Source organism: Arthrobacter sp. 05T45 (assembly GCF_056395875.1).
In genome coordinates, this window is sequence record NZ_JBFTKI010000013.1 from 57,672 (window position 1) to 112,072 (window position 54,401).

General features: G+C 67.5%; 38 protein-coding genes (1 of these 38 only partly in view). 26 read left to right on the forward strand and 12 right to left on the reverse strand.

Features of this window, described 5'->3' with window-relative positions; all coding sequences use genetic code 11:
• Positions 1–561, forward strand: the final stretch of a protein-coding gene (locus AC1DGD_RS13580) for a 5-methylcytosine restriction system specificity protein McrC (protein ID WP_476857121.1). 834 nt of this gene lie to the left of the window's left edge; the window shows 561 of its 1,395 coding nt (coding positions 835–1,395); its start codon lies beyond the left edge, outside the window; the stop codon is at positions 559–561.
• On the opposite strand, the gene AC1DGD_RS13585 is transcribed toward AC1DGD_RS13580, so the two are convergent.
• The 3 genes from AC1DGD_RS13585 to AC1DGD_RS13595 all read right to left on the reverse strand — a co-directional run bounded on the left by AC1DGD_RS13585 (position 558) and on the right by AC1DGD_RS13595 (position 2,116).
• The gene (locus AC1DGD_RS13585; RefSeq protein WP_476857122.1) at positions 558–899 is read right to left on the reverse strand and encodes a hypothetical protein; all 342 of its coding nucleotides are present in this window, start codon (positions 897–899) and stop codon (positions 558–560) included. The genes AC1DGD_RS13580 and AC1DGD_RS13585 overlap by 4 nt on opposite strands.
• A gap of 148 nt (positions 900–1,047) precedes the next feature.
• Positions 1,048–1,533 carry a very short patch repair endonuclease gene (locus AC1DGD_RS13590; protein ID WP_476857123.1) on the reverse strand — a complete coding sequence of 162 codons (486 nt, stop codon included), beginning with the start codon at positions 1,531–1,533 and terminating at the stop codon, positions 1,048–1,050.
• A 148-nt stretch (positions 1,534–1,681) separates the two neighbouring features.
• On the reverse strand, positions 1,682–2,116 hold the full coding sequence (locus tag AC1DGD_RS13595) for a pyridoxamine 5'-phosphate oxidase family protein (RefSeq protein WP_223915503.1): 435 nt from the start codon (positions 2,114–2,116) through the stop codon (positions 1,682–1,684).
• Between the two features lie 268 nt (positions 2,117–2,384).
• On the opposite strand from AC1DGD_RS13595, the gene AC1DGD_RS13600 reads away from it, so the two are divergent.
• Together AC1DGD_RS13600 and AC1DGD_RS13605 are read left to right on the forward strand one after the other, a co-directional pair.
• Entirely contained in the window at positions 2,385–2,969 is a 585-nt protein-coding gene (locus tag AC1DGD_RS13600; RefSeq protein ID WP_476857147.1) for a DUF6318 family protein, read from the forward strand.
• Positions 2,970–3,061: 92 nt separating this feature from the next.
• Entirely contained in the window at positions 3,062–3,916 is an 855-nt protein-coding gene (locus tag AC1DGD_RS13605) for a hypothetical protein (RefSeq protein ID WP_476857124.1), read from the forward strand.
• Between the two features lie 7 nt (positions 3,917–3,923).
• Here AC1DGD_RS13605 and AC1DGD_RS13610 read toward each other — a convergent pair whose 3' ends face one another.
• Positions 3,924–5,261, reverse strand: coding sequence for a helix-turn-helix domain-containing protein (locus AC1DGD_RS13610; protein ID WP_476857148.1), 1,338 nt, complete (start codon positions 5,259–5,261; stop codon positions 3,924–3,926).
• A gap of 205 nt (positions 5,262–5,466) precedes the next feature.
• Here AC1DGD_RS13610 and AC1DGD_RS13615 point away from each other — a divergent pair, with 205 nt between their 5' ends.
• The 14 genes from AC1DGD_RS13615 (at position 5,467) to AC1DGD_RS13680 (ending at position 21,273) form a co-directional block, all read left to right on the forward strand.
• A complete protein-coding gene (locus tag AC1DGD_RS13615) occupies positions 5,467–7,257 on the forward strand; it encodes an NAD(P)-binding domain-containing protein (protein WP_476857125.1) in 1,791 nt (596 codons plus the stop codon).
• Positions 7,258–7,404: 147 nt separating this feature from the next.
• Positions 7,405–8,460, forward strand: a complete 1,056-nt coding sequence (locus AC1DGD_RS13620) for a 2,3-butanediol dehydrogenase (protein ID WP_476857126.1) — start codon at positions 7,405–7,407, stop codon at positions 8,458–8,460.
• Between the two features lie 82 nt (positions 8,461–8,542).
• Complete coding sequence (locus tag AC1DGD_RS13625) at positions 8,543–9,613, forward strand: alkene reductase (protein ID WP_476857127.1); 1,071 nt, start codon at positions 8,543–8,545, stop codon at positions 9,611–9,613.
• Positions 9,614–10,204: 591 nt separating this feature from the next.
• Positions 10,205–10,915, forward strand: coding sequence for a GntR family transcriptional regulator (locus tag AC1DGD_RS13630; RefSeq protein ID WP_476857128.1), 711 nt, complete (start codon positions 10,205–10,207; stop codon positions 10,913–10,915).
• A gap of 170 nt (positions 10,916–11,085) precedes the next feature.
• On the forward strand, positions 11,086–12,426 hold the full coding sequence (locus AC1DGD_RS13635; protein WP_476857129.1) for an MFS transporter: 1,341 nt from the start codon (positions 11,086–11,088) through the stop codon (positions 12,424–12,426).
• Positions 12,423–13,535 carry a 2-hydroxyacid dehydrogenase gene (locus AC1DGD_RS13640; protein WP_476857130.1) on the forward strand — a complete coding sequence of 371 codons (1,113 nt, stop codon included), beginning with the start codon at positions 12,423–12,425 and terminating at the stop codon, positions 13,533–13,535. The genes AC1DGD_RS13635 and AC1DGD_RS13640 overlap by 4 nt, the downstream gene beginning before the upstream one ends.
• 78 nt (positions 13,536–13,613) lie before the next feature.
• Positions 13,614–14,618, forward strand: coding sequence for a sugar phosphate isomerase/epimerase family protein (locus AC1DGD_RS13645; protein WP_476857131.1), 1,005 nt, complete (start codon positions 13,614–13,616; stop codon positions 14,616–14,618).
• 113 nt (positions 14,619–14,731) lie between these two features.
• Entirely contained in the window at positions 14,732–16,504 is a 1,773-nt protein-coding gene (gene dhaL / locus AC1DGD_RS13650) for a dihydroxyacetone kinase subunit DhaL (protein WP_476857132.1), read from the forward strand.
• Complete coding sequence (locus AC1DGD_RS13655; protein ID WP_018775886.1) at positions 16,501–16,983, forward strand: ribose-5-phosphate isomerase; 483 nt, start codon at positions 16,501–16,503, stop codon at positions 16,981–16,983. Before dhaL ends, AC1DGD_RS13655 begins: the two co-directional genes overlap by 4 nt.
• Before the next feature lie 2 nt (positions 16,984–16,985).
• On the forward strand, positions 16,986–17,972 hold the full coding sequence (locus AC1DGD_RS13660; protein ID WP_476851397.1) for a 3-hydroxyacyl-CoA dehydrogenase family protein: 987 nt from the start codon (positions 16,986–16,988) through the stop codon (positions 17,970–17,972).
• A gap of 31 nt (positions 17,973–18,003) precedes the next feature.
• Entirely contained in the window at positions 18,004–18,771 is a 768-nt protein-coding gene (locus AC1DGD_RS13665; RefSeq protein ID WP_476857133.1) for an SDR family NAD(P)-dependent oxidoreductase, read from the forward strand.
• 12 nt (positions 18,772–18,783) lie between these two features.
• On the forward strand, positions 18,784–18,909 hold the full coding sequence (locus tag AC1DGD_RS13670; protein ID WP_018775883.1) for a hypothetical protein: 126 nt from the start codon (positions 18,784–18,786) through the stop codon (positions 18,907–18,909).
• A 116-nt stretch (positions 18,910–19,025) separates the two neighbouring features.
• Complete coding sequence (locus AC1DGD_RS13675) at positions 19,026–20,375, forward strand: MFS transporter (RefSeq protein ID WP_476857134.1); 1,350 nt, start codon at positions 19,026–19,028, stop codon at positions 20,373–20,375.
• A 70-nt stretch (positions 20,376–20,445) separates the two neighbouring features.
• Positions 20,446–21,273 carry a triose-phosphate isomerase family protein gene (locus AC1DGD_RS13680; protein WP_476857135.1) on the forward strand — a complete coding sequence of 276 codons (828 nt, stop codon included), beginning with the start codon at positions 20,446–20,448 and terminating at the stop codon, positions 21,271–21,273.
• A gap of 393 nt (positions 21,274–21,666) precedes the next feature.
• On the opposite strand, the gene AC1DGD_RS13685 is transcribed toward AC1DGD_RS13680, so the two are convergent.
• Positions 21,667–25,308, reverse strand: coding sequence for a TM0106 family RecB-like putative nuclease (locus AC1DGD_RS13685; RefSeq protein WP_476857136.1), 3,642 nt, complete (start codon positions 25,306–25,308; stop codon positions 21,667–21,669).
• A 140-nt stretch (positions 25,309–25,448) separates the two neighbouring features.
• On the opposite strand from AC1DGD_RS13685, the gene AC1DGD_RS13690 reads away from it, so the two are divergent.
• The 5 genes from AC1DGD_RS13690 (at position 25,449) to AC1DGD_RS13710 (ending at position 32,221) form a co-directional block, all read left to right on the forward strand.
• Positions 25,449–26,054 (forward strand): SOUL family heme-binding protein, encoded by a 606-nt coding sequence (locus AC1DGD_RS13690; RefSeq protein ID WP_476857137.1) that lies wholly within the window; start codon positions 25,449–25,451, stop codon positions 26,052–26,054.
• Positions 26,055–26,077: 23 nt separating this feature from the next.
• Positions 26,078–28,636: a helix-hairpin-helix domain-containing protein gene (locus AC1DGD_RS13695; protein ID WP_476857138.1), complete on the forward strand. Its 2,559-nt coding sequence runs from the start codon at positions 26,078–26,080 to the stop codon at positions 28,634–28,636.
• A 199-nt stretch (positions 28,637–28,835) separates the two neighbouring features.
• Positions 28,836–30,230, forward strand: coding sequence for an OFA family MFS transporter (locus tag AC1DGD_RS13700; RefSeq protein WP_223915547.1), 1,395 nt, complete (start codon positions 28,836–28,838; stop codon positions 30,228–30,230).
• A gap of 1 nt (position 30,231) precedes the next feature.
• Positions 30,232–30,360: an MFS transporter small subunit gene (locus tag AC1DGD_RS13705; RefSeq protein ID WP_263407449.1), complete on the forward strand. Its 129-nt coding sequence runs from the start codon at positions 30,232–30,234 to the stop codon at positions 30,358–30,360.
• A gap of 106 nt (positions 30,361–30,466) precedes the next feature.
• Positions 30,467–32,221, forward strand: a complete 1,755-nt coding sequence (locus AC1DGD_RS13710) for a gamma-glutamyltransferase family protein (RefSeq protein WP_476857149.1) — start codon at positions 30,467–30,469, stop codon at positions 32,219–32,221.
• Positions 32,222–32,264: 43 nt separating this feature from the next.
• On the opposite strand, the gene AC1DGD_RS13715 is transcribed toward AC1DGD_RS13710, so the two are convergent.
• From AC1DGD_RS13715 to AC1DGD_RS13740, 6 genes are all read right to left on the reverse strand, one after another.
• The gene (locus AC1DGD_RS13715) at positions 32,265–33,311 is read right to left on the reverse strand and encodes an alpha/beta hydrolase (RefSeq protein ID WP_476857139.1); all 1,047 of its coding nucleotides are present in this window, start codon (positions 33,309–33,311) and stop codon (positions 32,265–32,267) included.
• 71 nt (positions 33,312–33,382) lie between these two features.
• A complete protein-coding gene (locus AC1DGD_RS13720) occupies positions 33,383–35,092 on the reverse strand; it encodes an ABC1 kinase family protein (protein WP_476857150.1) in 1,710 nt (569 codons plus the stop codon).
• A gap of 8 nt (positions 35,093–35,100) precedes the next feature.
• Positions 35,101–35,643, reverse strand: coding sequence for a PadR family transcriptional regulator (locus AC1DGD_RS13725; RefSeq protein WP_223915556.1), 543 nt, complete (start codon positions 35,641–35,643; stop codon positions 35,101–35,103).
• 653 nt (positions 35,644–36,296) lie between these two features.
• Positions 36,297–37,016, reverse strand: a complete 720-nt coding sequence (locus AC1DGD_RS13730) for a hypothetical protein (protein ID WP_476857140.1) — start codon at positions 37,014–37,016, stop codon at positions 36,297–36,299.
• A gap of 81 nt (positions 37,017–37,097) precedes the next feature.
• The gene (locus tag AC1DGD_RS13735) at positions 37,098–42,701 is read right to left on the reverse strand and encodes a DUF6531 domain-containing protein (protein WP_476857141.1); all 5,604 of its coding nucleotides are present in this window, start codon (positions 42,699–42,701) and stop codon (positions 37,098–37,100) included.
• 126 nt (positions 42,702–42,827) lie between these two features.
• On the reverse strand, positions 42,828–43,109 hold the full coding sequence (locus AC1DGD_RS13740; RefSeq protein ID WP_028275663.1) for a hypothetical protein: 282 nt from the start codon (positions 43,107–43,109) through the stop codon (positions 42,828–42,830).
• Between the two features lie 231 nt (positions 43,110–43,340).
• Between AC1DGD_RS13740 and AC1DGD_RS13745 the strand changes: the two genes are divergently transcribed.
• The 4 genes from AC1DGD_RS13745 (at position 43,341) to AC1DGD_RS13760 (ending at position 53,979) form a co-directional block, all read left to right on the forward strand.
• The gene (locus AC1DGD_RS13745; RefSeq protein ID WP_476857142.1) at positions 43,341–46,199 is read left to right on the forward strand and encodes a hypothetical protein; all 2,859 of its coding nucleotides are present in this window, start codon (positions 43,341–43,343) and stop codon (positions 46,197–46,199) included.
• Entirely contained in the window at positions 46,196–47,542 is a 1,347-nt protein-coding gene (locus tag AC1DGD_RS13750; RefSeq protein ID WP_476851407.1) for a hypothetical protein, read from the forward strand. Before AC1DGD_RS13745 ends, AC1DGD_RS13750 begins: the two co-directional genes overlap by 4 nt.
• Before the next feature lie 61 nt (positions 47,543–47,603).
• Entirely contained in the window at positions 47,604–51,923 is a 4,320-nt protein-coding gene (locus AC1DGD_RS13755; RefSeq protein ID WP_476857143.1) for an FtsK/SpoIIIE domain-containing protein, read from the forward strand.
• 82 nt (positions 51,924–52,005) lie between these two features.
• Positions 52,006–53,979 (forward strand): serine/threonine-protein kinase, encoded by a 1,974-nt coding sequence (locus tag AC1DGD_RS13760; RefSeq protein ID WP_476857144.1) that lies wholly within the window; start codon positions 52,006–52,008, stop codon positions 53,977–53,979.
• A gap of 235 nt (positions 53,980–54,214) precedes the next feature.
• Here AC1DGD_RS13760 and AC1DGD_RS13765 read toward each other — a convergent pair.
• Positions 54,215–54,401: HNH endonuclease (locus tag AC1DGD_RS13765; RefSeq protein WP_476857145.1), on the reverse strand; the 187-nt coding region annotated here is incomplete at its 5' end.

Consider the following 54,401-nt stretch of genomic DNA (forward strand, 5'->3'; position numbering starts at 1 on the left):
CACGCCGCTCTTCGGCTCGCCGAACTGATCCTGCGGAACGCGTCGGCGGAGGCCGGCGACGGCAAGCAGCAGTCGGCGTCGTTCGTGGTGGACATGGCAAAGGTGTTCGAGGACTTCGTGGGGACGGCCCTGCGCGAAGCCATGGTCGCCTACCCCGGAGAAATGCGGTTGCGCTACAACGCCCTGCTGAACGAGGCCGTCCGCGACTCGGACCGCATTGTGGTGCAGCCCGGTGCCGTCCACTTCCTCGGCGGCCGGCCCGTGATGGTGTACGACGCCAAGTACAAGGCCGCGGCCGACATCGGCGCGTCCCTTTCGGGCGACCACTATCGGATGCTGGCCTACTGCACATCCTTGCGGGTGCCGACGGCGTGGATCGTTTACCCGGGAGCCGGGGAAATCAAGCTGCGCCGAATTCTCAATACCGACATCGACATTGTTGAGTTCCCGCTGGATCTGTCGCTACCGCCGTCGGAAATCCTGGCCGCCGTGGCAGATCTTGCCCAGCAGTCGTGGGGCGAAGTGCTCCGGCAGGCCAGTATCGACAGGTCCGCCGGCTAGGCGGATTCCTGCTGGTCGGCCACTGTCCGCAAATGTTCCAGGAGCGCCTTTTCCGGCTGGCCCGGGTTGTTGGCGACGTGCCACTGGAGTTTCTCCCGTACGTCAGCTTCTTCCGGGTTGGTGCCAGCCAGAACCTCATCAATGATCGAGGCCGCCTGCCGGCGCAGCGGCTCCAGATCCGGGTTCGCTCCGCGGAGCGGGCGGGGCCGGAAGCCGTGGAGCCTCGTGTGGCCGAGGCGACGGAACGGCAGAACTGTGGGGTCTGAATCTGTGGGGTCTGAATCTGTGGGGCTGGAATCTGTTGGCGCAGCAGCCGTTTCGGGCTGGTCGTTGGACATCAGCAAGTGCGGCATCGTGCGCTCTCCCGTGTTTGCAGTACGCGTTGGTACTGACCGAATAATGCCTATCGCCCCCGGAGTCGAATATTAGCTGAGGTCGTTCGGCCTGCACCGGAGGTGGGCCGCGCGACACGCGGGGCGTTTCTGCTCAGCGAAGGTCCTCAGGAGGGCTCGTCCCGGGACGGCTGTGCAGGACAGGACTGTGGAGGGGAGGGCCCTGGAGGAAGGCATCGAGGCGGAGCTCCAACGCCGATCGGTCCTTCAGTTCGCACTCCCACACGGTGAGGACTTCCCAGCCATCGAGTTCGAGCTGAAGCCGCTGGGCGGCGTCGCGGTTCCGGGTGCGGGTGCGCTTGGTTTCCCAGAACTCGGCGTTTGCCTGGGGTGCGTGCTGGCCCACCCGGCAGTCGTGGAAATGCCAGAAGCAGCCGTTGACGAAGATGACTTTGCGGCGGCCGGCGAAGACGAGATCGGGGTTGCCCGGAAGTTTGCCGCCGCCCGCGGTGCCGTGCAGGCGGTAGCGGTATCCCTTCGCGTGCAGCAGCCTGCGGACCAGCATTTCCGGCTTGGTGTTCTTGCCCCGGATCCTGGACATATTCCAGCTGCGCCGCTCCGGAGTCAGCTTGTCCGCCATTGTTTAAGTCTAGGCGGGTGCCAAGTCTTGGCGCCGGGCAACAGCCGTCGGGCAGCAGCCTCGGGGCGCGGGTCTGAAGCGAACCGGGGGGCGTCGGACCGGGGAACTGCGGGCCGGGGAACAGCGGGTCGGTAGCCGCCGTCGGGCGTTAGATTTCGCGCTCCGGGTGTTCGCCGAACTGGAAGTGGCGTCCGCTGAGCGACGTCGGCGTAATTTCGACGTAGAAGTCCTTCAACGTTGGAACCCACGGTTTCAGCCCGAGGGCCTCGGCGTCGGCGATATCCGCCGATTGGTCGAGCACGCGCGCAGTGCCGCGCAGGACTACTGACCATGCTTCGTCGGACAGGATCCCGTCGGTTTCGAAGAGCACCTTCGAGTTGATGGTGAGCTCGGCCAGTTTGTTTCCCGGGGCGGTGCGGAGGAACAGTTTCCGGCCGCTGGCCGCGTAGTTCACCGGGAAAATGTCGGGTTCTCCGGCCACAGTGACCACGAGCCTGCCGTGCTTTGTGCCCTCAATCAATGTCCAGGCTTGGTCGTCGTCAAGTGTGAGGATCGGATTGCCGTCTTCGTGTTCGAACATCATGGGTTCATTGTTCTGAATCAGGCCGTCGCTGGCTAGGGGCTAAAGGACTGGCAAGGGACTGCAGGGGTGTTCTGCCGGTCCGATGGGCGGGCACATGCTGCCTGTGGATAATTTTGACCGGCAAAATGTGATCTCGGTTACCCTTAAGCCACAAATTGGCTTCAATCGTCTTGATTTTCTATCGGGGGAGTAGCTGACCATGACCTCTCGCACTTCGCTTTCTGGTCCCTGGCGAGCCTGTGTGGTCGCTTGGGTGTCGATCTCCCTGATGTCGGCCACAGCGTGCAGCGGGGGTGGAACGCCGCCTCCCGGATCTGCACCGGCTGCTTCGCAGAGTCCCTCAGGGCCGGCCACCCCGAGCGCAACTCCGACACCTACTGCCAGCTACAAGCCCGCCGACGCGACCGGCAAGGCGCAGAACGTCCCAGTACCCGAGTTGCCGGAAGCTGCGAAGGCGGAGACGAAGGAAGGGCTGGAGGCGTTTGCGCGGTACTGGTTCAAAGAACTAAATTTCGCGTACGAGACTGGGACCTCGTCAGGGTTGGAATCCGTGACCTCCACTGGGTGCGAGTTCTGCTCAAACATCACGCGTTCATTGAAGACAAATTATGCGGAGGGCCGATGGCTGGTCGGCGGCCATATTGAGACGCCTTCACTTAGCACGACCTTTGAATCCCAGTCCGACGGCCAGTATCAGATTGCTGTCCAGGTTCAGCAGACGAAGATCACGTATTTCGACCCTGGCGGATCGGAATTCCGGAAACCGACGCCGCCATCAGATACAGGCAACGTAATGCTGGCGGCGTTCAAGAATGGCGCGTGGCAAATTACCGCTCTCCATCCGCTCCGGTGAGCGCGTCAGTGTTTCCAACCAGGCATAGAATTTTTAGGTTGCTCGCCGGCGGGCTACTCTGTGCGGGCTCCCTATCGCTACCCCTTGTTGCGATGGGTGAAGAGGGCGGCATTGATTCAGGATTCGGAAGCCAAGGGGTAGATGTTGGCGGTTGGAGACTGGATCCAGCCACGGGCAAATTTGTGGCCCTCCAGCCGGGTGCTACATTCGCAGACCCCTTCCAATACAAATACGAACTCCAATGCCATCTGGGCGGAGGCGACTTTGATGCGGATTGTCTTGCAGTCCTCGTCGATTGCAAGAACGGCCCCGGCGGCAAAGAAGGTATTCCGGTCGTTTGGCTGAAGGCGCCAGCTGGAATCGCGAACCCGACATGGTCATTTCACTCCGGCCCGACGTGCCTCTTCGATCCCCGGCCGGCGGATTTGCTGCCCAGAATTGCCGCAATGATCCAGAGGGAGTTCCAGCGGCTTCCGATAACTGCGGGACTGTCTACGGCCCAACCCAGCCCCAACACGCTCCGGGGCGCCGAGACCAATTTCTTCGCCAGCGCAGCAGATCAGCAGTTCGACATCACAATCCTGGCCCAGGCCGTCCACGTCACCGCTAAGCCGGTCCAGTACTCCTGGAGCTATGGCGACAGCACCTCTCTCGGCCCGCAAGCGGTGGCCGGCGGACCGCTTCCACAGGATCGCTGGGGCGAGAAGACCCTGACGAGTCACGTGTACACCCAGACCGGCGACTTCCCGGTGGTTTTGACGACGCATTTCCAGGGAACCTACTCCGTCAATGGCGGACCGCCGCTGCCCATCCCCGGCCAAGGGCAATTCAGCTCGCCGCCACAGACCGTCAGTGTCTGGCGGACGATCACCAGGAACTACGCAGACACGTGTCTGCAGAATCCCCGAGGCCAAGGCTGCCCGGGGGTCGCCCCGCCGCCGCCCTAGTCCGTGGCTAGGCTCGCAATTCCCGGTCCACCCGTTCCATCCGGGCATTCACGAGCTGGCAACGCGGGTCGTCCGGCCCCATAAGAGCAGCCACGGCAGCCGCAGTCGCCGTATCGAAGGACCCCATGTCGCTCGTGCACCACTGCAGCATCAGCCGGGCATCACCGCTTGACCGGATGGAAGCTCCCACGGCCGTGTTGAGCTCGTCGCGCATGAACCCGATCGCCAGATTGACCGAACGGGTGAGCAGTTTTGAAGGGTACGCCGCGAACGCCTCGGCAACCCGACCGTCCCGCAGATGACCGGCCACAACGGAAACGTCGGTCACGACGTTGAGGGTTGAAGAGAATCGGTAGGGGTTCGCTTCCAGGACATCGCCCAGAATGGCGCGGATCCGGTGCATCTCGGTCCGGATCGCCGCGCCGGTGCCCGCATCGCCATGGATCTCGTACGCCAATTCTTCGGCACTCCAGCCCTGATCACGCGAGGCCAGCAGGGCCAGGATCTCGGCGCGGCGCACAGTCAGCGGACGGCTGATGCCGCCGTCGACCGCCGCGGATGGCGCGTCCCCCAGGAGCCGCAGCACGAGCTGGGGTCGGGCGCCGCCGTCGCGCACTGCCCGCTCGCCACCCGGGGACCGCTGCCCCGAGCGGCCGACGCCGCCGTCGGGAAACGGGGCCGACTTCAGCAGCTCCTCTGCGAGCCGCACTCCGCAACGCACCAGCCGCAGGCTGTCCGGCGTGACCGATTCGAACGGGCCGGAGACGTCCAGGACGCCGACGATGTCGCCGGTCAAAGGGTCGCGAATGGGGGATGCGGTGCAAGCCCAGTCGTGGTGTGTCCGCACGAGGTGCTCGGCCGAGAAAAGTTGCGCCGGCGCACCGGTCACCAAGGCCTCGCTGATGGCGTTCGTGCCCACCCCTGATTCGGACCAGTCGGCGCCCTCCACGAACTCCAGCGAGTCCGCGAGCCGCAAGGCCTGCTTGCTGCCGACGCGCCACAGCACTTCGCCCTCGTGGTCGGTGACGATCAGCAGATGGCGTCCGGTCACGGTCTCATCGGCCAGAAGCTGTGACAGCGCCGGCATCACCGCAGCCAGCCGATGGCCGGCGCTGAGGGATCGCGCCTCGGAGACTTCATGCCGGTGCAGGGGCCGGTGCTTGTCCGGATTGATGCCCAGAGCCAGGGAACGCTGCCAGGACTTGATAAGCGACGGCGAGAGGTGCGGATCCGGAGTGCCAGAAATCGTGGTCTCGTGCGCCGCCCGGAGAATTCGGGCGTACTCCGCCGGTGCAGAAAACCTGAGGTCCGAGGGATGCGTGATGGGGCCGTTGCCCTGCCGCATGCTCATTCTCTCAACTCGCCCTCGAATCGTCGCACCCGGCTGGGTCCCTGCCGCCGTCGGCCAACCTGCGCGCCCGCCGACAGCTTGAGAGCTCCGTGTAACCCGATTGTAACCCCCTGCGACTTTTACTTGTGATGCGGGTCACTGCGTGGTCTATGCGCCACGCAACGGGAGCGGCCCCCTGTCAGCAATGGAAAGAGGAAACATGCCTGAGACACCAAACGGCGTCGTCGGGGCGTGGCTGGCGCAGTTCGATGAGGCACTGCGCAGCCACAACACGGACGCCGCACTGGAACTTTTTGACGACGACTCGTACTGGCGCGATTTCGTCTCCTTCACCTGGAACCTCAAGACGCTGGAGGGCAAAGAGGACATCCGGCGCATGCTCGAGGCGACCCTGGGCGACGTGCAGCCCAGCAACTGGACCCTCGCCGAGGACGCCACCGGGGACGCCGCCAATGCCGAGGCCTGGGTGAACTTCGAGACCGCCCAGGCCCGGGGCTACGCCCATCTGCGCCTCCGGAACGGCAAATGCTGGACCCTGCTCACCACCATGCAGGAGCTGAAGGGCTTTGAGGAAAAGAAGGGCCCCAACCGGGACAAGGGGGTCGCCCACGAGATCACCAAAGGACGCAAATCCTGGCTGGAACTGAAGGAGGAGCAGGAGGCGAGGCTAGGCTACGAAGCCCAGCCCTACACCGTCATCATCGGCGGCGGCCAGGGCGGGATCGGGCTGGGCGCGCGGCTGCGGAGGCTCGGAGTGCCCACCATCATCATCGAAAAGAATGAGCGCGCGGGTGACTCCTGGCGGAACCGCTACAAGTCCCTCCACCTGCACGATCCGGTCTGGTACGACCACCTGCCCTACATGAAGTTCCCCGACGACTGGCCGGTTTTCGCGGCCAAGGACAAGATCGGCGACTGGCTGGAAAACTACACACGGATCATGGAACTGAACTACTGGTCCAAGACCGAGTGCACCAATGCCCGCTTCGACGAAACGTCCCAGCAGTGGGTGGTGGAGGTGATGCGCGACGGCGAACCGGTCACCCTGCGCCCGAAGCAGCTCGTCTTCGCCCTGGGTGTATCGGGGTACCCGAGTGTCCCCACGTTCGACGGCGCCGAGTCCTTTCTGGGGGAGCAGTATCACTCGTCCAAGCACCCGGGCGGTGGCGACTGGACCGGCAAGAAAGCCGTGGTCATCGGCTCCAACAATTCGGCCCACGATATCTGCGCCGACCTTTGGGAACTCGGCGCGGACGTCACCATGGTCCAGCGGTCCTCGACGCATATTGCCCGCAGCGAATCCCTCATGGACCTCGCTCTCGGCGGGCTGTACTCCGAAGAGGCACTGGCCAACGGCGTCACCACGGAGAAAGCCGACCTGCTGTTTGCCTCCTTGCCGTACCGGATTCTGCCCGAAGCCCAGATCCCGGTTTATGCGGAGATGGCCCGCCGGGACGCGGAGTTCTACTCCCAGCTCAAGGCCGCCGGCTTTGACCTGGACTTCGGCGTGGACGGCTCCGGCTTGTTCCTGAAGTACCTGAGGCGCGGCTCCGGCTACTACATCGACGTCGGCGCCTCGCAGCTGATCATCGACGGCCGGGTCAAGCTGGCCAATGGCCAGGTCAGCAAGATCACCGGCAACTCCGTCGTGATGGCCAACGGAACGGAGCTGGATGCCGACGTCATTATTTACGCCACCGGGTATGGGTCGATGAACGGCTGGCTGACTGATCTGGTCTCGCCCGAGGTGGCAGACGCCGTCGGCAAGTGCTGGGGGTTCGGATCGGATACGCCCAAGGATCCGGGGCCGTGGGAGGGGGAACTGCGCAACATGTGGAAGCCCACCAACGTGGAGAACCTGTGGATCCACGGCGGCAATCTGCACCAGAGCCGGCACTATTCGAACTATCTTGCCCTGCAGCTCAAGGCCAGGATGGAAGGACTGCCGACGCCGGTCTTCGAGCTGCAGCCCACGCATCACGCGCGCTAACCGCACGCGCCGACTCACGGGGTCGTGACAATCTCAGCCACGGCCACCAGACTGGGGCTACGGCCCCGCTGTGAAAATCCAACTTTTATTCCGTGCATGCGCCTGACCGGGCGCATCCACGGTCCTGGACTGCGAAGGTGAAACACCATGAAAGCAGCACGATTCCACGCCCGCGAGGATCTCCGGATCGAAGACATTCAAGAGCCGGAGCTGCGACCGGGAACGGTGAAGATCGCCGTGGCCTGGTGCGGTATCTGCGGCACGGACCTCCATGAATTCCTGGAAGGACCCATTTTCACCCCGCCGCCCGGCCACCCCCACGGGCTCACCCACGAGGCCGCCCCGGTCACCCTCGGCCACGAGTTCTCCGGCACCGTCGAGGAACTGGGGGAAGGCGTCAGCGGTCTGGCCGTTGGAGACAACGTCGTCGTGGAGCCGTACTACGTCTGCAATGAATGCGGTCCCTGCCTCAGCGGCCACTACAACCTGTGCACCAAGTTGGGCTTCATCGGCCTGGCGGGCGGCGGTGGCGGCTTGAGCGAGAAGATCGTCGTCGACACCCGGTGGGTGCACCCTGTCGGCGACATCCCCCTGGACGAGGCCGCACTGATCGAACCCCTTGCGGTGGCGTATCACGCCGTCGGCCGGAGCGGCGTCAAAGCCGGGGACGTCGCCGTCGTCGGGGGTGCCGGACCCATCGGCCTGCTGACCGCCGCGGTCCTCAAAGGCATCGGCGTCACCACGATCGTTACCGAGCTGTCGGCCGCCCGCAAAGACAAGGCGACTTCGTCCGGGGTCGCGGATCACGTGCTCGATCCGAGTGCCCAGGACGTCAAGGCGCGCGTGCTGGAACTGACCAACGGTGCGGGGGCCGATGCGGCGTTTGAATGTGCCGGTGTGAATGCGGTGCTGGACACCATGCTCGACGTCGTGAGGCCCGCCGGCGTCGTCGTCAACGTCTCGATCTGGGGGCACCCGGCCACGGTCGACATGCAGAAAGTGGTGCTCAAGGAAATCGACCTGCGCGGCACCATCGCCTACTGCGGCGACCACAAAGCCGCCATCAAGCTCGTCCAGGAAGGAAAAGTCGACCTGAAACCCTTCATTACGGGGCGGATCGCCTTGGACGACTTGGTGGACAAGGGGTTCGACACGCTGATCAACCACAACGACACCGCGGTGAAGATCATCGTTCACCCGTAGTGATGAGAGTCTCACGCGGGAATAGTTGCAGACGCCTCGCAGTTGCCGCCAGTGAAGCCATTCACTGCGAAAGGAATTGCGCATGCTGTTTTCCCCGATGACCCTCGGCGAGCTGGAACTGCCCAACCGGCTCGTCATGGCGCCGCTGACCCGTCTCCGTTCCGGCCAGGAAGGTATCCCGGGGCCCTTGGTTGCTGAGCACTACCGCCAGCGCGCTTCACTGGGCCTGATCGTCAGCGAGGGCACCTACCCGAGCCCGGCCGGGCGCTCGTACCCGGGCCAGCCCGGCATCGTCACCCCGGACCAGATTGCCGGCTGGAAGAAGGTCACGGACGCCGTTCACGCCGAAGGCGGCCGGATCTTCGCGCAGGTCATGCACGGAGGCCGGGTTTCGCACGAGGACATCACCGGCGGCCACCAGGTGGTTGCGCCTAGCGCCATCGCCGTCGAGGCGGAGACCCGCACGTCCAAGGGCAAGCAGGCGCACCCGGTGCCGCACGCCCTGACCACCGACGAACTGCCCGGCGTCCTGCAGGAAATTGTCCAGGGCTCGCGGAACGCCATCGAGGCAGGGTTCGACGGCGTGGAGCTGCACTCTGCCAACGGTTACCTGCTGCACGAATTCCTGGCGCCGTCGTCGAACCAGCGCGACGACATCTACGGCGGCACGCCCGAGAACCGGGCGCGCTTCGTGATCGAAGTTGTGCGGGCTGTGGTTGAGGCCGTGGGCGCCGAACGCGTCGGCATCAGGATCTCGCCGGAGCACAACGTCCAGGGTGTCACCGAACTGGACGCCGCAGATGTTCGCGAGACGTACCGCCTGCTGGTGGATGCTATTGCGCCGCTGAACCTGGCCTACCTGAGCATCCTGCACAAGGATCCCACCGGCGAGCTGGTCCAGGACCTGCGCTCACGGTTCAACGGCGCCTTCCTCGTCAACACCGGATTTGGCGTCATCACCACCCGTGATGAGGCCATCTCGCTGGTTGCCGACGGGCACGCGGACGCCGTCGTCGTCGGACGCCCGGCCATCGCGAACCCGGACCTCGCCCGCCGCTGGCGCGAAGGCCTGCCGGTCAACGAGCCCGACGCGTCCACGTTCTACGCCGACGGCGCCGAGGGCTACACCGACTACCCGGCCTACCAGAACTAGGACCAACTGCGGTGCGGTGACTCCCGCGGCGCCGCACGCGCCGCGCAGGTCACGCTCGGTTGGACATGCTCAGCCGCAGCCAAGACCAGTGGGCAGAATGCCATTCTGCCCACTGATCGCATTTAACAATGAGCATGTCCCTCGCGGGCAGGTCCGAGACCGGATGCGCGAGTCACAGGGCCGCACCCGCTGCCGGACATGTGCCGCGATGATCTGCACGAGAGAGCATGTTCCTCGCGGCGCATCATGGCCATGGGACATGCCCAGCGGCCGCCACGACCAGTGGGCAGAATGCCATTCTGCCCACTGGTCGCGCTTAACAATGAGCATGTCCCTCGTTGGTTGGGCCCAAGGCTGGACATGTCCCTCGCTGGCGTGTGCGGGGGGGCATGTCCCATCCTGCACATCGGGGCCCCGGGACATGTTCCCTCGACAAATTGGCCACTGGACATGTCCCGTGGCTGGCGCCGGGATTGGGCATGTCCCCCGTGGGCCCATGGTGCGGAGCGAGGGGCATGTCCAGCGGTGGGGGCGGCAAATGGGCATGTCCCGGAGGGGGCCTCGCCGTGCCTAGTCCTATAGGATCTGAAGATGCAATTAGCTTCCACCGGCAGCCATTCTGAGGGGCGCCCCGCCGGCCGCGCAGTCAGCCGGCAGGTCCTGGCGGACCACGTTTATGAAGAACTTCTGGCGTCGCTGATGGATGGCCGGCTGGAACCCGGAACCGCGGTCAGCATCGACGGGACCGCCCGGGAACTCGACGTCTCGCCCACCCCCGTGCGGGAGGCGCTCGCCAGGCTGGAACACACCGGGATGGTGCGCCGCGTGGCCCTTAAGGGCTACCGGGTTGCTCCGGTGTTCACCCGGGAAGACTTCGCCGAGCTCATGGAAGCCCGGCTCGCGATCGAGCCCGTGAACGCCCGCCTGGCGTGTTCCCGGCTCACGCCAAACCGCCTCAAGGAACTGGCGCAGGCCGTCACCGATCTCAAGGACGCGCCGCGCGGGCCTTCCTTTGCCGAGTTCCGCGGCTACCTCGAGGCCGACGAGCGGTTCCATCGGCTGATCGCGGAGCAGACAGGCAACCAGTTCATGGTGGCAGCTTATGCCGCTCTCGGCGGGCAGATTCAGCGCTTCCGCCTGTTCGGGGGAGTGGGTATCACCGACGCCGATCACGCGATCGCCGAACATCAGGCCGTCCTGGATGCCTTGGCGACGGGCGATCCGGAGAAGGCCGCAGCCGCCATGGCCGAGCACGTGCAAAAGGTGCGCGGCCGCGCCATAGCGGACGCTCCCGCGGAATAAGGCGCACTTCCCAGGCTGACGCACGCGGGCCCAACGCCGCGTAACAGCGCGCCGCGCCCGGCTTCTGCGCCCTCTTTTTGTGACCCTCTTCACAGCTGATCGAAGACCCTATAGGATCTTCGATTGTGACGGCTACGGTGCCGGCATGGGGAGTCACAAGGGAGTGAAGAGTGCAAACAGAAACTTTGGCCGCAGGGCCCAAGGAGTCCGCAACACGCCGCACCATCAAGAATCTGCGGTGGTGGATTCTCGGCTGGGCGCTGGCCGCCGGCATCATCAACTACATGGACCGCAGTGCAATCTCCATCGCCGCGCCGCAACTGATCAAAGACTTCGGCATGACCCGGACGGACATTGGCCTCCTGGGCACCGTGTTCTCCTGGACCTACGCTTTTGCCCAGCTGCCCGCTGGCTGGCTCGTGGACAAGCTGGGCGCCCGACGGATGTACTTCCTCGCAATCGCGGGCTGGAGCATCGCGACCGCGCTGATGGCCGTCGGCACCAAGATGTGGCAATTCGTCACCTTCCGCTTCCTGCTCGGCATCACCGAGGCCCCCAACGGGCCGGCGTCGGCAAAGCTCACCGCCGACTGGTTCCCCCGGGCCGAGCGCGGACAGGCCACCGCCATCTGGGACAGCGGTTCCAAATGGGGACCCGCCATCGCGCCGCCCGTCCTGACCGCCATCATGCTCGCGTTCGGCTGGCAGGCCATCTTCCTCTTCCTCGGCGTCGCAGGCATCGTGCTGGCATTGGCCTTCTTCCTTTACTACCGCGCTCCCGAAGAGCACAAGCGCATCAGCGCGAAGGAACTGGATTACATCGAAAGCCAGCGCACCACCCAGCTCCTGACTGCCAAGAAGGTATCGTGGCTCGGACTCTTTAAGCACCGCCAAATCTGGGGCATGATGGCCGGATTCTTCTGCGTCATCTGGATCTGGAACATCTTCATCGTCTTCCTGCCGCTCTACCTGCAGGAAGAACGCGGTGCCAGCATCGCCACCTCCGGCTGGCTTGCGGCTGTCCCGTACCTCGGCGCAGCCATCCTCGGCATCACCGGCGGCTGGGTCATGACGCGCTACGCGAAGAAGGCCGGCCGCGATCCGTTGCTGGCCAAGCGCCACGTGATGTCCATTGCAGCGATTGCCGCCGGCATCTTGATCTGCCTCATCCCGTTCGTAGATTCCCTCCCGCTCGCCATCGCTGTCATGACCGTGGCACTGGGCTTCGTCGCCACCATGCAGGCGGCCGCGTGGGCCATGCCCGGCGACATCGTGGACAACTCACAGGTTGCCTCCGTCGGTGCCATCCAGAACTTCGGCGGCTACTTCGGCGGCGCCTTTGCCCCTCTGCTGACCGGTGTGATCGCCGATGCCACCGGCTCCTACGCGCCGTCGTTCGTGATCGGCGGCGTCATCGCCGCCCTGGCCGCAGTGGCATACACCGTGCTGGTCCGCGAACCCATCAAGGACAAGGCCGCAGCAACGCAGACAGAAAGCCGAACCGACGCATGAGCACAGCAACAAATGCATTGACGACGACGGCGGCCGCCCCGGCGGCGGAAACCACCACTGCGGCGGGAACCTCCACTGCGGGCACCGCCCGCTCGCCGTTCACCGTGGCCGTCACCGCCGACGCCGCGCGGCCGGACGGAAGCTCCATTCACGGGGATCTGGGGCTGCAGCGGCTCAGCGAGCATGGCATCAGCTGGAGCGTCCTGCCCACTTACACAGACCCGGTTCCGCTGGCCGACCTCGCCGGGGTCCAGGCCGTGCTGTCCCTGGGGCACATCGCCTTCGATTCACGCACCGTGGACCACGCCCCGGACCTGAGGCTGATTGCCCGGTTCGGGGCCGGCTACGAAACCATCGACTTGGACGCCTGCACCCGCGCCGGCATCGTTGTCACCAACACCCCGGATGCCATCCGGCGGCCGTTGGCGGTGGCGGGACTGACGCTGCTCCTGGCGCTCTCGCACAAGCTCCTGGCCAAGGACAGGCTGACCCGGACCACTGACTGGGCGCAGCGCGAGCATTACCGCGGCGCGCCGCTGGTGGGCCAGACGGTCGGCATCGTGGGCTTCGGCAGCGTGGGCGCTGAGCTCGCCCGCCTCCTGGCCCCGCTCGGGGTGAAGGTCGTGGGCAACAACCGCAGCGGCCGCCACGCGGAGGCCGCCGGACTCGGCGTTGAGCTGCTGGGCCTGAACGAGCTCCTGGAGCGCTCGGATTACGTTGTGCTCTGCGCCGCGCTGACACCGGCGACCGAAAAATTGATCGGCGCGGCCGCGTTGGCGCGGATGAAGGCAAGCGCCTACTTGATCAATATCGGCCGCGGAAAGCTCGTGGACACGGATGCCCTCCGGGACGCCCTGCGGGACGCCCGGATCGCCGGCGCCGGCCTGGACGTCTTTGAGCCGGAGCCCCTGCTTCCCGACGACGAGCTCCTGACCTTGGACAACGTGGTGCTTTCCCCGCATTCCCTGTGCTGGACCGAGGACTTCACGCGGGACGTCGCTGCGAGCGCCATTGGGTCAATCCTGGCGGTCGCGGCAGGGGAGCGCCCTGCCAACGTCCTGAATCCGGAGGTCTTCGCGACCGCGGCCTTCGCCGCGAAGCGCCCGTAACCCGGGGGTGTGACCTTGACAACATCCCTATAGATAGTAAATCCTATAGGAAACAGGATTCCACGAAGGAGTGAACCCATGGCCTATACAGCCGAAAACTGGCCCATCACCGCAGCGCTCCTGCAGTTCCCGGGGACCGACGCGCAGGGCAGCCACATCAACGACGCCGACGCCTCCGCCTGGGCCGAGGTCCTCAGTGAGGTCAAGGACGCCGGCTTTGCCAATGCCGACCTCACGGACAGCTGGGTCCGCCCCGGCGACCTGAGCTCTCCGCGGCTTGCCGAGTTCAAGCAGACCGCGGACAACGTCGGCATCGGCATCCCCGTCATCTCGGCCATCCGCCGCAGCGTGATCGAGGAAGGCAACTGGGAAGCCAACCTGGCGTACAGCCACCGCACCATCGACGCCGCCGCCGAGCTGGGCTGCGAGGTCGTCTCGTTCGGACTGCACCAGGCCATCACCGCCGAGCAGCAGAAGCAGCTCTGGTTCTGGACCGTCGAAGGGTACAAGGACCCGGTAGGGGACAAGGAAACGTGGGGCAAGGCTGTGAGCCGCCTGCGCGAACTCGGCCAGCACGCGGCCGAGGTCGGCGTCCTGCTCTCGCTCGAAATGTACGAGGACACGTACCTCGGCACCGCGGATTCCTCCGTTCAGCTGGTCCAGGACATCGGCCTGGCCAACGTCGGCATCAACCCGGACATCGGCAACCTCATCCGGCTGCACCGCCCGATCGAGGACTGGCGCGAGATGGTCGCCAAGACCCTCCCGTACTCCAACTACTGGCACATGAAGAACTACATCCGCGACGAGGACGTCGCCCGGGACACCTACGTGGCGATGCCGGCCCCGATGGAAAGCGGCCTCATCAACTACCGCGAGGCGTTCAAGACCGCGCTCTCCGTCGGCTTCCAGGGCATCCTGTGCACCGAGCACTACGGCGGCGACGGCCTCAGCGTCACGGCCAGCAACCAGGACTACCTCCGCCGCCAGGTCCTGCCGAAGACCGACGGCTACGCCCTCGGCAGGAGCCAGGTGGCCCAGGGCCGACAGCTGCCGGCAGCCACGGCACTCGCCAGCGCCTGAACGGGCGCCGACACCGGGGCGTGGTGCGGCCGTCAAGCCACTTGGGGGCGGCCGCACCACCCCACCTCTCTACCCACAGCATTAGTTCTCCAACACGGATTCAATGAGGAACCATGACCCAGATCTTCGACAATCCCGCTGATTTCGCGGATGAGGCACTGGACGGCTTCGTTGCGGCCAACCGCGGCTACGTGGCCCGAGTCGACGGCGGCGTCGTCCGCTCCACCGAAGTCCCCTCCGGGCAGGTGGCCCTGGTGGTCGGCGGCGGCTCCGGGCACTACCCGGCCTTCGCCGGCCTCGTCGGGCCCGGACTGGCCACCGCCTCGGCCTGCGGCAACATGTTCGCCTCGCCCGCGGCCGGCCAGGTTTACCGCGTGGCCAAGACGGCCAACGCCGGCGGCGGCGTGCTGCTGAGCTACGGCAACTACGCCGGCGACGTCCTGCACTTCGGCCAGGCCCAGCTGCGCCTCAACGCCGAAGGCATCGAAACCCGCACTGTCCTGGTCACCGACGACATCGCCAGCGCCCCGCTGGAGCAGATCGAGAAGCGCCGCGGCATCGCCGGGGACCTGACGGTCTTCAAGATCGCCGGCGCCGCCGCAGAGGCGGGACTGAGCCTGGACGACGTCGAACGGCTGGCCATCCGGACCAACTACCGCACCCGGTCCCTCGGCGTGGCCTTCGACGGCTGCACGCTGCCCGGCGCGGAGGCCCCGCTGTTCTCTGTCCCCGCGGGGCACATGTCCCTGGGCCTGGGCATCCACGGCGAACCGGGCATCTCCGACCACCCCATGCCCACCGCCTCCGAACTGGCCGAACTCCTGGTCAGCCGGCTCCTGGCCGACAAGCCGGACGACGCGGGCACCCGCGTGGTCGCAATCGTCAACGGCCTTGGCACGGTCAAGTACGACGAACTCTTCCTGCTGTTCGGCAAGATCGAGAAGCTCCTCACCGCCGCCGGGCTCACCGTCGTCGAACCCGAATGCGGCGAGCTCGTCACGAGCCTGGACATGTCCGGGCTGTCCCTGACCCTGCTGTGGCTGGACGAGGAACTCGAGCAGTACTGGGCCGCCCCGGCCGACACCCCGGCGTTCCGCAAGGGAAACCTGGCACCCCGTGCCCGCCGCGAACTCGCCGGTCCGGACGCCGAAGAGACCGCCGACGTCGAACGGCCCACCGCCGCGGCGGCAGCCCTCGGCCGGCTGGCCGCCGACTTCCTCGGCCAGGCGCGGGACGTGGTGGTCGAGCATGAGGAAGAACTGGGCCGTCTGGACGCCGTCGCCGGCGACGGCGACCACGGGATCGGCATGCGCCGCGGCGTGGACGCGGCAGTCACCGCGGCCGAACAGGCTGCCGCGAACGACGGCGGCGCCTCGCCGTCGCGGGTCCTGACCGCTGCGGGGGAGGCCTGGAGCGAACGCGCCGGCGGCACCTCGGGTGCGCTCTGGGGCTCGGCGATCATCGCCGCCGGACAGGCCTTGGGCAACCAGGACAGCTACAGCGGCGAGGACGCGGCCGCCGCGGTCACGGCCTTCGTGGAAGCGATCACCGCGCTCGGCAAGGCCGAGCCGGGGGACAAGACCATGGTGGACGCCCTCTTGCCGTTCCAGGACGCTTTCCTCACCGCGTTCGACGCCGGCACACCAGTGGCCGGTTCCCTCGCGGCGGCGGCGGCCGCCGCCACAGCCGCCGCAGAGCGGACCGCCGGGCTGCGTCCGCTCAAAGGCCGGGCCCGCCCGCTCGCCGAGAAGAGCCTCGGCCACCCCGACCCCGGAGCGGTGTCCTTCGCCCTCATCGCGACCCGGATATCCACCCACACCGACACCGCAGACACAGGATCCCGGCCCGGCACCCCCGAGCCGGCGGAACAAGGAGCACAAGCATGAGCACAGCAACAGGCTGGCGCGTGGTCATCGGCAACGATGAGGCCGGCGTCGAATACAAGAACGCGCTGAAGGCGCTCCTCGAAGCCGACCCCCGCGTGGCGTCCGTGCAGGACGTGGGAGTCGGCGCCAATGACTCCACCGCCTATCCGCACGTCGCCGTCGACGCGGCCCGCAAGATCGCCGACGGCGACGCCGACCGGGCGCTGCTGATCTGCGGCACCGGCCTGGGCGTGGCGATCGCGGCCAACAAGGTCCCCGGCATCCGCGCCGTCACGGCCCACGACAGCTACTCCGTGGAGCGGTCCGTCCTGAGCAACAACGCCCAGGTGCTCACGCTGGGGCAGCGCGTCATCGGGCTGGAACTGGCCAAGAAGCTCGTGGGCGAATGGCTGAGCCACCGCTTCGACGAAAACTCCTCCTCCGCCGCGAAGGTGGACGCCATCTGCTCGTACGAACCCGAATACACGAAGGCAGTCTGAACATGACCGAATCAACAGCAACCGCAGCCGCCATCAACGCCGCCCGCAAGATCGCCGTCGTCGGCTCCGGCTACATGGGTGGCGGGATCGCACAGGTCCTGGCACTCGGTGGCGCCCGGGTGGCGCTCGCGGATGTGTCCGCGGAAGTGGCCCAGAAGAATTACGAGCGGCTCCTGGCCGAATCCGACGAATTCGTTGCCGCCGGGCTCTTCCCGGAAGGCGCCACCGCAATCTTGAAGGAAAACCTCTGGCCCGCCAAGGACATCGAGGAGGCCGTGGCGGACGCCGACTTCATCGAAGAAGCCGTCCCCGAGGTCATCGAGATCAAGCACCAGACTCTCGCCCGCATCAGCGCGGCCGCCCGCCCGGACGCCATCATCGGGTCCAACACGTCCACGATTTCCATCGCGGACCTGTCCGAGCCGGTCACCAACCCGGAACGCTTCCTGGGCGTGCACTTCTCCAACCCGTCCCCGTTCATCCCGGGCGTGGAAATCATCCCCCATGCCGGCACCTCGGCCGCGACGGTCGGCACCGTCCGCGACCTCGTGCACGCGGCCAACAAGCAGACCGCCGTCGTCAAGGACGTCACCGGCTTCGTGCTCAACCGGCTCCAGTACGCGCTGTTCCACGAGGCCGCCCAGCTGGTGGAACAGGAGATCGCGACCGCGGAGGACGTCGACACCCTGGTCCGCACCACCTTCGGCTTCCGGCTGCCGTTCTTCGGGCCCTTCGCCATAGCCGACATGGCCGGGCTGGACGTCTACAACTTCTGCTACAAGTCCCTCCAGACCGATTTCCCGGAACGGTTCGCGACGCCGAAGATCCTCACCGACCTGGTGGAGGCCGGAAAGCTGGGCACCAAGACCGGCGCGGGCTTCCTGAACGTCCCGGCGGAGCGCACGCCGGAACTGATCGCCTACCGGAACAAGGCGTACGTGGCCATGCAGAAGCTCATCGACGAGCTCGGCCCCGCCCCCATCAGCTGATTCCCGTTCCCGTCTTCATCAAGGAGTACCCATGAGCACTTTTCCCACAGAACGCACCGCCATCATCACCGGCGCCGTGTCCGAGCGCGGCATCGGCCGCGCCACCGCCAGCTACCTGGCCGCACAGGGCTGGAACATCGGCATCATCGACCTCGATGACGCACTCTGCAAGGCGGCGGCCAAGGAACTGGCAGCCGAGCACGGCGTCAAGGCCTTCGGCGCCGGCGCCAACGTTTCCGACGAAGGCTCGGTCCGCGCGGCAATCGACGCCATCGAGGCGGAACTGCCGCAGATCGTTGCGCTCGCCAACGTGGCCGGCGTCAGCTCTCCGGTGCCCTATCTGGAACTCGACGCCGCCGAATGGGACCGGGTGCTGAACATCAACCTCAACGGCGTCCACTACGCCACCCGCCGCGTCGCGGAATCCATGGTGAACAACAGGATCGGGCGCATCGTGAACATCTCCTCTGTCTCCGCGCAGCGTGGCGGCGGCACCTTCTCCAAGACGCCGTACTCGGTGGCGAAAGCCGGCGTGATCGGCCTGACCCGGGCCACGGCCCGTGAACTGGGCGAATACGACATCACGGTCAACGCCATCTCACCCGGGCCCATCGACACCGACATCATGGGCGGCACCCTCAGCGAGGAACGCAAGGACGAACTCACCAAAGACCTCGTGGTCAACCGGGTCGGCTCCACCCGGGACATTGCAGCAGCCATCGCCTTCCTCATCAGCGAGGACGCCGGCTACATCTCCGGCCAGACGCTGAATGTGGATGGCGGACTCTACATGCACTAAGGAAGAAGCCTCGTGGCACAACACAGCCAAACCCCCGCGTCCGGATTCGCAGCCTGGAGCAAAGGACGGAAGATCTACCTCGCCGTCGGGATCCTGGCCTGCGTGGCCGGCGTCCTGATGATGGTTTTTTCGCGCTAGTTTTCTCCGGCCGGAGCCGACCTGGCCTGCCTTGGCTCGGCCTCATCCGGCCACTTTCATGCAACTGATTCACCCCCCTGAGTTACACCACTGATTGCTCGACGAGGAGTTTTTTGATGACCGTAACAACAACGTCCACCCGGGACCTACTGGAGACACCGGTCCTAAAATCGGCCATCTCCAAGGCCTCCCGCCGGCTGATGCCCATGCTGGTGATCCTGTATGTGGTCGCCTTCCTGGACCGCACCAACGTCGGCTTCTCCGAAGCTGCCCTGGGCGTGGACAAGGGCATTAGCGCCGGCGCCTTCGCCCTGGGCGCCGGGATCTTCTTCATCGGCTACGCCCTGTTCGAGATCCCGAGCAACCTGCTCCTGACCAAGTTTGGCGCCAAGGTATGGCTGGCCCGCATCGCCATCACGTGGGGCATCGTCTCGGCCTGCTTCGCGTTCGTGCAGGGTGAGACGTCCTTCATCATCCTGCGGTTCCTGCTGGGTGTCACCGAAGCCGGGCTGTTCCCCGGCGTCATCATGTTCCTGGCCGCGTGGTTCCCCAACAAGGTCCGCGTCAAAATGTTCGCCATCTTCTACCTGGCCCAGCCGTTCTCCCAGATGCTGGGCGCCCCGCTGTCCGGTTGGCTGATCAACATCGGCGATCAGGTCCCCGGCGTCCAGGGCTGGCAGGTCATGTTCTTCGTCGAGGGAATGCTGGCGGTCGTCGCCGGCGTCGCCGCGTACTTCTTCCTGATCAACAGCCCGCAGGACGCCAAGTTCCTGGACAAGGACGAGAAGAACGCGCTCCTGGAGGTCATGGCGCTCGAGGACACCGTCAAGGAAGAATCCGGGCCGCGCGGCGTCCTGGCGGCCATGAAGAACGGCAAGGTCTGGTATTTCACCGTCATCTACTTCTGCCTGCAGATCGCCGTCTACGGCGTCACCTTCTACCTCCCGCAGCAGGTCGCCCAGCTGACCGGCCAGAAGGTGGGCATCGCCGTCGGCCTGATGGCAGCCATCCCGTGGTTCTTCGGAATCTTCGCCTGCTACTTCATTGGCAAGGCCGCGAACACCGTGATCCGCCGCCGGGTCTGGGGCACCGGGCTGTTCATCTCCACCGGACTCTGCATCTTCGGTTCCGCGTGGGCCGGCGCCAACCACATTCCGGCGCTCGGCATCATCTTCATCACCCTTGCCGTGTGCTCGTTCCTCTCCATCGGCCCCATCGCGTGGTCCTACCCGACGGCGTTCCTCACCGGAACCGCCGCGGCCGCGGGGATCGGCCTGATCAACTCGCTCGGAAACCTCGGCGGCTTCGTGGCGCCGATCCTGCGCACCTCGGTCAACCAGATGACCGCCTCGGAGACCGGGACCATGGGCGTCTATGCCCTCGGCGTGCTCCCGTTCCTGGCAGCGGTCATGATGTTCGCGACCCGCCGCTTCAAGAACAAGGCCGACGAACTGCTGGAGCAGTAAAGGCTCCCGGCCTCACTTCCAGCGCGACGTCCAGCGCCCATCCACTGGATCCAGCAGAAAGCACCAACACATGCAGCAGAACCCCGGCAGCCAGACCTCCAACACCCGCATCCTGGTGGGGGTCAGCACCAAGATGTACCTCGGCTACCGGGACAGCCTGGACTGGCTCGAGCGGCTGCAGCACGAAGTGGACACCCGCCCGGCCCTCGCGGCCGGGCGGGTCGTCCCGTTTGTCATCCCGTCCTTCCCCGTCCTGCCCGCGGCGGCCCGGCTCTTGGCGGGTTCACCGCTGCTGCTCGGTGCGCAGAACTGCGGCTGGGCGGACGGGCCCTGGACCGGGGAAGTAGCCCCGTCCATGCTGGCGGAACTCGGCGTCCGGCTCGTGGAGATCGGCCATGCCGAACGCCGGCGGCACTTCGGCGAGGACGACGCCATGGTGGGCCTCAAAGTCCGGGCCGCGGACGACGCCGGGCTCACCCCGCTGCTGTGCGTGGGGGAGCGCGACGGCGGGCAGCCGGCGGCCGCGGCGGACTTTGTGTTCGGCCAGATCGAGTCGGCTGTCGACGGCGACTGGGACCTCGCCGGCCGCCTGGTGGTGGCCTACGAACCGGTCTGGGCCATCGGCGCGGCCGAGCCGGCCGCCGCCGCGTACGTGTCCGACGTCGTCCGCCGGCTCCGGGACCAGCTCACCGCCGCCGGCGTGCCAGGGTTGCCGGTCATTTACGGCGGATCGGCGAAGCCCGGACTGCTGCCCACGCTTGAGGGTCTCTCGGGCCTGTTCCTGGGCCGGTTTGCACACGACCCCGTGAATTTCGGCGCCGTGCTGGATGAGGCACTCCTGCTGGCCGAGGGCCTCCCCGCGGCGGACCCCGCCACCGCGGGACATGTCCAGCCCTGACCGCGTGCGACGGGCATGATGCCTAGATGTCCCTTGGCCGCGGGCAAGAATGAGCATGTCCCATGCTGTGGCCATCGAAGAATGGGCATGTTCCGTGGAGTGGTCAGCGAAGAGTGGACATGTCCGGCCTTGGCCGCGTGCGACGGGCATGATGTCTAGATGTCCCTTGGTCGAAGGCAAGAATGAGCATGTCCCATGCTGTGGCCATCGAAGAATGGGCATGTTCCGTGGAGTGGTCAGCGAAGAGTGGACATGTCCGGCCTTGGCCGCGTGCGACGGGCATGATGCCTAGATGTCCCTTGGTCGGGGGCAAGAATGGGCATGTCCCTCGTCGGAGGGTGCGGGCCATCGAAGAATGGGCATGTCCCTCGTCGGACGGTGCGGCAAGGAAAGCTAGGCGCGGACTGACCTCTGGCACAGGCCGATGAAGCCGCCCAGCTGCTCCAGACCTTCGGGGTGGGCGGGGAGGTAGTTGGTCAGTTCGGGCGCGCGGACGATCACGGCACGCCATTGGCCGCGGGACACCGCCACATTGATCCGGTTCCGCGAGAGCAGGAACTCCATACCCCGCGGAGCCTCGGCCACCGCAGAACATGCCATAGACACAATCACGACCGCGGCCTCCTGTCCCTGGAACTTATCCACGGTCCCCACCCGCACGCCGGAGAGATTCGCGGCGTCCAGCGCATCGCGGATGACGTTGACCTGTGCGTTGTAGGCAGCCACCACCAGGATGTCGGCCGCCTCCAATGGCCGGGCTCCGTCTGCGGTGTGCCAGGAAAGGCCCAAATGGCGGCGCACCTGCCCGACGACCTCGGCAGCCTCCTCGGCCGACGACGTCGTGTTCCCGCTGTGCGGCACCATCACCGTCTCAATCCCCGCGGGCACACCCTCCAGACGGCGCAGATCCGCGGGCGGGGCGGAACGTAACCGGCCTTCGTAGGACAACTCCGAGACGGCCAGGCACAGCTCTGAGTTCATCCGCCACGAGTCGGCCAAGAAGTAGCCAAGCTCGGGCGGCAGCGTGGCGTGGCCTTCGGAAATCCAGCCCAGGGCAGACTCGTCGACCGGCTCGGGGTGCCTGCCCTGGCTGACCTGCGGCAGCTGCTGCGGGTCGCCGAGCAAGAGCAGCCGGCTGCTGGCCTGGGCCACGGCAAGGGTGTTGGCCAGCGAGAACTGGCCGGCCTCGTCAATCACCAAGAGGTTCAGGGAGCCAGCCGGGACGGTGGCGCCGGTCATGGTCCACGCCGTGCCACCGACGAGGGCGCCTCCAGGCGCACCCAACAGCTCCGCAACGTCCTTGCCGGTGCGCCGGGCCCACGGCAGGGCGTCGTTGTGCTTCACGTCTTTTGCCACCAGCGCCGGGTCGACCCCGGCCTTCGTGACGGCGGTCTTCAGCAGGTTCTCCACCACCGCATGCGACTGGCCGACGACGCCGACTTTCCAGCCACGGGCCACGAGCCGGGCGATGACGTGGGACCCCACATGGGTCTTGCCCGTTCCGGGCGGACCCTGCACCGCCAGGTAGGAGTGGTCAAGGGCCAGCACGGCCGCCGTGATGGCTTCAATGAAGCGGTCCGGTCCGGCACCAGGCTGCGGCAGTGAAGCTCCGGCGGCCAGCCTCGGCGGCTGACGCCGGACGAGGTCAAGCGCAGGATGGCGGGGGAGGGAACCGGACCCCAGGCCGGCGACCACCGTGTCAGCGAGGGCTGCCAGTGCTTGCTCGAGGCTCTTGGTCGCGAGGGGCTGGTCTTCCGTCAGCGCAATGGGGAGGTCATTGTAGGGCGGTATCTTCCGGTGCAGCCGGTCCCGGATGATGACGGTGTCCTTGCCGTCCTCACGCCCCAGCTCCAGGACCTCCGTGCCGAACCATCCGCTCCGCCCGGTTCCGTTCTTGCCGGTACCCTCCAGCCCGGCGGGAAGAGGCAGCTCGTACATGCGGAACCACTTGCTGCCCTCGCGGAGGTCCGACCCGGGACTCACGGAGCCGGTCAGCTTGACCCGCCGCTCCGGAAGTTTGGTCCCCGTCTGTTGCCAGTCGTCGAGGAGTTCCGCGGATTCGACGAGGAAAACGTTCCGGTCCCGTTCGTGCGTGTCCGGACCGTGCTCACACCGGTCGAAGTGCGACCACCAGAACGACTTGCGCTCCCGGCGGTGGTAGCTCACGGCCGCGGCCAGCATGGCGACGGCCTTACCGTCGTCCTCGGACAAGCCGCTGCCCGGCTCAGCAAATTCCATCAGTGCCAGCTCAGCCGGGGCCAGCGCGGCATCGGCTCGTGCCGAGCCGTCGTCGTCGGGGCCGTCCTCTAAGCCCGCCTCCGCGCCGGACGCTAAGCCCGCCTCCGCACCGGACGCCGCGCCCGCCTCCGCGCCGTGCTGCTCCAGCCGGCGTTCCTTGGCCAGCCCGAGCAGCCAATTCCGGAGCTCCAGCGTGGAGAGGCAGTCGTATTCGTTGTAGTCGGAGATCCCGGCGAGGATTTTGGCCGCCTCGTCGGGCCGCTCATTGTCTCTCGCGTCGCAGAACCGTGCATAGGCAATCACGGAGGCGCCGGCATCCTTCACTTCGCCAGTTCGAAGGTTCGCCCCCATGTAGAGCGGCTCGAGCTTCTTGATGCTGTAGGAGTTCTCGGAGATCCTGATGCTGTTCCGGACCGTTTGGTACAGGTCCACCAGCAGGCCTTCGCGGAGCCACTCGTCCACGATGTCCTCCCCGGCAACGTGCATCACCGAGAGTTTTCGAAGCGCCGTTTTTTCATACGGTGCGTAGTGGTAGACGTGCATGTCCGGGTGGTCCCGCCGGCGTTTCTCGACATAGTCAAGGAAATCGAGGAACGCCTGCTTCTCCGCCTCCCGGCTGTGGGCCCAGAATGGCCGGAAAATCCCCGGACTGCCGGGCTCGGTGGGCGCCTCAATCACACCGAACAGGTACTCGAGCCCCCACACTCCCGTGGTGCGGTCCTGCCACAGCGGATCGCCTTCGAAGTCGAAGAAGATATCGCCCCGGCTCGGTGGGGGCAGCTCGGCCAGGGTGTTCCCGGGCAGGACGCCGTAGCGGATGGTGTGCTCTTCGCCGTCCTTGCGGTAGCAGACTTCGCCGTCGGCAGGGCCAACGCCGCTCTGCATCCGCGCCTGTTCCTGCAGGCGCAGGAGCGTAGGGGTGGGCTTGGTGAGGGTCGCTTGCGCCAGGTCAGTGACTGAACTAATCCCACGTTCGTGGAGGTTCTTGCGCTGCACGGAGTTCATCCGGGCCACGAGGAGGAGATCGTCGGTGGCTTTGACTTGCTCCTGGCAGTAATCGCAGCGGCCACAGGCGGTGAGCCCGGGCGCGCCCCAGCCCACTGTTCCCGGCTGTGCGATGTGCGTGGCGGTCAGCGCGAGGAAACGCTCGCGGCGCTCGCGGAAAACCGGCAGGATCTCGGAGAGTTTGTGGTGGCTTCGCACGTAGTCGAATCCGCCGCCGGGCAGCTGCACCGTCGAGCCGAGGACGAGTGTCACCGCCGGGTCCACCGGGATCCCGGCCTTCAGCAGCTGGTCGCCGTAGGCGGCCAGCTGGAGCAGGGCCGTCACCTTTGCGTGGCGGGCGAGTTTGGTGTCGAACACGGCGTAGCTGCCGTCGGACTGCCGCACGAGGAAGTCGGAGCGGCCGTGGAACTGGCCGTCGAAGAAGGCGGCCTGGAAGACGACGTCGGCTCCCTCACGCAGCGCGCCAATGGACTCGGCGTGCTTGGCCGCCAGCGTGGCACGGTCCATGGCCTCGGCCGGGACGACGTCGTACACGCCGTGCCCGGTGGCCGGATCCCAGTGGCCAAACTCCGCCACGAAACCGCCGAGGACCTTGCGCTCGTGGAGGTCACCCAACACCGCTGCATGCTTGAGCATCTCGTCGTCTTCGAACGTAGCCCTGGGGGACCGGCCCAGCTTCTCGTCGAGTTTGCGCAGCAGCTGATACTCGCAACTCGCTGCCACCACGAGGTCGCTCGCGGAGTAGACCAGATCCGGTGATGAGCCCGGTACCTCTGGTTCAAGAAAAAACACTGTGCCCCCGTTGCTGGTGCCCCGTTGTTGGTGCCTCCGCTATTCAAGCTATCAAAGCCCTCTGACAGTCAAACACGGGACAGGAACCAGGCAATGCCCCTCTGGTTCCTGTCGCAGGACCGGCGTAGGGTCTGAGGACTATGACCGAACAGCAACCGTATGAGCTGGTCCAGCGCTACGCGCACTTCGAGCTGCGCCGCTATCCCGCGTACGCTGTGGCGGAAATAGAGGTCAAAGCGACCTTCGACCGCGCCGGGAATGCTGCCTTCCGGCACCTGTTCAACTACATCAGCGGCAGCAACACGGCGCAACGGAAGCTGGCGATGACGGCCCCGGTGATCCAGGGGCCCGGGCCGTCGCAAAAGCTGGCGATGACCGCGCCGGTATTGCAAAGCGGCCCGCTGCCGGGAAGCGCAGAGCCCGCTGATTTCATCGTGGCCTTTGTGCTCCCCGCTGGGGTGACGGCGGAGACGGCGCCGGTCCCGGCGAACCCAGACGTTAGAGTCCGGGCCCAGCCAGGTTCCCTGGCAGCCGCCCTTCGGTTCTCCGGCAGCGGGTCGGAGGCGGCCTTTGTACGGCGAAACGATGGCCTCCAGGAGGCACTGAAGCTAGCCGGGCTGAAGCCTGTGGGGCCGCCACGATTCGCCCGTTTTGATCCGCCGTTCAAGCCGTGGTTCCTGCGCCGCAACGAGGTTGTTCAGGACGTGCAGGAGCCCTTTACTCCTCCGGGCGAGCCCGGCCGCTGACCGGGGTAAGGCAAAATGGTTTGGTGACCCAACACCCGCAGCGCCCCGCCTCACCCGCCTCGCCCGCCTCCGGCCCGTCCGCGAAGACCGGCTCACCACAGACCGGCACGCCGCACACCCAGGAGTCCGGCATCGCCGCCCAGATCGCCGGCGAGCTCGGCGTTCTGCCGTGGCAGGTCAAGGCCGCCGTGGATCTGCTCGACGCCGGGTCCACCGTGCCCTTCATCGCCCGCTACCGGAAGGAAGCGACCGGCACCCTGGACGATACCCAGCTCCGCGAGCTGGAGGAGCGGCTGCGCTACCTGCGCGAGCTTGAGGACCGCCGCCGGAGTATCCTCGAGGCGATTGCCGCCCAGGGCGCGCTGACCCCGGAACTGCAGGCCGCCGTCGTCGGCGCCGACACGAAATCGCGGCTGGAGGACATCTACCTCCCGTTCAAAACCAAGCGGCGCACCAAGGCGCAGATCGCCCGCGAAGCCGGACTGGAGCCGCTCGCCGACGCCCTGCTCAAGCGCCCCGAACTGGACCCGGAGCGCGAGGCGGCCAAGTACCTCAACGCCGAACACTCGATCGGGGACCCGGCCGCGGCGCTCGCCGGTGCCCGCTCCATCCTGGTGGAACGCGTAGCGCAGGACGCCGACCTGGCCGCCACGCTCCGGGAACGGCTGTGGACCCAGGGCCGGATGGTGTCCCGGGTGAAGAAAGGCAAGGAATCCGAGGGCCAGAAATTCAAGGACTACTTCGAGTTCTCCCAGCAGCCGGCCGGAATGCCCTCGCACCGTGTCCTGGCGCTGCTGCGCGGAGAAAAGGACGGCGCGCTGGAGCTGGACCTCGCCGAGGCTGATCCGAACGACGACGCCGCCCTCACCGCCGCCCGCGGCCGGTACGAGGCGGCCGTCGCCAGGTTCCTCGGGGTTGCCGACCGCGGCCGGCCCGCCGATGCCTGGCTGCTGCAGACCGCGCAGCTGGCCTGGCGCTCGCGCGTCCTGGCGCGGCTGACGGCAGACCTGCGCAGCCGGATGTTCGCCGCCGCCGAGGACGAGGCCGTGCGTGTGTTCGCCGCGAACCTGCGCGATGTGCTGCTCGCCGCGCCGGCGGGGAACCGCGCCACCCTGGGCCTGGACCCGGGACTGCGCACCGGCGTCAAGGTCGCCGTGGTGGATGGCACCGGCAAGGTGGTCGCGACGGACACCGTCTACCCGCACGCCCCGGCCCGGAAATGGGACGAGGCGCTGCGGACCCTCGTGGGCCTCGCCACGAAGCACGGGGTCGAACTCGTCGCGATCGGCAACGGCACCGCGTCGAGGGAGACGGACAAGCTCGCCGCCGAACTGCTCAAGCAGCTCTCCTCCGGGCCGGAAAACAAGCCGCAGAAAATTGTGGTGTCCGAGGCCGGGGCGTCGGTGTATTCGGCGTCGGCGCTCGCCGCGGCGGAGCTGCCCGGCATGGATGTGTCCCTGCGCGGCGCCGTCTCGATCGCCCGGCGGCTGCAGGACCCGCTCGCGGAGCTGGTGAAGATTGAGCCGAAGTCGATCGGCGTCGGACAGTACCAGCACGACGTCACGGCCGCGAAGCTGGACCGCAGCCTGGACGCGGTGGTCGAGGACTGCGTGAACGCGGTGGGCGTGGACGTCAACACCGCCTCGCCCGCACTGTTGAGCCGGGTGGCCGGGGTCGGGCCGCTGCTGAGCGAGAACATTGTGGCGTACCGGAACGAGCACGGGCCCTTCGCCAAGCGCAGCGAGCTGAAGAAGGTCCCGCGGCTGGGCGCCAAGGCGTTTGAGCAGTGCGCAGGCTTCCTGCGGATCACCGGGGGAGCGGAGCCGCTGGACGTCTCCAGCGTGCATCCGGAGGCCTACCCCGTGGCCCGGAAAATCAAGGCGACTGCCGGTAAAGCGCCTGCTGCGGGAAGCTTTGCGGCGCTGAATCCGCAGGACTTCGTGGACGGCTCCTTCGGCCTGCCCACCGTGCAGGACATCATCGCCGAGCTCGAGAAGCCCGGCCGTGACCCGCGTCCGGCCTTCGCGGCGGCAGCGTTTTCTGAAGGCATCGAGAAGATCTCGGACCTCAGGCCCGGCATGGTGCTGGAGGGAACGGTGACCAACGTGGCCGCGTTCGGCGCGTTCGTCGACGTCGGGGTGCACCAGGACGGGCTTGTGCACGTCTCGGCCCTGGCCAACCGCTTTGTCTCCGATCCCCGTGAAGTGGTGAAGTCCGGGCAGGTGGTCCGGGTCAAGGTGCTGGAGGCGGATCCGGAGCGGAAGCGCATCTCGCTCACCCTCAGGCTCGACGACGAACCGGCCTCCGGCGGTCGTGCGGCGGGCGGCCGCAGTGCCGGAGATCGCCCGGCCGGCGGTCGTGCGGACTCGCGGCCGGAACGTCCGCGGCAGCCGGCGGCGCAGGCGCAGTCGACCCAGTCGTCGACCCAGCCGTCGAATCAACCGTCCGGAAGGCAGCCGTCCGGGAAACCGGCAGCCGACCGGCGGACGCCGGGCAGGCAACCGCAGAAGCCGGCCCCCACGCCGTCGCCGGTCAACACCGCGATGGCCGAGGCACTCCGGAAGGCCGGCCTGGGCAAGTAGCGCCCGGTGCGGCTGCCGCACCACCGTTCGTCGCGGATTCCCTACCGCTTGGCGCATAAGTAGTACGTTTGCTGACGATCTGCACCATGATTGCCGGAGGCAACGGCCCTCTACCGGAAGCTCGGTCAGAGGCCCTGGCAGAGGGCCGTTTCCGCAATGTGCTGGACACCGATGTCCGTTGACGAGCAGGGGAGTACTTATGGGTTGGCTGGACCGCGAACGAACCATCGCCCCGCCGGGATTTAACCGGTGGCTCGTCCCCCCGGCAGCCCTCGCGGTGCACCTGTGCATCGGCCAGGCCTACGCGACGAGCGTCTACAAGACCGCGCTGGTGAAGCACTTCGGCGCGAGCCTGACCGAGATCGGCGTGATCTTCTCCGTTGCGATCGTGATGCTGGGCCTCTCGGCCGCCATCATGGGCACCTGGGTGGACAGGAACGGGCCCCGCAAGGCGATGTTCACCTCCGCCGCGTTCTGGGCGAGCGGCTTCCTGATCGGCTCCCTGGGCATCTTCAGCCACCAGCTCTGGCTCGTCTACCTCGGCTACGGCGTCGTCGGCGGCATCGGACTGGGGATCGGTTACATCTCCCCGGTCTCCACCCTGATCAAATGGTTCCCGGACCGGCCCGGACTGGCCACGGGCATGGCGATCATGGGGTTCGGCGGCGGCGCCCTGATCGCCAGCCCGGTCTCCACGGCCCTGCTGAAAATGTACGATCCCAACTCCGGGGCCAAGGGCTGGGTGGCCAGTGGTGAGTCGGTGGGCAAGCTCTTCCTGACCCTCGCCGTCGTCTATCTGGCCTACATGATGTTCGGCGCGTTCACCATCAGAGTTCCGGCCGAGGGCTGGAAACCGGCAGGTTTCGACCCCGCAAAGGTCAAGGCCGCCTCGCTGGTCACCACGGACAACGTCTCCGCCCGGAACGCGGTCAAGACCAGGCAGTTCTGGCTCGTCTGGATCGCCCTGTTCTGCAATGTCACGGCAGGGATCGGCATCCTTGAGCAGGCCGCTCCGATGATCCAGGACTTCTTCCGCCAGCCCGACGGCACGTCCCTGGCCAGCGCCGCAGTGGCCGCGGGCTTCGTGGGGCTGCTCTCGATCGGCAACATGTCCGGCCGCTTTGCCTGGTCCGCCACCTCCGATGTCACAGGCCGCAAGCGCATCTACATGGTCTACCTCGGCGTCGGCGCCGTGCTCTACACCGTGCTGGCGCTGGCCGGCTCTACGTCCACCGTCCTCTACGTGGCCCTCGCGTTCGTCATCATCTCCTTCTACGGCGGCGGGTTCGCGACGGCCCCCGCCTACCTGCGCGACCTCTTCGGCACGTTCCAGGTCGGAGCCATCCACGGCCGGCTCCTGACGGCCTGGTCCGCGGCGGGCATCGCCGGGCCGCTGATCGTCAACGCTTTCCTGGACGCGCAGGGCAAGCCCGGCGCGCTCAACGCCGCGTCCTACCAGCCAGCCTTGCTGACCATGGTGGGGCTGCTGGTGATCGGTTTCGTGGCGAACCTCTTGGTCACGCCGGTGGACGCACGATTCCACGAACCACGTCCTGGCCGCGTCCGGGCCGAAGAACCTGCCTTGGAGGGCTGAAATGAGTACTGCACAGAGTTCGGTCACACCGTCCACCGGGAGGTTGGTCATCGCTTGGGGGCTTGTCGGCGTGCCGCTCGCGTATGGCGTCTATGAGACCCTCACCCGCGTGGCGGCCCTGTTTGGCTGACACCGTGGTGGCAGAAGTCTTCGGTGATAGTTCGCGCGCGGTGAGTGTGCCGTTCACACGCCCGGAGGCGTTCACCACCCGCCCCACGCTGCAGGGCACGTTCGGGATGAGCGCGTCCACGCATTGGCTTGCGACGGCGGCGGCCCAGTCCGTGTTGGAGCGCGGCGGGAACGCCTTCGACGCCGCGGTGGCGGGAGCGTTCGTGCTCCACGTGGTGGAACCGCACCTCAACGGGCCCGGCGGAGACATGACCGGGATCTTCGTCACCGCGGACCGGCCGGAGCAGCCCATAGTCCTGATGGGGCAGGGCCCTGCGCCGGCCGGGGCCACCGTGCAGCACTACGTGGCCGAAGGCCTGGACCTCGTTCCGGGATCGGGTGCCCTGGCCGCCGCGGTGCCTGCCGCCGTCGACGCCTGGCTCCTGCTGCTGCGTGACCACGGGACGTGGGAGCTGGACGCGGTCCTGGACTTCGCGATCGGCTACGCGCGGGACGGGCACCCGATGCTCGGCCGGGTCGGAACCACCATCGCGGCCGTGTCCGCGCTGTTCGAGGCGCACTGGCCCACGTCCGCTGAGCTGTGGATGCCGGGCGGCCGAATCCCGGTTGAGGGCGAGCTGGTGTGGAACCCGGCCTATGCCCGCACCCTGGAACGGCTCGTGCAGGCCGGAGTTAGGGAATCCACCCGCGAGGCGGGAATTGATGCGGCCCGCCGCGAGTGGCGGGAGGGGTTCGTGGCCCGCGCCATGGTGGAGTCGGTTCAGTCCCCGCACCGGCATTCCTCGGGCACGGATCACCGCGGAGTGCTCGCCCTGGACGATCTCGCGGGATTCGAGGCCGGGTATGAGGCGGCCGCCACTGTGGAGTTCCGGGGCCACACGATCGCCAAGACCGGGCCGTGGGGTCAGGGGCCGGCGCTGCTGCAGACCCTGGCCATCCTGTCCGGCTTCGAGGACCGGTTCCTTGATCCGTCCACCGAGCTCGGGGCGCACACCGTACTGGAAGCGCAGAAGCTCGCGCTCGCGGACCGGGAGGCGTACTACGGCGACACGGACGTGCCGCTCGATTACCTCTTGTCGGAGGACTACTGTGCCGGCCGCCGCGCGTTGATCACGGAACGGGCCTCCCACGACTTCCGGCCTGGCACCGTGCCCGGGCTGGCGCCGTACATGCCGCCACTGCGCACCAATTACACGCCGCCGGCGCTCGCGGGCCATGCCTCCGCGGCCGGACTCGGCGTCGGCGAGCCCACCGTGACACCCGCGGGGGTGACCCGCGGCGATACCTGCCATATCGACGTCGTGGACCGCTGGGGCAACATGGTCTCCGCGACTCCGTCCGGCGGCTGGCTGCAGTCCTCCCCGGCGATCCCGGAGCTGGGCTTCTGCCTGGGCACCCGGCTGCAGATGACCTGGCTGGAGCCCGGGACGCCGTCCACGCTGACGCCCGGCAAACGCCCGCGCACCACCTTGACGCCCACGCTCGTGCTGCGGGACGGCCACGCCGTGACCGCGCTGGGGTCGCCCGGCGGCGACCAGCAGGACCAGTGGCAGCTGCCGTACCTGCTGCGGACCATCGTGGGCGGGTACTCGCCGCAGCAGGCCATCGACGCACCGACGTTCCATACGACGTCGGTGCCCGGGTCCTTCTGGCCGCGCACCTGGGAGCCCGGTGGCGCCGTCGTCGAGGACCGGCTCGGTGAGGACGTCATCGCGGGGCTCGAATGCCGCGGGCATGTGGTCAGCCGGGCTGGTGACTGGGCGCTGGGGCGGTTGTCCGCCGTCGTGCGGGATCCTGAGACCGGGGTCCTGCAGGCTGCCGCGAATCCGCGCGGTGCGCAGGGGTACGCCGCGGGCCGGTAGCGGTTGGCGGTGCGTAGCGGTGGAGCTGAGGAATGCTCGCGTCCTAGCCGGAAGCCTTGAGCCGGTCCATGAAGCGGAGCGACTCGGCAACTATCTGCTGCTGCGCCTCGTTGCGGCTGATGCCCGGCTCGCCGTCCCCGGGCTGCCCACCGTAGTCACCGAAGAACGCGTGCACGCCGCCCACAACCGTTGCGTAGGTGGTGGTTGGCGGGAGCAGGGACCTCGACGCCGCGATCTTGTCCGGGGTGCTCAGGCCATCGTTTGAGCCGGAGATGGAGAGCACCGAGAGGCCCTGCGCGTCCGCCATGTTCTCTGCGGGGTACGAAGCAAAGAGCAGCAGCCCGGAGACGTCGTGATTCGACGCCGCGAAGGATGATGCGCTCACGCCGCCCAACGAATGACCACCGACGGCCCAGGATGCGATTTCGGGATGCCGGTCCATGGCTGCACGGGCCTGGTTGGTGTCCAGCAGGGAGACGCCAAGGGGTGGTTTCAGGATGACGACTAGATGACCCGCGTCCGCGAGCGGCTGCAGCAGCTCCTGATAGGCGTGCGCGTCGACCCTGGCGCCGGGGTAGAAGACGAGACCCGTGGTGGCTTCGCCCGCCGGGGCAAGGGTGATTGAAGTTGCGTCTTCTGCAGCCTTTGGCCCGGCTGGCGCGGTCGCGGTGGGTCCATTGGCCGGGACCGTATTCTCCCGGTCGGGTTGGTGGGGGAACGGGCTAAGCCACATCAGCGCCGCCACGAAACCGAGGACCGTGAGCCTGCCTGCGATCCCGCGGACCAACTGCCAGGTGGAAATGTCACCGCTACGCTGCTGTTTGCCGCCGAACCACCAGCGTCTGACCAGAATCAGCGCCCAAAGTATCCCCAGTGCGACGGCGGCCACCAGGAGAGTTGGCAGGGCGGGGTGGCCGCCGAGGACGGCCGGGTTGCTGAGCAGCATCCAGAGCGGGACCACTATCAGGGCGGCCGCCGCGAGAGCGCCGCTCCCGTTCAGGATCGAGGACTTCCAGGAAGTGGGGTTGGGCCCTGTGGGGCCGGGGGTTTCGGTGTGGTTCGCAGGACGAAAAGGCTGGCCTTCCTTCACGGTTTGATGATATCCCCCGGCAGCGGAACCCAAAGGGGTCCGGGCGCGACAAAACCCCGTCACCGGCTCGATCAGCGGCCGCTGCGCCCCGCCCACAGCCCGTGCAGCAGCGGAAGGACCGACGCGATCATCAGGACATTGCCGAGCACCATGTCATCCGCGCGGACCACGGAGCCGGAAACCAGCAGGGCGCCGAAGATCAGCGCCGATGCCGATCGCTGCGCCGTGCGGTCAAGCCGTCCCAGCTGCCGCTCAAGGCGCGGATTTGCTACCGACAGTGAACCGTCCTCGAGTCGGGTTAGCAGCCCATCAAGACGTTTCGGCAGACCCAGCGCCATCCCGGCGGCATCGAGCGCCTGCTGGGCAACGTCCTGCACGATGTTGCCGCGCTCGTCGCGCAGCAGCTGCGCCGCATAGGGTTCGACCGAGTCCCACAGATTGAACCGGGCGTCCAGCGAGCTGCACACACCCGACGTCAGTGACATCGCCCGGATAATGAGCAGGAAGTTCTCCGGCATCTGGAACGGCAACGAGCGGACCACGTCACCGAACTCCACCGCAAAATCACGGAACTCCCGGGGGTCAACCTCGCGAAGCTCGGCGAAGCCCATCCCGCCAAAGCGGGCAAAGAGGTGCGTCATCGCCCGCTCAAGCTCGACCGTGTCGGCTGAGGGCACCAACACCCCCACGTCGCTGATCGCGGTCATCAACCCCTTGCCGTCACGCGCAGCGGCAGCGATGAGCAGCTTCCGCAGACCGCTGCGTGTGCTCGCCGGAACCTCGCCCATCATGCCGAAGTCGATGAATGTCAGCTTCCATGGGTGCTCCGTGGATGGATCGGCAACCGGCGTGACAAAGATGTTCCCCGGGTGCGGGTCGGCATGAAAAAAGCCGCTCGTAAAAATCTGGTCGAACATGACCGAGGCAAAAACAGGGGCGACCTGGGCCGGATCGATGCCCGCCGCCAGCAGTGCCTCCGAGTCCGTGATCTTGATCGCCGTGACGTCTTCGAGGGTGAGCACGCGGCGGGTGCTCCGTTCCCAGACGACGTCGGGCACCTCCACCCGGCCGTCGTCGGCGAAATCGGCGGCGAACCGCCCCGAATTCGCCGCCTCATTCAGGTAGTCGATCTCCTCAAGACTGGTCTGCGCAAACTCCTCGACCAGGGCGGGCATGTCGGCACGATCGGACACCAGGCGCACGTGGCTGAGCCAGCCGCCCACTTTGCGCAGTGCCGCCAGGTCGACGTCGACAATGGCCTTGATGCCCGGCCGCTGCACCTTCAGCACCACCCGGTCGAGCCCGGTGTCGGCGGCGTCGCCCGGGCCAAGCCTCGCCCGGTGCGCCTGCCCGAGGGACGCTGCTGCGATCGGTGTCTCCTCGACCGAGGCGAACAACTGCTCCAGCGGCGCGCCCAGCTCAGCTTCGGCGAGGGCGCGGATCGCGGGGAACGAAACCGGAGGCACCTCGTCCTGCAGCCCCTCGAGTTCCTTGGTGATCTCGGGCGGCAGCACGTCGAGCCTGGAGGACAGGAACTGTCCGACTTTGATCATGAGGCCGCCGAGGTCCACCGCCAGCGCATGGAAGCGTTGAGCGAAGCGCCGCATCCTCTTCGCCCTGGTGCGCTCGGCAATCCGCACCAGCCCGATGCGGGGGAGGAACAGCTCGAACCACCAGGTCACCGCGAGATGCCATGCGGCGAAGCGCAGGATTCGGCGGTAACGGGCCCGGTGGCCCCGGGTGCCGGGTCCCGGAGCTGCCCGGTCCCGGCGAACCGACATCACCCCGGTCAGCCCTGGGCGAGGATCGCGTACAGCCGGCGGCGCGCGTCATCGAGCACCGCCACGGCTTCCTGCACCTGCTCCGGCGTGCCGGTGCGTCCCACCTGGGAGGCGGCCTGCGCGAGCTCGACGCCCGCCTTGGGCAGCGCCGCGAATCCCGAGCCCGACGCCGGACCCGTCGACTCCCAGGGCGCTGACGTACCGGCACCCGCCATCTCCTCGCGGCCTGCGTCCGTCAGGGAATAGATCTTGCGTCCGTTGGATTCCTCAGCACGGATAAGGCCCTCGTCGGCCAGCAGCTGAAGGGTCGGATAGACGGAGCCAGCACTGGGCTTCCAGGTGCCGCCGCTGCGCTCCTCGATTTCACGAATAATCTGATAGCCGTGCATCGGCCGCTCGGCGAGCAGTGCCAGCACAGCCGAGCGCACCTCGCCACGCCCCGCCCGGGAACCCGAGCGCTTCTCGAACCTCGAACGCAACTCCTCTACGGCCTGCCACATGCCGTCGACATTGTTGCCGCGAAATCCGCCTGCCGGGTAAGAACTGCGCATCATGCTCTCCTCATGGACAACCGTGAACGATATACAACGATAGCCAACGATACACGCGCAGATTTGCGAAACCAAGAGCGCCGGCGATCCACATCTTGCATCGTGATCCGACAGCCGTCAGCGTTCTTTTTTGCGGTTTCCCGGGCCTGCTGAGCGGGCTCACGGCGCTTACTTGCATGCTGCCAGGCCAGTCCTGCCTGAGTGCCCAAAATAAATCCACCGAACCATACGCTTTTCCTACTTCAGGATTGGTCGCCACGGTCGATCTGGAGATTTCGCGAAGTGCAAATCACTAGCGCCGTTGAGCGCGGCGGCCGGCCTTTTGTCCTCGGAGCATTGCTGAGTATTCCCCCAACGCCTAACCCGGCACGACGATGGCCGTTGAGTACTCAACCCAATCCTCCCTCCGGCCCTCCCGAAAAAGGCGATCGGCAATCCGCTGACACTCCTGCAAGTCGCTCCAGGGGCTCCACTGATTCAGCATTGTGGTCAAAGGCCCATGTGGTTCAGAACGACTCCAACTTATGTCTGTAACTCGGAATCGCTGATTACTAATCCAGTGGGATACTCGACCCATTTTTCCAACTCGCCGTCCCGGAACAAGCGGGCCGCGACGATCTCACATTCCTGCCAATCGCGACACCATTTAGTGGTTAGAAAGTGGTCAGGCGAGTGGCTTCTGCGTCGTTACCCGTCATCCATTCCGGGCCCAACGACGCTGATCCCGGGTTCCCGAGGAAATCTGTCAGTGCCGCCTCGACAGGTCCGAGGTCGTTAACGAACCGAGAAGGAATGAAGCCCGTCGCATCACCCATCGGCACATCCACCGATTCATCCTTCGCTTGTCCGGGCCGCAACAACACCGCCCAGGAACTCTCCTGGTTAGCATCAGCATTCCGGTGACAGACCATCCCCAGCCCAACACCGCCGGCCACCTCAAAACGTGCCGACCCATGCTCAACAGCCAGCCGTCCACGCAACTTCCCGTCCAAGGAATGCAGCGCAGCACCAGCCGCCTCACGTGCCTCCGCGACGGTGCTAAGGCCCCGCCCATCAACAAGCCACTCCGCCTTATTTGTGGTTTCCCGGCTCGGCTTAGCGGGCTGACGGCTCCGCTTATTCGCATGCTGCCAGGCCAGTCCTGCCTGAGTGCCCGAAATAAACCCACCGAACCACGCGATTCCGGCTGGGCCCAACACCAAACAGAGAACGAGGGAAAGCACCAAAACCAACATGGCTAGCCATCGCCAGGGCGGCGAGAAACGCAGCAACCACACACCCACGGCCAGGCCGGCGAGTAGTGCCACGACCTCCTGTGACACGTGGTCCTGAGGTCCTACCAGGATCACCGCGACCGTTGCGCTCAATAACACGCCACTAAGGATCAGAGCATTCCTTACCGGATGCTCAGCTTTTCTTCCCACAACAACCAACCCTTTCTAGGCCTGTTTTGCTCACCATCCGAGTGCGCTCTGGAGTTGGTCGCCACCGAAGCCGACAGTGCCACCTCCCAAGGCGCCTCCCCACAGTCCCACGGTATTCGTCTGGTTGTAGTTAAACATGCCGTTCACAGTCCGAGGCGCAAAGTACGGCATCTGCCTTAGCGTGCTAACGCCTGTCTGGTTGAACGCCGGTATGCGCCCCACAGGTATCGCGGCAGCACCCGCTCCAAACAGGCCTGTTGCCCCGGCCTTCGCGGGGTCAATGGGATCCCCGGCGACGACGTTCTCCAGCATCGAACCTGTTCCCGCACCAACGCCACTGATGGCCATCGTTCCGGCCTTGGCAACCACGCCGGTCGACGACAATGACATCCCTCTGGCGAGGCTGCCGCCGGCCGGCCCCGCGAGGCCGCCTACGGCACCGGCGAAGCCACCACCAGCGATCTTGCCCGCAAAGTCCCAGCCGTTATTGATGCGCCCGCCTTTCTGATAAAGGTAGCTCGCGGCACTTGCACCCGCACCGACGACCCCGTTGGCGCCAGCACTTACTCCGAGCGCTGCTGCAGCCTGTCCGGCCGGCGCACCCGCGAGGACGCCCCTAGTCCACATGGCCGCGCCGCCACCTGCAGCACCGGTAGCCGCGCCTATCGCGGTGTTGCCGAGGACCGACCACCAGTCGACCGAACCCTTCTGCGATTTCTGGGAAAAGACCGAGAGGCCACCCGAGCTCAATGCCCCGGCGATAGCTCCTGCCGCGATGATGTTGAGCCCCGGCACGAACAATGCAGCAACGCCAGCGGCCACGGCGAGTCCCGCAACGACGTACTCCCAGTGGCTCCCGGCCGATTTGTCGTAGGCCTTCAGCTCGTCATCAGTGAGCGGACGCAGCCCGGTGGGGTCGGTGGTGTTGAGGGGGTTATTGCCGGCGTAGGCGTAGGGGTTGCCGTCCCAGCCCGCGCCGAGGACGGGGGAGAGAGGATCGGTGGAGAGGAAACCTCGAGTAGCGGGGTCGTACGCACGTGCCCCGAGCCACTCCAGGCCAGCGATGTCCAGGCCGCCGTTGCCGGTCAGAGTGATCCCGGCGGGCAGCACACCGGCCAGCCGGGACACCGAACCCAAACCAGCGGCACCACCAACGGCAGTGCCACCCGGACCCGGGCCAGGGACTGCCGGCGCGCCGATGACGGCCCAGGGGTCGGACTGGTCGGTGGGGCGGGCGGCCCGCCAGCCCGGCGCGATCCAGGCGTCCTCGATACCGGTGACACCACCAGGCAACGAAAGGACCTGTTCACCGCCGAAGCCGGCCAGGGTGGGGATGGGGGTGGCGGTGTCCCACCACAGCTCCGACCCATCAACGGCGGCGAGCTCGCCGAGGGCGTCCACCCACAGCTCATGCCGGGAGGTTTCCATGCCGTCGGGCGTGCGGTCGGCAACGCTCTTCAGCTGCCCGCTCTGACCCCACGAGTACTCGGTCCAGGACCCGTCCGGGTGGATGAGCCGGGTGCGGCGGCCCAGGCCGTCATGAACATACTCAGTCCGTGAATCGTCAGCGTCCGTGACGGCGAGGAGCTGTCCAGCGGCGTCGTACTCATAGACCCGGGAGCCACCCGGCGTGGATTCCCGGATAAGGCGCCCGCCGGCGTCGTACATCCACTCGGAGACCAGAGAGGGAAGCCCCGGCTCCCCGTTCCGGGTGGTGGCTTCCGAGACCATTTGGCCGGCCCCGTCATACCCGTACTGGGTCACAGTACCGGCGCGGGTCAGGGCCGTGATCCGGCCGTCCTCGTCCCGGCCGATCAGGGTGACATCGGTCGAGAGCGGGTCAGAACGGTCCGTGCGGCTGTGCTCGGACAGGCTCCCGTAGCGGTAGGCCCATTCCTGGACCAGGTTCCCGGCAGCGGCTGCGGTGATACGCCCCGACGCGTCGTGGGAGAACACGGCCTCCCCGAGCCGGGGGTTGCTGACAGCGGTCACCCGGCCCGCGGCATCCCGGACATAAGTGGTGGTGGTTCCGTGCGCGTCGGTGAAACCGGTGCGGTTCCCGTCGGCGTCGTACTTCCACGACATTCCCCGGCCGCCGCGGGTGCGGGACGCCAGCCGCCCGCAGCGGTCATACGCGAGCTCATGCTCGACGGCCAGCCCGTCAGCGCCCGTGTAATCGGTAATGATTACGCGGCGGCGGATCAGGTCGCGTTCGACGCCGGCAATGAGCTTCCCGTCGAACGAGGTGGAGGATTCCCGGCCGGCCCGGTCATACGTCCAGGTTGTGGTGTGTCCGTCCGGGTCGGTCTGGGACAGTTGCCGCCCGGCGGGATCGTAGATGGCGGTGCTCATCCGCCCGAGCGGATCGGTGACGGAATCAACCTGGTCCGTGGCCGTGTAGGTGCGGGTGGTCACCCCGCCCAGGGGATCGGTGATCCGGACCAGGCGCCCGCGGACGTCGTACTCGAACCGGGTCCGGCCGCCCACGCCGTTGACGGTCTCGGTCAGTTCCCCGGCGGTGTTGTATTTGAACCGGCGCGTGCCGTACCAGGAGTCCTGGCTGAACGTCAGCCGCCCGGCCTTGTCGTAGCCGTACCGGGAAACGCCCTGGCCGGGGGTGCGGCGCAGCACAAGCCGTCCGCACGGGTCGTACTCGAAGGTCTCGACCTCGCCCGTGGGCAGCGTCCGGGAAGTGACGCGCTGATCGGCGTCGTAGGCCAGTTCCGTGATCGCGCCGAGCGGGTCCGTGGTTTTCCAAGGCCGCCCGCACACGTCGTACTCGTACCGGGTAACGGCACCGCTGGGGGAGGTGATCGACGTGATCTTCCCGGCCACGTCCCGGCCCAGGACCGTCAGGCCGCCGTCGCCGTCGACGAGCTCCACCGGGTTGCCCGCCGCGTCATAGGAGATGAGCTCCGCGGAGCCGTCCACCCCCTGGACCTGCCTGGGGCGCCCGTACTCGTCAAAGCTGTACGTCGAGGATGAGAACGCGTCCGTCAGCGTCGCCGTCCCGGCCTTGCGGTCCGCGGTCGCGTCTGTGCGGACCCCGGTGGGGTCGACGACGGCGGTCAGGGCGCCGATCTTGTCGTACTCCCGTACCCAGTCATGGCCGGCGGGGTCCGTGATCCCGACCAGCCGGGAAAGCGTGTCATGGACAAAGCCCCAGCGGGCACCGTCGGGCAGCATCGCGGCGGTGACGTTGCCGAGCTCATCGAAGACCCGCTCAATGGCCCGGCCCAAAGGATCGATTGTCCGGACCAGTTCACCGTTGACGGCGTATTCGAGTTCGGTCCGCCCGCCGTCCGGGGCGACGAACGCCGTCGTCCGCCCCGCCGAATCGTGTTCGAAGGCCCAGACGGCGCCGTCCGGATCCTCGCGCCGCACCAGCAGGCCCGCGGCGTCGTAGCTGAAACGGGTCTCAGCGCCCGACGGGCTGATGGCCGTGACCGGGCGGCCCGCATGGTCACGGACGATCCTTGCGATGTCCCCTACAGCGTTCCGGGTCGCGACCAGGTCCCCGAACCCGTCGTACTCAAAGCCGACCGTCACTCCGGCCGGGTCCACTACTTGGGCCAGTTGCCCGTTCCGCCACTGAAGCTCGGTGCGCCCGCCCAGCGGGTCCAGGATCGCCGAGGGATCCCGCGACACCTCATCGGCATACTCATACGAGACGACCGACCCGGACTCCGTCACCAGCGTGGTGATGCGGTCTTGCTCATCCCAGCCGTAGGTGAGGTCCGCGCCTTCCGGGGTCACGGTCCGGGTCTTCCGGCCCCGCCCGTCGTAGGCGTGCACCGTGACCGTCCCGTCGCGCTCCGTGAACGACACCAGATTTCCGTGGCCGTCATACGCCATGGACTGACGCTGGTCATGGGAATCAAGCACCCCGACCAGGCGGCCCTTCGCATCGGCGATCCACGAGTTTGAGCGGGTACCGTCCTCATCCGAAACCACCGTGACCCGGCCCGGCAGATACGCGAACCTGGTCCGGCGCCCATGCTGGGAGGTCTGCAGGACAACCCTGCCGTGTTCGTCGTAGGTGTTCTCTGCCTCGAGAACGCCCGCAGCCGAGACCACGGCCTCGATCAGGCCCTGCTCATTCCACCGGTAGGTGCGCGTCCCCAGCCCGGTCTCCACACGCGTCAGCCTGCCAGCGGCGTCGTACGCGTACTCCACCCGGCGCCCGTCCGAGGCCCTCACCACGGCAACAAGCCCGTCCACGTACTCGACGTCGAGGAAACGGCCCCGCACATGCGCCAGCCGGGTCACCAGTCCGGCACTGCCGGCGTCAGCTGGACCTTCCCGGAGAACGGACGCCGTCCGGCCAGGCCCGGACCCGGCACCGAGCCACACGCCGGCCAGGCTGTAAGCCCACCACGCGCCCTGGTTGTCCCGGACCACCAGGGCCTCCGACGTGCCCTCCGGAAGGGAACCCAGCTCCGCCAAGTCAGCTGTTATTGCGGGCTCCCGGGTGAGCCAGTAATTCTCTCCCACACCCCTGCCCCAGCCGGTGCCCTCCCGGGGGAAGTCCACGGCCCGGCCGTCGGCCATCACCCACCGGCAGCCCTCATCCGAGACCGCGAGGTACTGATCCAGAACCGAGGCCCACCCAGGACCAAACACCCCGGGCATCTCCAAACCTGACGCCAGCGAGTTGTACATCCGAGACAGCACCACGTTTGAGGCAATCCCGGCGAACCCCAGATCCGTTTCCGGCTCGATGAAGTTTCCCGTTGAGGTGTTCACGGGATCATTGGCGTACCCGCTGGTCGGCATCGCACCGGCCGCCGTGGGCGGATCAATCGCCAACGAGGACCGGGTCGCACTCACCCCCGCCGCAGCGAGCGCCTCGTTCACCGCCGCGTCTGAAACACTCGACACGGCCCCCTCGCCGCCGGCGGCGGCAAATGCATCCGCAACCGTCACCGCCCATTTCGCGTCGTTCTCGTTCGCCTGCAAGTACCGCCGGTATGCGGTGATCACTCCGGACGCGTCTATTGAACCCCAGTAGCAAGCAGACGCGAACGAGGACATTTGCCCGTGCAACGAGCCCGGCTCGGCCGCCAAACCGTCGTCCAGGCCCCGCGACCCTGCCGCGAAGGACCGCAGATCAGCCGGCCGCGCCGAGGACGTCCCGCCTCCATACCCGCCACCGGGCGCCGGGGTTTCCCGTGAGCCCAGGGCCGCCGAGGCCGGAGCAAACGACGGGGCCGGACCCGGATCCGCGTTCGGCCGCTCCGACTCACCAAAAAACCAGTCCCTGGCCTGTTCGAAGCCGTTCCGGTCGTTGTGCTCCCGGACCCACTCGTTGTTCCGCCGGCGCCGATCATCCTCATCACGCCCGGCCTCGATCATCTGCCCCACATAGCCGGCGACCGTCCGCAATGCTGAGGCCAGGGCCTCCGCGTCCCCCGCAGCCGTTACTGCGTTCGCCGCGAACAGGTCCGAGAAGTGGCCCTGGAAGTCCGTCTTCGCCGCGGAAACATACGAAGCCCGCGACCCCGCCTGCCCCTCAACCCGCGACGCCGCCGATTCAAATACCGACTGCACCGCCTCGGCCACGGCATAACTGAACCGGCCGCCATGAGAAGCATCCGACGCCGGCAACAGCGGCACCTCAACGAAATCGGTCACAACCAAAGCCCCCCACAGAACAAGAACTGGAACAGAAAGACAAACCACCAAACGTGCATCGGCCAGGTAACCGCCCACTCACCAGAGCGGCGCGACTACCTGGCCCTCACGCAATCACATACAGGCTCAGGCGCCGCCGCCAGCAGAGAAGATGTCCTGCGAAATCTTCTGCAGCTGCCCCCGCAACTGCTCGAGTTCCTCCTTGGCCTTGTCCAAAGCAGCCTTCGTCTCCGGCCACGTAGAACCTCGGAACTGCGCAGCCAGGGGACCATCCCAAATATTCGGATCTGACAAAACTCGTCCCTGCGCATCCAGCGCCGAGATCTGATCCGTGAAACCACCGTTAATGATCGACTGCACCTGCCCAATCGCAGCCTTCGCTTGCTCAGTAGACAACACACGCGACATAGAAATTCCTCCCAAGAGACAAGCGCTTCTCCGCCGGACACGTAACCGCCGACGACCAGACGGTGCCGACGCTACCAACACACGTCAATAAATCCAACAAAAAGAAAAACTAGAACGGCGGGACATGACCGCCCAAGTCATGCGCATGACACAGGCAAACCGCGATTAGTCCATTCGTGAGTGAAACCCCGTATCATGCTGAAGGCACCATGAACGGAAGAGGGGACGATCATGTCCAGACGGACTACCACGCACCAGCACATCCCGGGGCGCCGCATCGCGCCCGGCCGGGCGCTGGGCGCCTTCCTTGCCGGCCTGGGGCTGATCGCGACGACGTCGTGCGGCCCGGCCCCCGAGCCGGAGTCGGTGTCCAATCCGGTCAAGCTCCTGCAGAGCGTGCGCGTGGGCATGTCCCCGGCCGCCGGGGTCGAGACGATCGAAGGCACCACCATCTCTGTGTCCGCGGCCGGCGACTCTTCCGCAGCGGACACGAAGTACGACGCCGCCCAGGCGGTGGGCGAACTGCCGGTGCGAGTGAGCCTGCAGTACCGGGCCGGCGACAAGTCCGGCTCCGACCTCACCGAGCTTCAAGGCCACACCGGGCCGGTCGAGATCGACCTGACTCTGGAGAACCTCACGGTTAAGCCGCGGGTCATCGAATACGATGCCGCGGGCCAAACCCGCTCCGATACCGCCCTCGTGGGCGCCCCGCTGACTATCGCCGCCTCAACGAAGCTCACCGGTGTACGGGCCGACGACGTCACCGCCGGCTCTGCGGACGGCGGAACAGGCACCAACGGCGTCCTGAGCAGCACCGAGGACGGTGCCACCGTAGTGCAGTGGGCCACCGTGCTGGCCCCACCCCGTTCGGGTGCGAGCACCACGCTGCGCCTCGTTGCTGAGGTCAAGGACTTTCAGGTCCCTGCTTTCGACGTGGCGGTCCAGCCGGGCCTCAACACCGACCTCAGCGCGGACGGCGTGCTCGCCGGCGCGTTCTCCTCCGGCACGGGCTCCGAGATGGGGCTGCAACGCCGCACCATCTCGCTGGTCTCGGACGTCAACACCGTGTTGACCAAGGCCGGATCCACCATCACCGAGGTCCGGCGGAACCTGCAGGAGACCTCTCAGACCCTGGGTGCGAAGACCGCGGGCGAGCTGCGCGATAACTCCACGGCCCTGGCCGCAACCATGGTGGACCTGAAGGAGCAACTGAACACTCTCGGCGCCGACCTGGAGGCCGCGACGAAGTCAACGCAGTCCACCACCGCGTCCCAGCTGAAGCTGACCGTCGCCGCCGTGGACGCTATGCTGGGCGACACCTCGGCCGTGCCCGCGACGGCTCCCATCAACGGTGACGGCTGCACTGCGGAGGTGCCCAAATCGGGGAAGGCGGCCACGGTCTATTCCAGCATCCAGACCATGGCCTCGCAGCTCGACGCCTACGCGAAGGTGAGTGCGGGCTGCCGGGATATCGTGGCGGGCGCCATCAAGGCCACCATGGGCCCCGAGGACCCCACCGCGGAGGAATGCGCGGAGCAGGGCTCGATGACATGCTCCCTTTACGGCTCTGCCGTGACCGTCACCGGCGCGTTGCTGGGCCTGGTGAAGAAGGGCGACGAGCTCGTGGCGGACCTGCAGCCGCAGATGGTCGAGGGCGCGATCAAGGATCAGGAGGCTGCCGCAGCCACGCTGGAGAAGGTGCGCGCCGATTTCGCTGCGGTCCTCGACGGCGCGGAGACCACGGAAGACTACAAGACTGCCCTCGCAAACGTTGAAGAAGCGATCAAGTCCGCCCGGGGCTCCGTCGCCGCGACCCGGGACGCGGCCGCTGCGGTCCGCGGCAGCATCGACGGCCTGCGGCAGAAGCTGGGCGACATCAAGAAGACTGCGCAGAACGCCCGGGGCGAGTTGGGTGACCGCTCGCTGCTGAACGGCTCGATGACGCAGCAAACGCAGCGGCTCGCCGACGAGCTGTGCAAGATGGCCGACGGCGCCTCGCCCCGCGAGGGCCGACTGTCCGCCGAGCAAGCGGAGCGGCTGCGTTCCTACCTGACGTCCGCACCGTGCGAGCCCACGGATGAAAGCGGAAACCCCGCGCAGGAACTGCGCCCGCCGCTGGGGTTCAAGGACCCGCTGGACGATCGGATCCAGGCCCAGACGGCCGCCTGGGACGCGGTCCTGGCGGCCACCGACACCACCGCCCCGGACGAGGAGATCGGCCAGGCGTTCACCACTTTGGGGACGACGATCGACGACATCGACGCCAAGCTGGACGCCATCAAAGAAGCCACGAAGGCGCTCGACGGCGCCGCCACGGGCGACGTCAACAGCAACAAGCGCGAACTCGTTGCCCTGGACGCCGTGCTTGGTAAGGCGATCGACTCCTCCGGCCGGGTCGGCTCGACGCTCGCGAAGCTCAAGGAGCAGCAGGACGGGCTCGGCGACAAGATCAAGAAGTCCCTCCGCGAGGTTTCGGCGGAGACCGCCGCCGAGGTCTACAAGACCGTGGACGAGCAAGTGCGCCGGGTCGCCGAGATCGGCGACGCGGGCTCCGACGCCGTGATCACGGCCTTCAACCGCTCTATCTCCGGTTTGAAGTCCACCTCGGACGAGGTGGTGAACGACGCCGAGGGCACGGTGAATAAGCAGCGGGACGAACTGCGCGGGCAGAGCGACGCGCTGGCCGCATCCCTGGACAAGGGCACGCAGTCCTCGCTCGCGAACATCGCCTCCAGCACGTCCGGCTCAACCCGTGACGTCGAGGGCGCCAGCGCCCTCCTGTCCTCAAGCCTCACCAAGGTGATGCTCGACCTGGGCGACCGTTCGGTGAACGGATCCGGCCTGCTCGGCTCCATGGCCACAAGCGCCGCCAAAGCCGACACCGCTGACTATCAGCTGGCACTGGCATCGCAGAACGCTGAGGGCTATGCCAATATCCGCTCCAGGGACGTGGCGGGGCTGCTCCTGCGCCAGGCGCAGTTCAAGGCTTCACTCACCGCGGTCGACGAACTGCCACCGTTCCACCTCGAGGTGCCGGCCGGCGCCACGTCGCAGACCCTGTACACACTGAAGATCGGCGGCACCGCATGAGCTCCCGCACCGGGCTCACGACCCTGATCGTCGCGGGCATCACTGTCGTCCTCGCGGCTGCGATCGCCCTGACGACCGTGGCGCTGAGCCGTCCCAAGGAGGCTTCACGGCCCGATCCAGTAGCCGCGACGGTTCCCGTTGCGCTGCAGGCCGAGGGCCTGCCGAAGGACTTCTCCATCGGCGTCGTCCTCACCCTGGGCCAGTCCGGCGAGCCCGGCTCCGAGTACAACCGGGCGGCACAGGGCGCGATCGTCGCCGCACAGCGCTTTGCCAAGGGCGGCGCCACCGTCGCCCTCGCAGCCCAGAACGACCGCGGCACGGAGGATGGCGCCCGCGCCGCCGTCCACGCGCTCGCCGCGCAGGGAGCATCGGGTGTCGTCGTGGCGACCACGGGTGCGCCGGCCCGGGCCGCGGCAAAGACCGCCGAGGAGCTCGGCCTCCCGGCGATCCTGCCCTACGCCGAACCATCGGACCCCGCGCAGACCACCTGGACCACGAGGCCGTCGGGCGCATCCGTCGCGGCCGCCCTTCGCACCGCGCTGAACGGCAAAAACAGGGTGCTGCTCGTCGGGGACGGCGGCGAGGTCCCTGCCTCCGTCGGGATCTCACAGACGCTGAACCTCGATGGCTTCGACGCGGTGACGGACCTGGCCCAGGAGGCCGCCATCCGAACGGGGGACCAGCTGCGCCCTCCTGCCGAGGACGCCCCAGCAGGCGCCGGGTCCACGAGGGTCGCCGAGCCCGCGGACGCCGTGGTTGTCTCGGCCGCCACCCCGCAGCGGCTGGCCCGGCTGGTCCAGGCCCTGCAGGCCCGCGACGTGTCCGTCCCCGTCGTCATACCGGACGGCGCCACCGCCCCGGCCTTCGCTTCCACGCTGTCCGAGCTCGACGGCGCCGCCTCCGGACAGCTGGTCAGTGTTGCTCCGGCCGGCGGCGATGCCACGGCGCTCCAGCAGGACGCCCAGGGGCGCGGGATGTCCGCATTCCTGTCCGCCGTGCGTCTGGCGTCCGGTGACCCGAAGGTCAAGAACCTGACGGGCGATGCCGCGTTTTCCGCCGACGCATGGGCGGCGGACTCACGCAGCCACGACGCCGTCGTCGCCCTAGTACGGGCGGCCGCGTCGGCTGGAAGCGGCGAGCCGTCCAAGGTCGGCGCGGCGTTGCGCACCATGTCCTTCGGTCCTGGTGACGGCCTCGCCGGGCCGGCGCTGGATTTCTCGCGCTCCGCGGCGCTGACCGCGGAGGCAATCCCGGTCTACGCTTCCCCTCAGGATCTGGGCCTGCGCCCGCCGGATGAGGCCGCTCCGCGGCTCGTCTGGGTGCCGGCGCCGGCAAACCCCTGACCACCTGCCCCCGGCTCGCCCCAAAGCGGGCGGGGACCATCCACCACTGAAGGAGCGCCCGGTGCGTGTGCTGATCGACCTGGACGAGCGTCGCTTTGAGTGCGACGTGGCTCACGCCGCGCCCGCCACGACGCTGACAGACCTCGTGGAGGCCGCCGGTGGCCCGCGCCTGGCACCCGATGAGGCGGTGTTCGTGAACGAGGCCGAGGTGCGTGGTTCCACCCCCGTCTCAGAGCTGATCTTCCTGGAGGGCAGCCGCATCTCGCGGGCGCCGTGGCAGATTCCGCAGCGCGTGCGCGGCTGGAGCGTGACGCTCGCCGGCGGCCAGAGCACCGGCGGCGTGACTGACGTTCCGCACGGGCGAGAGATGCTCATCGGCCGGTCCCCTCACGCCGATCTGAGCCTTCCGACCGAAAGCGCGTCATGGGACCACTGCCGCCTGCGCCGGGAGGAGGACGGGCTGCGGGTGTTCGATGGCGGGTCCACGAACGGCACCCTCGTCAATGGCGAGCCGGTGGGGGAGGACGGGGTCCTGGTGACCGAAACCGCCACGATCACGGCGGGCGGCGCGGTGCTCCTCCTGCGCCGGTCCCTGGACGAGACGCCCGCCCCGCCGCCTGGCAGCCTGCACAACCTCACGCCGGCGGCGACAGCGCCCTTCAACCGGCCTCCCCGCCCCGGGCAGACCCCGGCGGGCGAGCCCCTGGTCCCGCCGAGCCGCAAGGACGTGCCGCCGGCCAGCAAATTCAGCTACATCACGGTGCTCGCGCCCCTCGTGATGGCGGCGGCGATGGTCTTGATCCTGCGGGACTTGCGCTTCGCGATGTTTGCCATGCTCAGCCCGGTCATGGCCGTGGGCATGTGGTTCGAACAAAAGCGCCGTCACGCCCGGGGCCTCAAAGAAGAGGACGAGCGCTTCGCCGGGGCGCTCCAAGGATTCGAGCGGCAGATCCGCGAAGCCGCAGCGACGGAGACCGCACGACGCCATCGGATGATCCCCGATCCCGCGACCGTAGTCCGGCGCCCCGCACTCCCCGCCACGTCCTTGTGGCAGCGCCGCGCCGACGCGGACGACTTCCTGGCCCTGCACGCCGGCACAGGTGACGTCCCCTGGAAGCCCGAGGTGGACCGCACAGCCGGGTCGCGGCTGGATGAGAAGGTGAAGGACTCCCTCGCGGCCGCGCGCCTTCAGGCCGCGCCCGTGCTCGTGGACCTGACCGACGCCGGTGTGGTGGGTATCGTCGGGCCGCGGGAGGGGACTCTGGCGCTCGCGCGATCCCTCCTGGCCCAGGCCGCGGTGCACGTCGGCCCAGCCGACCTGACCATCGGCGTCTTCTGCGACGCCGGACGCGCTGACGAGTGGGAGTGGGCTTCATGGCTGCCGCACACGCGCCAGGCCGGCAGCAGCACGGGCGAGCGGTGGATGTCCGCGGACCGCGAGGCGAGCCTGGCCATGCTGCGCACGCTCAAGGACGCTGTGCAGGAGCTGCCCACACCAGCGATGCTGGTGGTCCTGGACTCCGAGGTCCTCACGGAGGGCAGGGACTCACCGGCACGCGCGCTGCTCGGCACGGGCCGCTCCGTGCCCGGGGCCCATGGGAGCCCGCAGCAGCGCCCGTCCCGGGTGGCGGGCATCGTCATCGCGACTTCGGAGGAACAGTTGCCGGCCTCCTGCACCACGATCATCAGGGTCGGTTCGGACGCAGCGGCCACTGTGGACCAGCCGGAGGACCTGACCCGCGTGGAGGACGTCATCCTGGCGGGCCTGGACCAGGAGGAGGCCCTGCGCTGCGCAATGCGCGTGGCGCACTTCGACGATCCGGAGCTGAGCGTGCCCGGGGCCTCGCTGCCCCCGCTTGTGCGGCTGCCCGGGCTCCTCGGCTACGACCGCCCGGACTCGACCACGATCCGTCGCATGTGGCAGGCTCCCACCGGAGTCTCCACGCCGATCGGCACAGGGGAGAACGGTACCCTGACCCTGGACCTGGTCAAGGACGGCCCGCACGGCCTGGTGGGCGGCACCACCGGCTCCGGCAAGTCCGAGTTCCTCCGCTCGCTTGTGGCCGGCCTCGCGGCACGCAACGATCCGACGCGCCTGAACTTTATCCTCGTCGACTTCAAAGGCGGGGCCGCCTTCAAGGCATGCGAACGCCTTCCGCACACCATCGGCACGATCTCCAATCTGGACGAGCAGCTCGCCGACCGGGCCCTCCGCGCCCTGGAAGCGGAGATGGAACGCCGCCAGCGGGTCTTCGCGGAGGCCGGCGAGGGCATCGACAACCTGAACGCCTACCTGGCCACGAACCCGGCCGAGCCCATGCCCCGGCTGCTGCTCGTGATCGACGAGTTCGCCATGCTGGCCAAGGACTTCCCGGACGTGCTCAAAGCTCTCGTCAGCGTGGGGGCAGTGGGCCGCACCCTTGGTGTGCACATGATCCTGGCGACGCAGCGCCCGGCGGGCGTCGTCAGCGACGACATCCTCGCGAACACCAACCTTCGGGTGGCGCTGCGGGTGCAGAGCCGCGACGACTCCAACAACGTCATCGGTGTGCCCGCCGCCTCGGCGATCGGCCGGGCCCAGATGGGCCGGGCATTTGTGAAACTGGGCCAGGACGACATCACCCCCGTGCAGACGGCCCTCGTGACCGGGCGGGCGCAGCTCGGCGCCGGGCCTGCCGTGGACGTGCGCGAGATCCGCCAGTTCGGCGTCCCCGTGTCCGCGGCGGCGCCGCCACGGTCTGCGGCCGTGGACGAGAACGACCTCGAACTGCTCATCGACGCCGTAGTCGCAGCCAACGCCGAGGCAGGGTACGCCGAGCCGCGGCAGGTCTGGCCGGAGGCCCTGGGCGAGCGTGTGGAGCTGGAGGGTTACCTTCCTCAGCCGGACGGCGGCCGTCGAGCCGCACCGTCCGACACTCCCACCGATCCCGCACGCCGGCCGCTGCCGATGGTGGGCGCCATCCGAGGCTCCACGGTCCAGGTGGCAATCGTCGACGAGCCGGAGCTGCAGCGCCAGTCCGCGGCGGGATGGGACATGTCCGTGGGGAACCTGATGCTCATGGGCGTGGCCGGCTCCGGCACGAGCACCACGCTGGCCTCGATCGCGCTGACACTGGCGAAGGACGCCGATCCGGCCGAACTGGACCTGATGATCCTCGACATGGGCTCCCGTGAACTCGAAGCCCTGGAACGCCTGCCGCACACCGTGGCGTATGTGGGAACCGGGGCCGGCGCCAAGGAGCAGCAGGCCCGTTTCCTGCGGCACCTGCACACGGAGCTCGAGAGCCGCCGCGCCGAGCCTGGCAGGCACCGCCGCACCGTGGTGCTGCTGGACGGCCTGGCCTCGCTGCGGGACGAGTTCCAGGATTTCGAAGGGCAGCAGCTGCTGGCGCTGCTGTATCGGGCGTACGCGGACGGCCCGGCGCTGGGACTGTCCTTCGCGGTCTCCACCACACGCGCCAAGGCGGTGCCCTCGGCCATGAACGAGGTGACGCTGCAGAAGTGGCTCTTCCGGCTGGCGGACGACTACGACTACTCCTCGCTCGGCGTCCGGGGCAAGGAAATCCCCGCTGCGCTTCCTGGGCGCTGCGTGGATCCCCGCACCTCGCTCCAGATGCATGTGGCCACGCCCGGTATCGGGGTCGAGGCTGCGGTGGATCGCGTGCGGCAAAGCTGGGCACACGCACCCGCGAAGACGCCGGCGATCCGGCGCCTGCCCTCCAACGTCACCATGCTGGAGCTAGGGGTGGAACCCCGGCTGGAGGCCGAACCCTGGCTCATCCCGGTAGGAATAAAGGAGGCTGACCTCTCGCCGGCTTTCCTGGAAATCTACGAGGGCGAGCACGCGCTTGTCGCCGGGCCCGCCCGGTCGGGAAAGTCCACGCTGCTGCTGGCCCTGGCCGCAGCCCTGCGTGGCGCGGCCACCTCACGCGGGCCGGCTCAGGTGTGGGGCATCTGCGATCGCCGCTCGCCCCTGGCCCTCGCCGATCTGGATCGCGTGGCCGTCGGCACGGATGAAGTGCCGGCCCTGCTGGCCTCCCTGCGCCTCGAGCGCTGCCCAGTGTTCCTGCTCATCGACGACGCAGAGCGCTTCGAGGACACCGATCAATCCATCGCGGGGGCTGTGACATCCGGGCAGCCGGGGCTGTGCGTCATCGCGGCCGGACGGGCCACGGATCTCCGCGGGCTGTACAGTCACTGGACCAAGACGCTCCGCAAATCCCGCCTGGGCGTGCTGCTGCAACCGGATGTAGATTACGACGGCGAACTGCTGGGCACCGCACTCCCGCGCAGGGCGCCCGTGGCGCTGAGTGCGGGGCGTGGATATATCGGCGTCGGCGGGCAATTGGCCCTGATCCAGTCGATGAGCGCCGAGGGCTGAGCCCGGCTACGAGCGCATACGACGAACGAGTGGACGGCCGGGGGCCTTGAAGAATCAGATCGATAGCGTTGGGGAGTACGGTATGAAATTCGCACAGACGGGTCAGGCTCTGGGAGCGTCCTACCGCTTCGGCGAACGGGTGGGCTCCGGCGCCGTCGGCGAGGTCTGGACCGTCACCTCTGCCGACGGCCGGACGCTTGCCGCCAAAGTTCTGCGCCCGGAGCACGCCGACGATCCCTCGCTCGTAGAGCGGTTCGTCCGTGAGCGATCCGTCCTGCTTGGCCTGCAGGACTCGCACATCGTCACGGTGCGCGACATGGTGGTGGAGGGCGCGCGGTTGGCCATCGTCATGGACTACGTCGCGGGAGGCTCGCTGCGCGACGCGCTCAAGGAGACGGGCCCGCTGCGTCCCGTGGACGCGTTCAACGTCGCCGCCGAAGTGTTCGACGCACTGGCTTTCGCGCACTCACGAGGCGTGACCCATCGCGACATTAAGCCGGACAACGTGCTCCTCGCCCGCCCCTGGCCCGAGTGCGCCGCGGGCGACGTGCGGGTCTCCGACTTCGGCATCTCCGACGTCGTGGGCGAGAAGATCCGCCAGACGACCGGTCTCATCGGCACCCCGCACTACATGCCTCCCGAGCTCATCAGCCAGGGCCGGTCCGGCCCGCCGGGCGATGTGTACTCAACGGGTGTCCTGCTGTACGAGCTCCTCGCCGGGCGCACTCCTTTCGCCGGGCCGGGGACGGACTTCAGCGTCGCGTACCGACATGTTTCCTCGCGCCCGCCACGGATCCCCGTGGACGACGCGGTATGGAACGTACTCGACTCGCTGCTGTCCAAAGACCCCGCCCAACGCCCGACGGCGAGTGAGGCCGCGGCGACGCTCCGGCGTCTCGCACCCCGCCTTGCCGGCAGCAGCCCGATCACGCGTACCGAGGCCCCGGAGGACTTCGACGCCGTCGAACGCTCGGCCACCGTCGTCCGGGGCGCCTTCACGGACGAGGACCTCGCGGCCTTCGCGTCAGGCTCGCCAGATGACCACGCCGGGAAGGCTCCCGAGCTCGGGGAGGCCGACAGCGCCACCATCGCCCGGCCAATCCCGCGTCGCGAAGTGCGGCCCCGGGCGGAGGCCCGGCTCGAGGAACAGGTCGCCACACCGTTCTGGCGCACTCGCAAAGCGTTACTGCTCGCGGGCGCCGCCACCCTGCTCGTCGTCGCGATGGTCGTGGGGTTCGTTGTCCTCGCCCCTGCAGGTCAGCAAATGCGGCCCACCGCGGAAGGCCAGGTGTCCAAGCAACTTCAGGACGCGGCGCTGCCAACCGGCCTGACAATCTCGCGGGAGGCCTCCTATGAGCCGTCCTCCGGTCAGGTCCGCTTGACTGTCGCGTACGCGGCGCAGAAGGCGCCGTTGTCCGGTGATTTCCTTGAGGTGATCCCGGGCCTGGCCGATGGGGAAGCGTGCCCGACGGTCACGTGGGACGGGGCTTCGGTGAGCAGGAATCAGGCCTCGATCACCGGCCTTGACGTCGAGTGCGGCTGGAAGGTCTCGGGGTTGGAGGTCCCGGCCGGAGGGGCAGCCCAGGTCACCGCCAAGGTGTCAGTGTCGCCCGCGGACCAGCAGGCCCTCGACGCATGGCTGCGGGCTGGGTCCGAGGCGACGACGGCCGCGACGCAGGACCCTGCCGTCAAGGGCACGGCCTATACCGTCCAGCGGCTGAAGGGCGTGGAGGTGCGTACTCCGGCGCGCGTCGTGACGCCCAGCCCGCTAAAGATCACCCTCGTGCCAGTCTGGGCCGGCGGCGCCGACGAGCTGAACCCGCTCTACGTCAGTCCCGCGTCGGGCAAGCCCTCGCAGATGCTCGCCGCCGTGAGCGGCGGCGAGAAAGGAGTACGGTTCTCCGACGGCTGCGGCGGGGCGCTCGCGGTGGACAGCGCGGGGCTTACCGTGACGGCCCTGCAGATCACGCCCCAGTGCACCGTGCGTGCCAGCGTCGGGAACTTCACCGAGCTGCAGTCTCCGAGCTTTGGGATCACGTCCCGGGAAAACTCGTAAGACCGAGGACTCCTAGGGCTCCCAGGACGGAGGACTCGGGGTTGGCCCCCGCGCGGCCATGACCTTGGCCTGGACGTGCGAGCCGCACGGCCCGCCCGGCAGTCCTGGCTTCTGTTCACGGGGCGGCCAGCCCGCCGTCCGTCCGGGCCGCTGTTCACGGGGCCGCCAGCCCGCCGTCCGTCCGAACCGCATGGCTCGCCTCCGTCCGAGATTCTGTCACGCGGCGGCCACGGGGTCACTCCAGGCGGAAGTATCTGTTCCGGCGGGGTGTCTGGGCGGGGTCGAGGTGGGGTGGCGGGATGAACCAGGGGATGCCGGTGCGCATCTGGATGCTCCAGTGTTCCTTGTGGATCAGATGGTGGTGATGGGAGCAGAGCAGGGTGCCGTTGCCGGCTCCGGTGGTTCCGCCGCGGGACCAGTAG

Coding starts and splice junctions, on each gene's coding strand:
- AC1DGD_RS13665 (WP_476857133.1), top strand. CDS start 18,004: ATGAGCACTTTTCCCACAGAACGCACCGCCATCATCACCGGCGCCGTG.
- AC1DGD_RS13720 (WP_476857150.1), bottom strand. CDS start 35,092: ATGTCGGTTCGCCGGGACCGGGCAGCTCCGGGACCCGGCACCCGGGGC.
- AC1DGD_RS13705 (WP_263407449.1), top strand. CDS start 30,232: ATGAGTACTGCACAGAGTTCGGTCACACCGTCCACCGGGAGGTTGGTC.
- dhaL (WP_476857132.1), top strand. CDS start 14,732: ATGACCCAGATCTTCGACAATCCCGCTGATTTCGCGGATGAGGCACTG.
- AC1DGD_RS13620 (WP_476857126.1), top strand. CDS start 7,405: ATGAAAGCAGCACGATTCCACGCCCGCGAGGATCTCCGGATCGAAGAC.
- AC1DGD_RS13605 (WP_476857124.1), top strand. CDS start 3,062: ATGGGTGAAGAGGGCGGCATTGATTCAGGATTCGGAAGCCAAGGGGTA.
- AC1DGD_RS13640 (WP_476857130.1), top strand. CDS start 12,423: ATGAGCACAGCAACAAATGCATTGACGACGACGGCGGCCGCCCCGGCG.
- AC1DGD_RS13680 (WP_476857135.1), top strand. CDS start 20,446: ATGCAGCAGAACCCCGGCAGCCAGACCTCCAACACCCGCATCCTGGTG.
- AC1DGD_RS13615 (WP_476857125.1), top strand. CDS start 5,467: ATGCCTGAGACACCAAACGGCGTCGTCGGGGCGTGGCTGGCGCAGTTC.
- AC1DGD_RS13600 (WP_476857147.1), top strand. CDS start 2,385: ATGTCGGCCACAGCGTGCAGCGGGGGTGGAACGCCGCCTCCCGGATCT.
- AC1DGD_RS13690 (WP_476857137.1), top strand. CDS start 25,449: ATGACCGAACAGCAACCGTATGAGCTGGTCCAGCGCTACGCGCACTTC.
- AC1DGD_RS13660 (WP_476851397.1), top strand. CDS start 16,986: ATGACCGAATCAACAGCAACCGCAGCCGCCATCAACGCCGCCCGCAAG.
- AC1DGD_RS13750 (WP_476851407.1), top strand. CDS start 46,196: ATGAGCTCCCGCACCGGGCTCACGACCCTGATCGTCGCGGGCATCACT.
- AC1DGD_RS13585 (WP_476857122.1), bottom strand. CDS start 899: ATGTCCAACGACCAGCCCGAAACGGCTGCTGCGCCAACAGATTCCAGC.
- AC1DGD_RS13700 (WP_223915547.1), top strand. CDS start 28,836: ATGGGTTGGCTGGACCGCGAACGAACCATCGCCCCGCCGGGATTTAAC.
- AC1DGD_RS13595 (WP_223915503.1), bottom strand. CDS start 2,116: ATGATGTTCGAACACGAAGACGGCAATCCGATCCTCACACTTGACGAC.
- AC1DGD_RS13645 (WP_476857131.1), top strand. CDS start 13,614: ATGGCCTATACAGCCGAAAACTGGCCCATCACCGCAGCGCTCCTGCAG.
- AC1DGD_RS13760 (WP_476857144.1), top strand. CDS start 52,006: ATGAAATTCGCACAGACGGGTCAGGCTCTGGGAGCGTCCTACCGCTTC.
- AC1DGD_RS13740 (WP_028275663.1), bottom strand. CDS start 43,109: ATGTCGCGTGTGTTGTCTACTGAGCAAGCGAAGGCTGCGATTGGGCAG.
- AC1DGD_RS13625 (WP_476857127.1), top strand. CDS start 8,543: ATGCTGTTTTCCCCGATGACCCTCGGCGAGCTGGAACTGCCCAACCGG.
- AC1DGD_RS13675 (WP_476857134.1), top strand. CDS start 19,026: ATGACCGTAACAACAACGTCCACCCGGGACCTACTGGAGACACCGGTC.
- AC1DGD_RS13610 (WP_476857148.1), bottom strand. CDS start 5,261: ATGCGGCAGGGCAACGGCCCCATCACGCATCCCTCGGACCTCAGGTTT.
- AC1DGD_RS13630 (WP_476857128.1), top strand. CDS start 10,205: ATGCAATTAGCTTCCACCGGCAGCCATTCTGAGGGGCGCCCCGCCGGC.
- AC1DGD_RS13655 (WP_018775886.1), top strand. CDS start 16,501: ATGAGCACAGCAACAGGCTGGCGCGTGGTCATCGGCAACGATGAGGCC.
- AC1DGD_RS13710 (WP_476857149.1), top strand. CDS start 30,467: ATGAGCGCGTCCACGCATTGGCTTGCGACGGCGGCGGCCCAGTCCGTG.
- AC1DGD_RS13745 (WP_476857142.1), top strand. CDS start 43,341: ATGTCCAGACGGACTACCACGCACCAGCACATCCCGGGGCGCCGCATC.
- AC1DGD_RS13725 (WP_223915556.1), bottom strand. CDS start 35,643: ATGCGCAGTTCTTACCCGGCAGGCGGATTTCGCGGCAACAATGTCGAC.
- AC1DGD_RS13590 (WP_476857123.1), bottom strand. CDS start 1,533: ATGGCGGACAAGCTGACTCCGGAGCGGCGCAGCTGGAATATGTCCAGG.